The organism is Methylobacterium sp. WL69, assembly GCF_008039485.1.
Taxonomy (GTDB): domain Bacteria; phylum Pseudomonadota; class Alphaproteobacteria; order Rhizobiales; family Beijerinckiaceae; genus Methylobacterium.
The window spans coordinates 1-42,419 of record NZ_VRUZ01000034.1; the positions used below are offsets into that span (position 1 = coordinate 1).

At 71.5% G+C, this 42,419-nt stretch carries 39 protein-coding genes and 1 pseudogene; 14 read left to right on the top strand and 26 right to left on the bottom strand.

What is annotated here, in order from left to right:
• The 3 genes from FV218_RS11470 to FV218_RS11480 form a co-directional block, all read right to left on the bottom strand.
• On the bottom strand, positions 1–3,213 hold a 3,213-nt coding region (locus FV218_RS11470; protein WP_147709804.1), incomplete at its 3' end, for a helicase-related protein.
• 68 nt (positions 3,214–3,281) lie between these two features.
• Entirely contained in the window at positions 3,282–3,620 is a 339-nt protein-coding gene (locus FV218_RS11475) for a hypothetical protein (protein ID WP_056087214.1), read from the bottom strand.
• A gap of 7 nt (positions 3,621–3,627) precedes the next feature.
• A complete protein-coding gene (locus FV218_RS11480; protein ID WP_147709805.1) occupies positions 3,628–4,506 on the bottom strand; it encodes a DUF3108 domain-containing protein in 879 nt (292 codons plus the stop codon).
• Positions 4,507–4,790: 284 nt separating this feature from the next.
• Between FV218_RS11480 and rpmB the strand changes: the two genes are divergently transcribed.
• From rpmB to FV218_RS11495, 3 genes are all read left to right on the top strand, one after another.
• Entirely contained in the window at positions 4,791–5,096 is a 306-nt protein-coding gene (gene rpmB, locus FV218_RS11485) for a 50S ribosomal protein L28 (protein WP_056087207.1), read from the top strand.
• Between the two features lie 170 nt (positions 5,097–5,266).
• A complete protein-coding gene (locus tag FV218_RS11490) occupies positions 5,267–5,740 on the top strand; it encodes a nuclear transport factor 2 family protein (protein ID WP_147709806.1) in 474 nt (157 codons plus the stop codon).
• The gene (locus FV218_RS11495) at positions 5,737–6,294 is read left to right on the top strand and encodes a TetR/AcrR family transcriptional regulator (RefSeq protein WP_147709807.1); all 558 of its coding nucleotides are present in this window, start codon (positions 5,737–5,739) and stop codon (positions 6,292–6,294) included. The genes FV218_RS11490 and FV218_RS11495 overlap by 4 nt, the downstream gene beginning before the upstream one ends.
• Positions 6,295–6,340: 46 nt before the next feature.
• Here the strand turns inward: FV218_RS11495 and FV218_RS11500 are convergent, their stop codons facing one another.
• From FV218_RS11500 to FV218_RS11520, 5 genes are all read right to left on the bottom strand, one after another.
• Positions 6,341–7,018 (bottom strand): DUF2268 domain-containing putative Zn-dependent protease, encoded by a 678-nt coding sequence (locus FV218_RS11500; RefSeq protein ID WP_246685080.1) that lies wholly within the window; start codon positions 7,016–7,018, stop codon positions 6,341–6,343.
• Between the two features lie 134 nt (positions 7,019–7,152).
• Entirely contained in the window at positions 7,153–9,060 is a 1,908-nt protein-coding gene (gene cobT / locus FV218_RS11505; RefSeq protein WP_056087198.1) for a cobaltochelatase subunit CobT, read from the bottom strand.
• Entirely contained in the window at positions 9,057–9,575 is a 519-nt protein-coding gene (locus tag FV218_RS11510; RefSeq protein WP_348642027.1) for a DUF29 domain-containing protein, read from the bottom strand. The genes cobT and FV218_RS11510 overlap by 4 nt, the downstream gene beginning before the upstream one ends.
• A gap of 7 nt (positions 9,576–9,582) precedes the next feature.
• On the bottom strand, positions 9,583–10,566 hold the full coding sequence (cobS, locus tag FV218_RS11515) for a cobaltochelatase subunit CobS (protein WP_056171938.1): 984 nt from the start codon (positions 10,564–10,566) through the stop codon (positions 9,583–9,585).
• 243 nt (positions 10,567–10,809) lie between these two features.
• Positions 10,810–11,436: a DnaJ domain-containing protein gene (locus tag FV218_RS11520; RefSeq protein ID WP_056087190.1), complete on the bottom strand. Its 627-nt coding sequence runs from the start codon at positions 11,434–11,436 to the stop codon at positions 10,810–10,812.
• Positions 11,437–11,587: 151 nt separating this feature from the next.
• On the opposite strand from FV218_RS11520, the gene FV218_RS11525 reads away from it, so the two are divergent.
• A complete protein-coding gene (locus FV218_RS11525; protein WP_056087187.1) occupies positions 11,588–11,863 on the top strand; it encodes a BolA family protein in 276 nt (91 codons plus the stop codon).
• A gap of 24 nt (positions 11,864–11,887) precedes the next feature.
• Positions 11,888–12,310 carry an alternative ribosome rescue aminoacyl-tRNA hydrolase ArfB gene (arfB, locus tag FV218_RS11530; protein WP_147709809.1) on the top strand — a complete coding sequence of 141 codons (423 nt, stop codon included), beginning with the start codon at positions 11,888–11,890 and terminating at the stop codon, positions 12,308–12,310.
• 17 nt (positions 12,311–12,327) lie between these two features.
• Here arfB and FV218_RS11535 read toward each other — a convergent pair whose 3' ends face one another.
• Together FV218_RS11535 and FV218_RS11540 are read right to left on the bottom strand one after the other, a co-directional pair.
• A complete protein-coding gene (locus tag FV218_RS11535) occupies positions 12,328–13,065 on the bottom strand; it encodes a YoaK family protein (protein WP_147709810.1) in 738 nt (245 codons plus the stop codon).
• Between the two features lie 210 nt (positions 13,066–13,275).
• Entirely contained in the window at positions 13,276–14,214 is a 939-nt protein-coding gene (locus FV218_RS11540) for a methyltransferase domain-containing protein (protein ID WP_147709811.1), read from the bottom strand.
• A gap of 55 nt (positions 14,215–14,269) precedes the next feature.
• Between FV218_RS11540 and FV218_RS11545 the strand changes: the two genes are divergently transcribed.
• The 3 genes from FV218_RS11545 to FV218_RS11555 are packed head-to-tail and all read left to right on the top strand — an operon-like array spanning position 14,270 to position 17,681.
• Positions 14,270–15,310: a ligase-associated DNA damage response exonuclease gene (locus FV218_RS11545; protein WP_056087176.1), complete on the top strand. Its 1,041-nt coding sequence runs from the start codon at positions 14,270–14,272 to the stop codon at positions 15,308–15,310.
• Positions 15,307–17,214, top strand: coding sequence for a cisplatin damage response ATP-dependent DNA ligase (locus tag FV218_RS11550; protein WP_147709812.1), 1,908 nt, complete (start codon positions 15,307–15,309; stop codon positions 17,212–17,214). The genes FV218_RS11545 and FV218_RS11550 overlap by 4 nt, the downstream gene beginning before the upstream one ends.
• Complete coding sequence (locus FV218_RS11555) at positions 17,211–17,681, top strand: secondary thiamine-phosphate synthase enzyme YjbQ (protein WP_147709813.1); 471 nt, start codon at positions 17,211–17,213, stop codon at positions 17,679–17,681. Before FV218_RS11550 ends, FV218_RS11555 begins: the two co-directional genes overlap by 4 nt.
• A gap of 105 nt (positions 17,682–17,786) precedes the next feature.
• Here the strand turns inward: FV218_RS11555 and FV218_RS11560 are convergent, their stop codons facing one another.
• From FV218_RS11560 to queE, 5 genes are all read right to left on the bottom strand, one after another.
• The gene (locus FV218_RS11560) at positions 17,787–18,176 is read right to left on the bottom strand and encodes a type II toxin-antitoxin system MqsA family antitoxin (protein ID WP_187273031.1); all 390 of its coding nucleotides are present in this window, start codon (positions 18,174–18,176) and stop codon (positions 17,787–17,789) included.
• 10 nt (positions 18,177–18,186) lie between these two features.
• Entirely contained in the window at positions 18,187–18,528 is a 342-nt protein-coding gene (locus FV218_RS22745; protein WP_162239970.1) for a hypothetical protein, read from the bottom strand.
• A gap of 75 nt (positions 18,529–18,603) precedes the next feature.
• Entirely contained in the window at positions 18,604–19,308 is a 705-nt protein-coding gene (gene queC / locus FV218_RS11570; RefSeq protein WP_056087162.1) for a 7-cyano-7-deazaguanine synthase QueC, read from the bottom strand.
• Positions 19,305–19,670: a 6-carboxytetrahydropterin synthase QueD gene (gene queD / locus FV218_RS11575; protein ID WP_147709816.1), complete on the bottom strand. Its 366-nt coding sequence runs from the start codon at positions 19,668–19,670 to the stop codon at positions 19,305–19,307. The genes queC and queD overlap by 4 nt, the downstream gene beginning before the upstream one ends.
• A gap of 53 nt (positions 19,671–19,723) precedes the next feature.
• Positions 19,724–20,362 carry a 7-carboxy-7-deazaguanine synthase gene (queE, locus tag FV218_RS11580; RefSeq protein WP_147709817.1) on the bottom strand — a complete coding sequence of 213 codons (639 nt, stop codon included), beginning with the start codon at positions 20,360–20,362 and terminating at the stop codon, positions 19,724–19,726.
• Positions 20,363–20,635: 273 nt separating this feature from the next.
• Here queE and FV218_RS11585 point away from each other — a divergent pair, with 273 nt between their 5' ends.
• The 3 genes from FV218_RS11585 to FV218_RS11595 all read left to right on the top strand — a co-directional run bounded on the left by FV218_RS11585 (position 20,636) and on the right by FV218_RS11595 (position 24,343).
• Positions 20,636–22,159: a serine hydrolase gene (locus FV218_RS11585; RefSeq protein ID WP_147709818.1), complete on the top strand. Its 1,524-nt coding sequence runs from the start codon at positions 20,636–20,638 to the stop codon at positions 22,157–22,159.
• 62 nt (positions 22,160–22,221) lie between these two features.
• Positions 22,222–23,343: a GTP-binding protein gene (locus tag FV218_RS11590; protein ID WP_147709819.1), complete on the top strand. Its 1,122-nt coding sequence runs from the start codon at positions 22,222–22,224 to the stop codon at positions 23,341–23,343.
• A gap of 124 nt (positions 23,344–23,467) precedes the next feature.
• Positions 23,468–24,343 carry a hypothetical protein gene (locus FV218_RS11595; protein ID WP_147709820.1) on the top strand — a complete coding sequence of 292 codons (876 nt, stop codon included), beginning with the start codon at positions 23,468–23,470 and terminating at the stop codon, positions 24,341–24,343.
• 64 nt (positions 24,344–24,407) lie between these two features.
• On the opposite strand, the gene FV218_RS11600 is transcribed toward FV218_RS11595, so the two are convergent.
• The 5 genes from FV218_RS11600 to FV218_RS11620 all read right to left on the bottom strand — a co-directional run bounded on the left by FV218_RS11600 (position 24,408) and on the right by FV218_RS11620 (position 28,463).
• Positions 24,408–24,728 (bottom strand): HPr family phosphocarrier protein, encoded by a 321-nt coding sequence (locus tag FV218_RS11600; protein ID WP_056087144.1) that lies wholly within the window; start codon positions 24,726–24,728, stop codon positions 24,408–24,410.
• 161 nt (positions 24,729–24,889) lie between these two features.
• The gene (locus FV218_RS11605) at positions 24,890–25,291 is read right to left on the bottom strand and encodes a PTS sugar transporter subunit IIA (RefSeq protein WP_056087142.1); all 402 of its coding nucleotides are present in this window, start codon (positions 25,289–25,291) and stop codon (positions 24,890–24,892) included.
• 125 nt (positions 25,292–25,416) lie between these two features.
• Positions 25,417–25,911 carry a hypothetical protein gene (locus tag FV218_RS11610; protein WP_056087138.1) on the bottom strand — a complete coding sequence of 165 codons (495 nt, stop codon included), beginning with the start codon at positions 25,909–25,911 and terminating at the stop codon, positions 25,417–25,419.
• Between the two features lie 7 nt (positions 25,912–25,918).
• The gene (locus tag FV218_RS11615; RefSeq protein ID WP_147709821.1) at positions 25,919–27,631 is read right to left on the bottom strand and encodes a sensor histidine kinase; all 1,713 of its coding nucleotides are present in this window, start codon (positions 27,629–27,631) and stop codon (positions 25,919–25,921) included.
• Positions 27,632–27,752: 121 nt separating this feature from the next.
• Positions 27,753–28,463, bottom strand: a complete 711-nt coding sequence (locus FV218_RS11620; RefSeq protein ID WP_056087136.1) for a response regulator transcription factor — start codon at positions 28,461–28,463, stop codon at positions 27,753–27,755.
• Positions 28,464–28,777: 314 nt separating this feature from the next.
• On the opposite strand from FV218_RS11620, the gene FV218_RS11625 reads away from it, so the two are divergent.
• Entirely contained in the window at positions 28,778–29,611 is an 834-nt protein-coding gene (locus FV218_RS11625) for a DUF2470 domain-containing protein (RefSeq protein WP_147709822.1), read from the top strand.
• Here the strand turns inward: FV218_RS11625 and FV218_RS11630 are convergent.
• Positions 29,608–29,904: a hypothetical protein gene (locus tag FV218_RS11630; protein WP_244474863.1), complete on the bottom strand. Its 297-nt coding sequence runs from the start codon at positions 29,902–29,904 to the stop codon at positions 29,608–29,610. The two genes, FV218_RS11625 and FV218_RS11630, sit on opposite strands and share 4 nt — an antisense overlap.
• Before the next feature lie 216 nt (positions 29,905–30,120).
• On the opposite strand from FV218_RS11630, the gene lepA reads away from it, so the two are divergent.
• Positions 30,121–31,926 (top strand): translation elongation factor 4, encoded by a 1,806-nt coding sequence (gene lepA, locus FV218_RS11635; RefSeq protein WP_147709823.1) that lies wholly within the window; start codon positions 30,121–30,123, stop codon positions 31,924–31,926.
• Positions 31,927–32,586: 660 nt separating this feature from the next.
• Here the strand turns inward: lepA and FV218_RS11640 are convergent.
• On the bottom strand, positions 32,587–34,053 hold the full coding sequence (locus FV218_RS11640) for a methyl-accepting chemotaxis protein (RefSeq protein WP_147709824.1): 1,467 nt from the start codon (positions 34,051–34,053) through the stop codon (positions 32,587–32,589).
• Between the two features lie 296 nt (positions 34,054–34,349).
• Here FV218_RS11640 and FV218_RS11645 point away from each other — a divergent pair, with 296 nt between their 5' ends.
• Entirely contained in the window at positions 34,350–37,439 is a 3,090-nt protein-coding gene (locus FV218_RS11645; protein ID WP_147709825.1) for an N-6 DNA methylase, read from the top strand.
• 32 nt (positions 37,440–37,471) lie between these two features.
• Here the strand turns inward: FV218_RS11645 and FV218_RS11650 are convergent, their stop codons facing one another.
• The 4 genes and pseudogenes from FV218_RS11650 to FV218_RS22750 all read right to left on the bottom strand — a co-directional run.
• Positions 37,472–39,199 carry a response regulator gene (locus FV218_RS11650; protein ID WP_147709826.1) on the bottom strand — a complete coding sequence of 576 codons (1,728 nt, stop codon included), beginning with the start codon at positions 39,197–39,199 and terminating at the stop codon, positions 37,472–37,474.
• Positions 39,181–39,642 (bottom strand): response regulator, encoded by a 462-nt coding sequence (locus tag FV218_RS11655; protein ID WP_056087121.1) that lies wholly within the window; start codon positions 39,640–39,642, stop codon positions 39,181–39,183. Before FV218_RS11655 ends, FV218_RS11650 begins: the two co-directional genes overlap by 19 nt.
• Position 39,643: 1 nt before the next feature.
• Positions 39,644–41,917, bottom strand: coding sequence for an ATP-binding protein (locus FV218_RS11660; RefSeq protein ID WP_147709827.1), 2,274 nt, complete (start codon positions 41,915–41,917; stop codon positions 39,644–39,646).
• A gap of 265 nt (positions 41,918–42,182) precedes the next feature.
• Positions 42,183–42,419: pseudogene (locus FV218_RS22750) on the bottom strand (deoxyribodipyrimidine photolyase); the annotation flags it as partial.

A 42,419-nucleotide genomic window follows, 5' to 3' on the forward strand; every position in this document is an offset into this window, starting at 1 on the left:
GGCCTGTCCGTCGGGGGCCCCGGCCTGCCGGCGCTGGTCCGGCCGGCCTTCGCCGGGGGCGCGGCTCGCCGGCGCACCGTCCCGGTCGCGGCCACCGCCGCGCGGGCGGTTCTGACGCGGGGCGCTGCGCTGCTGGCGCTGGAGCCGCCAGACCTCGACGGTGGCGATCTCGGCGGGGATTTCTTCGCCTTCGACCGTGCCGCCTTCGGCCGTTTGGTCCTCGGGGATTGGGTCCTCGGAGACTTGGCCCTCGGAGACTTGGCCCTCGGAGACCTGCTCCGAAGCGCCGTCGGCCGGGGCCGTCTCAGGAGCCTCCTCGGTCAAGCCGGCGAGGCTCGCGGCCTCCGCCACGGGCTCGGGCGATGCCTCCGTCGCGGCGGCCTCCTCGACCGGAGCCGCCGGCTCGGCGGTCCCGTCCGGCGTTTGCGCCGCAGTCGCCTCGGACGAATCCAGCGTGGACTCGGGCGGCGTCGCCTCGATGGGGTTCTCGACGTCCGGCGTAGCGACGGCGTCGGCCGTGGAGCCGGGCGCGACGGCCGGCTCCTCGATCTCGGCGGGCGTTTCGGCCGTCACCGACTCCCCGCCCTCCGTGCCGCCTTCGGCCGCCGGGGACGTCTCCGTGGTACCTGCGGCGTCGTCGGCCGGAGCCTCATCGCCCGCGGTCCCGTCGCCGGCCGCATCCTGCGCCGGGGTAGGGGCCTGGACCGGCTGGGTCGCGGCCGCCGGCAGCAGCGGCACGGTGATGGCCGGGCCGGGCCGAGTCTCGGCGGCGTAGCCGAGGGACTTCAGGATCGAGGCGAAATCCTCGCCCGAGCAGCCGACCAGGGAGGTCATGCCCACGGTGGCCACGAAGGCGTCGCCATCGGCGCTGCCCACGGGCGCCTCGCCCGGCGTGGTGCCGGGGCGATAGGCGATGGCCGGGCGGATGAGGTCGGCCAGGCGCTCCAGGATGTCGACGCGCACGGCGCGCTCGCCGCACACCCGGAAGCCGGCGGCGCGGTAGAGGCCCTTGGCGATCTCGGGATCGACCTTGATGGAGGTGCGGCCGGAGCTCGCCAGATGCGCGATCTCGTCGAGGCCGCGCTGGTCGAGGCCGCCGTTCTTCAGGGCCCAGAGCTGGGCCGCGAGGGTGCGGGGGGCCGGCTTCAGCAGGGCCGGCAGGAAGATGTGGTAAGCGCCGAAGCGCACACCGTGGCGGCGGAGCGCCCCGCGTCCCTCCTGATCGAGGGTGCGCATCTCGTGCATCACCTTGGACCGCTCGAGGACGCCCAGCGATTCGACCACCTGGTAGCCGATGCCCTTGGCGAGGCCGGTGAGGTCGGCCGCCGTCTCGATCTCCATGAGGGGACCGAGCAGGCGCACCACGTGGGCCTTCACCCAGGCGACGAGGCGGGCCTCGACCTTGTCGCGGGCCGGACCCGTGAGCTGCTCGTCGGCGAGCAGGCGCACGTGCGGCTCGAACAGCTTGTCGCCGGGGACGAGCTTGGCCACCGGATCGCCGGTCCAGCGCACGACGCCGTCGTGGCTGAGGACCAGGGACGCGTCGGCGGCCGCCGAGAACCGCTCGGCGCGGGCCTCGATCTCGCCGGCGAGCGCCTTCTCGGCCGCGCTGCGGAGGGTCTTGGCCTCATGCCCCTCCGCGCCGGGGTCCGGGACGAACTGGAAGCCATGCAGATGGCCGACATGCTGTCCCTCGACGGTAACGTCCCCGCCGGCGGTGATCTCAGCTTCCAACATCGTATTCTCTCTCAAGCGCCGCATCAGGACGCTGGTACGCCGATCGACGAAACGGCTGGCAAGGCGCTCGTGCAGGGCGTCGGACAGCCTGTCCTCTACCCGACGCGTCTCGCCCTGCCAATGCACCGGATCGATGAGCCAATCCGGCCGGTTCGCCACGAAGGTCCAGGTCCGCCCCTGCGCGATGCGCTGGGAGAGCGCGTCGATGTCGCCGTCGGTGCGATCGATCATGGCGACGTGCTTGGCGAACCAGTCGTTGGGGATGCGCCCGGCCATGCCCCGCATGAGGAAGCGGAACAGCTGGGCGACGAGGTCGGCATGGGTCTGGGGATGGACCTTGCGGTAGTCCGGCACGCCGCAGACGTCCCACAGGCGCTTCACGTTCGCGGGCGTGGAGGCCATGTCGCGGATGTCGTCCTCGCGCATGAGGATTTCCAGGGCCGACTGGTCCTCGCCCATGGGCGCCCGGGTGAGGCCGCGTTCCCGCGGGTGCTCGTCCAGGCTCTCCTGCAGGGCCTTCAGGGACGAGAAGTTGAGGTCCGGGTTGCGCCACTGCAGGACGCGCAGGGGCTCGAAATCGTGGGTCTCCAGGGCCTCGATCATCTCGGGCTCGAACGGCGCGCAGCGCCCGGTGGAGCCGAAGGTGCCGTCGGAGAGGTGGCGCCCGGCGCGGCCCGCGATCTGGCCCATCTCCGGGGGCGTGAGCTTGCGGAACCGCGTGCCGTCGTACTTCCAGTTCGCCGCGAAAACGACGTGGTCGACGTCGAGGTTCAACCCCATGCCCACCGCGTCCGTGGCGATGAGGTAATCGACCTCGCCCGACTGGTAGAGCTCGACCTGGGCGTTGCGGGTGCGCGGCGACAGGGCGCCGAGCACCACCGCCGCCCCGCCGCGCTGGCGCCGGATCAGCTCGGCGATGGCGTAAACTTCTTCCGCCGAGAAGGCCACGATGGCCGTGCGCCGGGGCAGGCGCCCGAGCTTCTTTTCACCCGCGAAGGTGAGTTTCGACAGGCGCGGGCGGGTCGTCGTGTGCACGCCGGGGATGAGGGACTGGACGAGCGGCAGCATGGTCGAGGAGCCGATGAGCAACGTCTCCTCGCGGCCGCGCTGGTGCAGCAGGCGGTCGGTGAAGACGTGGCCCCGGTCCATGTCGGCGGCGAGCTGGATCTCGTCGATGGCCACGTAGGCGACGTCGAGGTCCCGCGGCATCGCCTCGATGGTGGAGATCCAGTAGCGCGGCCGGTCGGGTTTTATTTTTTCCTCACCCGTGACCAGGGCGACCTTGTCGGCCCCGACCTTGGCGACGACGCGCAGGTAGACCTCGCGCGCCAGCAGCCGCAGGGGCAGGCCGATCATGCCCGTGGGGTGGGCGAGCATCCGCTCGATGGCGAGGTGGGTCTTGCCGGTGTTGGTCGGCCCGAGCACCGCCGTGACGCCGCGTGCGCGGGCCTGCGGGGGGAGGGAGGGGCGGAGCATGGGCGCGGGGCGGTCCCTTCGGCGAGACAGGCCGGCGACGATAAGCGTGTCGCGCGGGAGAGGCCCGGTCAGTCGTCCCGGCGCGGGCGACGTGGCAGGCGACGCTCATATGGGGCGCCATCCCCGTCGCCGCCAAGCCCATCACGGCCGAGTCGGCCCGCGTCGTAACCGCCGCCCGGGACACCCGGTACGCCGTAGATCTCGATGCGGGTCCGGCCCGGGGGCGCCGCGAGATCGGCGCAGAGGGTGTCGGGCACGGCCGTGAGCGGTCCGCGCCGGGAGCGGCCCTTCACCACTTCGGCGGACGAGTAGGCGTCGCCGCCGCAGCCGGCGTCGTCCGTGCTCAGGGGCGCACCGAGGACGGGGCCGGCGGCCAGAACGGCCACGAGGGCGAGGACGCCGCGCATGCCCGTGTCAGCGCTGGTCGCCGAGGCTCGCGAAGGTTCCGGCCGGGGCGGCCTCGGCCGTGGTGGTACCGCCGCTGCGGGCCCAGCGCGTCGCCTCGATGATGTTGGTGCCGATGGTGGTGCGCACGGAGATGCGGATCGGCAGGAGCACGCGGGTGCCCTCCACGGGGGCGAGCCACACGGACATCTCGCGGTTGTCCTCCATGAACTTCACCCCCGGCCGGTCGGGCCGGTGGCCGGCGATGGCCTGATAGCGGGCGTTGCAGACGAGGACCGGCCCGGCATAGCCCGGCTTCTCGACGGCGCGGGTCTCGCCGTAGCTCAGCACCACGTCGAATCGGGTCGCGCCGTCGAAGACCGGCAGGGTGCGGTTGCAGTTGGCCGGGTCGATGAGCTCGCCCCGCGCCACCGCCGGCATCATCAGGGCGCTGGCCGGATCGATGACGCCGCGCTTGTTCTCCGCCGTGATCGGCACCCGGTCGCCCATGTCGACGAGGGGCGGGGTGATCTCGGCCTGGGTGACGGTGCCGCGCGCCAGGGCCATGCGCACGGCGATGCCGGAATTCGAGGTCTTCGTGGAAATGGCGAAGGCGCTGGGCTGCGGGCCGGTGGCGATGAGGCCGCTGGCGCGGGCCGAGCCCATGCCGCCCGTCACCGCGCCGACGAGGCCCGTGAGCCGGGCCGAGACGTCCATGCGGTAGCGCGTGCTCTCGAAGGCCCCCGTCACCTGGGCGGTGCCGATGGGGATGCCCGCGAGGGCGATGCCGTAATCCACGGTGACGTTGGCCGGGGCGGCCGCCTTGGGGCGGGCCTGGGCCGCCGGAATCGCCAGGGCGAGGGCCGCGACGGAGAGGAGGCTGGCGCTGAGGAGGCGCATGGCGCACATGTGAGGAACTCGGGTGCTGGCGAGGATGCCCGGTCGAGACGCGTCCGGGTCCGCATTCCGGCATCGTCCGCCCCCATGGTTAACACATCGTTGGAGGGCGGTCAGCTTGACCGTGCCGCGTGCGAAAAAACGCACGCTGCCTTGACGGCGGGGGCACCCTTCCCCTATAGGCTCGCGCCTTCAATGAGAACGCCGCTCCACCGGGCTTGGCGTGCGTGAGACCCTTTTCCGGGTGTCCCGCCATCGCCCTGTCGGACACGCGGAACGAACCGGGAAGTCAAATTATGTCGCGCCGTTGCGAACTCACGGGCAAAGCCGTGCAGACCGGCCACCTCGTGAGCCACTCGAACCGCAAGACCAAGTGCCGGTTCCTGCCGAACCTGTGCCAGGTCACCCTGCAGTCGGACGCCCTCAAGCGCCGGGTACGCCTGCGCGTCACCGCCCACGCCCTGCGCTCCGTGGAGCACCGCGGCGGCCTCGATGCCTTCCTGATCAAGGCCCGGGAGATCGAGCTGTCGCAGACGGCCCGCCTGATCAAGCGCGAGCTGCACAAGAAGCTCGCCGAGGTCGAGACCCCCGTCGCCGCCTGAGGCCGGCGGGCCGGCCCTCGGGCCGGGCCATGTGATTCCATCTCCAAGCCGCCGTCCGCTTGAATGCGGGCGGCGGCTTCGTCGTGTTCGCAGACCTTCGGATTGACCCTGCTCCACATAAATTGTACCGATCGGTACAGCGCCGGCGAATCGGCGCCCGAGGAGCCCGCATGTCCGACGCCCGTCCGCCCCTGCCGCCGTTCACCAAGCTGACCGCGATCGAGAAGGTCCGCGCCGCCGAGAACGGCTGGAACGGCCGCAACCCTGAAAAGGTCGCCCTGGCCTACACGGCCGACAGCCGCTGGCGGAACCGCTCGGAATTCTTCGAGGGCCGCCCGGCCATCGTGGCGTTCCTGACGGCGAAGTGGGCGCGCGAGCACGAGTACCGGCTGATCAAGGAGATCTGGGCCCATGGCGACGACCGTATCGCCGTGCGCTTCGCCTACGAGTTCCACGACGCCGGGGGGGCGTGGTTTCGCGCCTACGGCAACGAGAACTGGGAATTCGACGCCCACGGCCTGATGCGGGTGCGCCATGCCAGCATCAACGACCGGCCCATCGCCGAATCGGAGCGCCTGTTCCGCTGGGACGCCTCGAGCCCGCGCCCGGACGATCATCCCGGGCTAACCGAACTCGGGCTGTGACGAAGCCCGTCGGCGCGCGGGAGGCCGCGATCCCCGCCCTGGCCGAGGTGTTCCGCGAGCACGGCTACGCGGGCGCCAGCCTCGCCCTCCTCGGCGAACGCGCCGGGCTCGGCAAGGGCAGCCTCTACCACGCGTTCCCGGGCGGCAAGGCCGAGATGGCGGACGCCGTCCTCGATAGCATCGGCGCGTGGTTCGAGGCTGAGATCTACTCGGCCCTGCGCGACGATCCCGACCCGCACGCCGCCATCCGCCGCATGCTGGCGGAGACCGACGCGTATTTCCGCTCTGGGCGAAGGGTCTGCCTCGTCGGCGCCTTCGCCCTGTCGGACGGGCGCGACCGGTTCGCGGAGCGGATCGCCGGGTACTTTTCCGCGTGGCGGGACGCCCTGGCGGGAGCACTGAAGCGCGCCGGCCGGGCGGAGGCGGAGACCCTGGCCGAGGACGCCGTCCTGGCGATCCAGGGCGGCCTCGTCCTCGCCCGTGCCCTCGACGATCCGGGCGTGTTTGCGCGCCTGCTCGGCCGCCTGGAGCGGCGGCTGTGCGGGGCGCCGTGATCCAGGCGCGCGGGACTCCGTGCGGGCACGTCTCGTGCCCGTCCGCTCAGGCCGCCAGGGTACGGCCACGGGCCGCCGCGAGGACCGCGTCGGCCGGGACGTTCACCCAGGTGTCGCCGTCGGCATCCGGATTGGCCCGCACCCAGTCGCCCGCGATCCGGTAGCCGAGGGTGTAGCCGAGCCAGCGCGGATACCGGCCGCCGATGCCGTAGAACCACGCCGCGTGATCGTGGCTGCGCGCCGCCAGGGTTGCCGCATCGGGACGATGGGCCGCGAGGGCGGCGTCGTCGACGGCGCATTCCCACGGTTCGGGGTCCGAGCCGAACAGGCGCTGCACGAACCGGCCCGCCAACCCTTCGCTGACCAGGGCCTCGCCGAGGGTCCAGCCGTAGCCGGGTCCGGCCATGCGCAGGCAGTGATGCGCCTCGTGCGCCACGGTCCGGTGGATGTCCCCGTCCGTCAGCGCGCGTTCGAAGTTGGGATTGGCGGGGTCGATGGTCAGGGCGAACAGGCCCGCATGGTAGGCCCGGCCGCCCGTGCCGGTCTCGGGAATCACTCCGCCGGCGTGGCGCTGCACGAGGATGTCGAGGGGCCGCAGGGGCATCAGGCCGGCGATGGCGCGGCGGGCGACCGCCACCTCCGCGGTGATCGCGTCGCGCCACGGTCCGAGGTCGCCCGAGGCTTCGAGCCAGTGCAGGTGCCACGTCATCGCCAAGTTGGACATCGCCAAGTTCGAAATCGCCAAGTCCGGATCGGTTTCGATGCCCAGGTGAGAGAGCACCGAGTTTGACCGACCGGAACCGATCCCGCAACGTCCGCGTGTGGCCGGACGCGGCTGAAACCGCGTGCAGGAGCGGTCTAGCGCCGTCCGCCCGCCCGTGCGGCCTTGCGGGACGTGCCGCCGCCGGCATCCTCCTCGAACAGCTCCGCCAGCTTCTCCGTCATGGCGCCGCCGAGTTCCTCGGCGTCGATGATGGTCACGGCCCGGCGGTAGTAGCGCGTCACGTCGTGGCCGATGCCGATGGCCAGGAGCTCCACGGGGGAGCGGGTCTCGATGTCCTCGATCATCCAGCGCAGGTGGCGCTCGAGGTAGTTGCCCGGATTGACCGAGAGGGTCGAATCGTCGACCGGCGCGCCGTCGGAGATCACCATGAGGATCTTGCGCTGCTCGGGGCGGGCGATGAGGCGCTTGTGGGCCCAGTCGAGGGCCTCGCCGTCGATGTTCTCCTTGAGAAGCCCCTCGCGCATCATCAGCCCGAGATTCTTTCGCGCCCGGCGCCAGGGGGCGTCGGCGGACTTGTAGACGATGTGGCGCAGGTCGTTGAGGCGGCCCGGGGCGTTGGGCTTGCCCGAGGCCAGCCACGCCTCGCGCGATTGCCCGCCCTTCCAGGCGCGGGTGGTGAAGCCCAGAATCTCCACCTTCACGCCGCAGCGCTCCAGGGTCCGCGCCAGGATGTCGGCGCAGGTGGCCGCCACGGTGATCGGCCGGCCGCGCATGGAGCCCGAATTGTCGAGCAGGAGCGTCACCACCGTATCGCGGAAGTTGGTGTCCTTCTCCTGCTTGAAGGAGAGGGGCTGGAACGGGTCGGTGACGACGCGGACGAGGCGGGCCGGATCGAGCTGGCCCTCTTCGAGGTCGAAGTCCCACGCCCGGTTCTGCTGGGCCAGCAGCCGGCGCTGCAGCCGGTTGGCGAGGCGCCCGACCACGCCCTGGAGATGGGCGAGCTGCTTGTCGAGGTAGGTCCGCAGGCGCGCGAGTTCCTCGGCGTCGCAGAGCTCCTCGGCGTGGATCACCTCGTCGAAGCGGGGATTGAACACCTTGTATTCGGGGCCGCGCGCCTCGTTGCCCCGCGACGAGGGCGGACGCCAGGCTTCCGAGGCCTCCTCCGATTCGGCGTTCTCGGCCTCTTCCGGCAGCTCGCCCGACGGCGCGTCGGCGGATTCGGTGGCGCCCTCCTGGAGGTCGTCGGAGGCCTCTTCCGAGACCTCCATCTCGGCGCGGTCGCCCTGGGACTGCTCCTCGGCCTCGCCCTCGCTCGGGGTCTGCTCGTCGTCCTGGGACTCGCCCTCGTCGTCGTCGTTGTCGTCGTCCTCGGGGTCGAACGGCGTCTCGTCGGCCATGTCGAGGGAGGTGAGGAGATCGCGCACGGAGCGGGCGAAGGCGCGCTGATTCTCCAGCGTCCCGATGAGCCCGTCGAGGTTCGGCCCGGCCTTGTCCTCGATATGGGCGCGCCACAGGTCGACGATCTTCTGGGCCGCCGGCGGTGGCGCCTGTCCGGTGAGGCGCTCGCGCACCATCAGGGCGACGGCGTCCTCCATGGGCGCGTCGGCCCGGTCGGTGATCTCTTCGTACTTGCCGCCGCGGTGGTAGCGGTCCTCCAGCATGGCCGAGAGGTTGGAGGCCACCCCCGACATCCGGCGTGCGCCGATGGCCTCGACGCGGGCCTGCTCGACGGCGTCGAACACCGCCCGCGCCCCGGAATTCTCGGGCGCCAGGCGGCGGTGGACGGCGACGTCGTGACAGCCGAGCCGCAGGGCCATGGAATCGGCGTTGCCGCGCAGGATCGCCACGTCTGCCGCGGTGAGCTTGCGCGGCGGTTCGGGCAGACGCGCCTTGTCGCCCGTGAGCGCCGGGCGGTCGCTGGCATAGACCACCTCGATCTCGGAGCGCTTGGCGATGGCGCGCAGGCACCCTGCCACCGAGCGCTTCAGGGGCTCGGCGACGGGCTCGCGGCGGTCGCCGGCTTTGCGGTTGGAGATGCTCACGGGCGCTGCTTTTTCACTGAGTCGAAATCGAAGGGCCGGTTCAGGATGTCGTCCCATTCGTAAGGGCATTCGTCCGGAAATTCGTCCGGCGGAAGATGGGTCTCATCGGAAGCCCAATCGCGCGCGTCCGGGTAGGCGTTGCCCAAAGCCTCGTCGATGCGGGGCTTGAGGCCGGGGTTGCTTGCCAGAATCCGCGCATACCGCCGACGCTGCTCGCGGATCGAGAAGATCCAGCTCGGGGTGCGATGCTCGGGCTGCTGGTCCCATTTCAGCATGTGCATCACGAGGACGCGCAGGGCGCTTTGGAGCTTGGCGAATTCGCCCTTCGACAACCCTTCCAGCTCCTCCGCGATATGATCGAGGTCGAGCGCATCGACCCTCCCGGCCCGGAGCAGGGCGACCTGCTCCTGCACCCAGGTGTAGAGGTCGTCCTCGTAGCGCGTCCCGCCGACGGACAATCCTCCATCGGTCGGATCGCCCTTCCAAGCTGGCTCGCCCATCGCGTCCTCCGCCAAAGATTCCCTAGCTCAGGGCCACGTTCGACGCGCTCTCGGGCAGGTCCTTGCCGAAGGCGCGCTGGTAGAATTCCGCCACCAGGGTGCGCTCGAGCTCGTCGCACTTGTTGAGGAACGTCACCCGGAAGGCGAAGCCGATATCCTGGAAGATGTCGGCGTTCTCGGCCCAGGTGATCACCGTGCGGGGGCTCATGACGGTGGAGAGGTCGCCGTTCATGAACGCGTTGCGGGTGAGATCGGCGACGCGGACCATCTTGCTGACGATCTCGCGGCCGCCGTCGCGCTGGTAGTGCAGGGCCTTCGACAGGACGATGTCGACCTCGCGGTCGTGGGGCAGGTAGTTCAGGGTCGTGACGATGGACCAGCGGTCCATCTGGCCCTGATTGATCTGCTGGGTGCCGTGATAGAGGCCCGACGTGTCGCCGAGGCCGACGGTGTTGGCGGTGGCGAACAGGCGGAAGGCGGGGTGCGGGCGGATGACCCGCTTCTGGTCGAGCAGGGTCAGGCGGCCGGAGAGTTCGAGGACGCGCTGGATTACGAACATCACGTCGGGCCGGCCGGCATCGTACTCGTCGAACACCAGGGCGACGTTGTTCTGCAGGGCCCAGGGCAGGATGCCGTCCTGGAAGGCGGTGATCTGCTTGCCCTCCTGCAGGACGATGGCGTCCTTGCCGACGAGGTCGATGCGCGAGACGTGGCTGTCGAGGTTGATCCGGATGCAGGGCCAGTTCAGGCGCGCGGCGACCTGCTCGATATGGGTCGACTTGCCGGTGCCGTGGTAGCCGGTGACCATGACGCGGCGGTTGCGGGCGAAGCCCGCCAGGATGGCGAGGGTGGTCTCGCGGTCGAAGATGTAGTCCGGGTCGAGGTCGGGCACATGCTCGTCGGTCTTCGTGAAGGCCGGCACCATGAGGTCCAGATCGATGCCGAAGGCCTCGCGCACGGAGACGGTCCGGTCGGGCAGCGAGGCGGGCGAGACGTCAGAGAGCATACGGGACCTCGTGGAGCGGGCGCCGGCGGGGCCGGAACACGCGGGGCTGTGTCGGGCGAGAGGGGGCGCGGCCCGTGCAGAGCCGCGTTCGCCCCGTCATCTAGGGGACGGCGCCGGGGGACGCCAAGGGTGGATGCCACACGAAAGAGACGTGATCCGGCACGATATAGGGCGGCTTGCGCCGATTGCCGCCCCGGATCGGACCCGACGGACCGGCAAAACCACGCAGGGTTCGTGCCGCGCTCAGCACAGACCGGCGGCGCGGAGCGCATCGTGGGCGCGGATGATGTCGCGCAGGCGCTCCTCGAACGAGCGGTCGCCGCCGTTGGCATCGGGGTGGAAGCGCTTCACCAGCACCTTGTACTGCGCCTTGATCGCCGCCGAATCGGCGTTCTCGTCGAGGCCCAGCACGTCCAGGGCCTTGAGGGTGGCCGCCGAATGGCGCGGCCGGCGCGGCTCGGGCTCGCGCTTGCGCCGGGCGGTCTCGCCCACGCCCTCGGCGCGCAGGATGTCGAGGGGATCGACGTAGGCCCAGTCGCGGGTGGCCTCGGGCTTCGGCTTCGCCGCGGCGGTCGCCGGGTTCACCCCCATGGCCCAGGTCGGGCGGTGGCCGATGATGGCGTCCTTCTGGAAGGCCTGCACGGCGGCGTCGTTCATGCCGTCGAAGTAGTTGTACGTGGCGTTGTAGGCCTTCACGTGGTCCATGCAGAAGCGCCAGTACTGGCCCTCCGCCTTGCGGCCCTTGGGGGCGCGGTAGAGGCCGGGGTTCTTGCAGCCGGGCGTGTCGCAGCCCTGCGCCGACGCCTTCTTCGGCTCGTCGCAGGACGGCTTGATGCGGATGCTGTCGAACAGGGGCGAGTTGAGATCCATGATGGGGCGATTATGAGAGGGCGGGTCGCAGACACAAGGGCGCCGGGCCTGATGCCGCATGCGGACATCGGGGGTTGACGGGAGCGGCGCGCGAAGCCCGAACAGGCGGGCGCCGCACGGGGCCGCCCATCCGGCCGGAGGAGACCGCACGATGACGACCATGAGGGACTGGATCGACGAGACCCTGCGGAGCGCGCTCGCGCCGACGCATCTCGACGTGATCGACGAATCGCACCTGCACGCGGGCCATTCCGGGGCGCGGCCCGAGGGCGAGACGCATTTCCGCCTCGACGTCGTCTCGGCGGCCTTCGACGGCAAGAGCCGGGTCGAGCGCCACCGCATCGTCAACGGCGCCCTCGATCCGGCGTTCAAGCGCGGCCTGCACGCCCTCGCCGTGCGGGCGCGGACGCCGTCCGAAGCCGCCTGATCCCTCGGGTCGGAGACCGCTGCCGTGGCGCTTCAGTGCACGCCCCAGATCGCCATCGACGAGGCGGAGCTCGACGAGACCTTCGTGCGCGCCTCGGGGCCGGGCGGGCAGAACGTCAACAAGCTCTCCACCGCCGTGCAGCTGCGCTTCGACGCGCGGCGCTCGCCGTCCCTGCCCAACGCCGTGGCGGTGCGGCTCATGCGCCTCGCCGGCCGGCGCCTGACCCTGGACGGCGTCATCGTCATCTCGGCCCAGCAGCACCGGACCCAGGACCGCAACCGGGCCGATGCCCGCGAGCGCCTCGCCGCCCTGGTGGCGGAGGCCGCCGTGCCGCCGACCCCGCGCCGGGCCACCCGCCCGACGCTGGCCTCGAAGAAGCGGCGCCTCGAGGACAAGTCGAAGCGCGGCGACACCAAGCGCCTGCGCGGGGACCGCGGCGACGGGTGACCGCGGCTCCGTCCGCCTCAGGGCTTCGGGGCGGCGGCGCCGTCCGGCGGATGGTGCTCGACCTCGCCGCTGACATAGGCGCTGCCGGGCCTGGCGATGGTGAGCACCAGGGCGATCATCGCCAGCAGGGCCGCCAGGGCCGCCGGGAACAGGAACGCGTCCTCGCCGTACTGGGTCTGCAGGAAGCCGCCGATGACGGCGCCGGTGCTGAGTGCCGCCCACAGGGGGGCCTGGATCCAGAACGAGGGCGCCACGGTGCCGAGGATGAGGTTCGCGAGCCCCGTCCCGAACCGCACCACGGCGCCGGTGACGTAGGTGAGCGCGAGGCTGCGCCCGCCCTCGTCCTGCAGGGTCGCGTTCTGGAGGCCCAGCGCGATGACGATGGGATAGGCGTGGAGCGGGAACGCGAAGGTGCCGTGCGGCACGATGAGCCCGACGGTGAGCAGCACCGCCTGGAGCAGCAGCAGGACCGACAGGCGCCAGCGTCCGACCCAGGCGGCGATGAGCGTGCCCGCGAAGGCTCCGAAGCAGAACAGGATGATGACGGAGGCGACGCGGGACGCGCCCTCCCAGTCGAACCGGCTCACCGACACGCCGAACCGGGTCGTGTTTCCGCTCATGAACGACATGAACAGCTGCGAGAATTCCAGGAACCCGATGGAATCGGCGCAGCCCGCCACGGCTGACAGGGCGAGGGCGAACGGGATGCGCGTTCGCGCGCTGGCGGGAAACGACTTGTTCTGCGGGTCTGCCATGGGGTCTCCGAGAGACGGCTGATGCGGGGGAAGGCCGGACTCCATACGCGCCCGGACGCGCGAAAGGTTCGTGGGCGTCGCGGATTGCGCCCATGGCGTGCCACGCGGCACCTGTCCACCATTCCGGCTCACCGGAGCGGGATGAGGCGCTGACGTTCTCGTGAGCGGAGCCGATCCTGCGAACGCCGTTCGACCGCGCCGATGGCCGGATCAGGCGGGCCGGCGCGCGACGACGATGCGTCCCGGAACCGGCAGGCCGCGTTCGCGCCGGAGGGTCGCCGGTTCGAGGTGGTCGAGGCTGAGGCCGGCCCGGGCCACGGCGTCCCGCACCAGGGCATCGCCGTGGGCGTAGCGGGCATCCGCCCCGAGGACGAGGCCGTCGCCCGCATGCGACTGTACGCTGAAGGCGAGGCGCCCGTTCGGCCGCAGCACCCGGACGGCCCCCGCCAGGAGACCGGTGAGCGCGCCGACATAGATCATCACGTCGGCGGCGGTGACGAGGTCGGTCGCCGCCTCGGCCTCGGCCATGATCCCGGCGACGAGGTCGCCCTCGACGAGGCGGGCATAGCGCTTCCCCCGGGCGGCCTCGGCCAGCATGAGGGGCGAGAGGTCGATGCCGGTGAGGTGACGCGCCCGGTCCCCCAGGGCCGCGCCCATCAGGCCGGTGCCGCAGCCGAGGTCGAGCACGGACTCGTAGGCCGCCGGCGCCTCCGGGAGGGCGTCGAGGGCCGCCACCATGAGCTCCGGCGCGCGATAGGCAAGGTCGTCGACGAGGTGGCGCTCGAACCGGGCGGCATAGGCGTCGAACAGGGTGCGGACATAGGCCGGCGAGATCGCCGCGAGAACGCCGCCGTCGCCGATCTGTGCCAGCGCCAGCCGGGCGCCCTGATTGTCGTCGGGGTCGAGGTCGAGGGCCGCCGCGTAGGCGCGCAGGGCCGCGTGGTGGTCCCGCAAGTCGCCATGGCTGACGTAGCGCGCCTCCCGTGCCCGGCCCAGGAGGAACCAGGCCGGGGCGTAGCGGGGCGCGATCTCCAGGGTCTGCTCCGCCATCTCGGCCGCCCCTAAGGCGTCGCCCTCGGCGAGGCACGCTTCCGCGTAGGCGTAGCGTCTGTCGGCGAGGAACTCGCCGGAACCGGAAGGGCGCGACATGCTGGGTGGGGGAGTCCGCTTCGCTCGGGGATCGCGCGCCCTATATGCCGCGCCGATGACCTTCAGCGCCAGCGATCTCCTCACCCTGACCCGCGAGGGGCTGTACTGCCCCCTCGGCGACTTCCACGTCGATCCGACCTGGCCCGTGCCCCGGGCCCTGATCACCCACGGCCATGCCGACCACGCCCGCGCCGGCCACGGACAGGTGCTCGCCACCGGCCAGACCCTGCGGATCATGGCCGTGCGCTACGGCGAGGACTTTTGCACGACGCGCCAGGAGGCGCATTTGGGTGAAGACATCCGCATCGGCGACGTCACCGTGCGCTTCGCCCCCGCCGGTCACGTCCTCGGCTCGGCCCAGATCGCGATCCAGGCGCGGGGCGTGCGCGTCGTGGTCTCGGGCGACTACAAGCGCGCGCCCGACCCGACCTGCCTGCCGTTCGAGGTCATGCCCTGCGACGTGTTCATCACCGAGGCGACCTTCGGCCTGCCGGTGTTCCGGATGCCCGACACCCGCGACGAGGTCCAGAAACTCCTCGATTCCGTGGCGCTGTTCCCCGAGCGCGCCCACATCGTCGGCGCCTACGCCCTCGGCAAGGCCCAGCGGGTGATGGCCCTGTTGCGGCAGGCCGGCTACGACCGTCCCATCTACCTCCATGGCGCCATGGAGAAACTGACGGAGCTCTACAAGCAGGAGGGCATCCCCCTGGGTGAGACCCCGAAGGTGGTGGCGGCCGAGCGCGGCAAACTCCACGGCGCCATCGTGCTGTGCCCGCCCTCCGCCATCCAGGACGTGTGGTCGCGAAAATTCCCCGACCCCGTCGCCTCGTTCGCGTCGGGCTGGATGCGGGTGCGGGCCCGCGCCCGCCAGAAGGGCGCCGAACTGCCCCTGTGCATCTCCGACCATTCCGACTGGCCCGACCTCTGCCGCACGATCCGGGAGACCGGGGCCGGCGAGGTCTGGGTCACCCACGGGCAGGAGGACGCCCTGGTGCACTGGTGCGGGACGCAAGGGATCAAGGCCAAGCCCCTGCACCTGCTGGGCTACGGCGACGACGGCGAGGCCGAGCCGGGCGTCGCGGAGGTCGCCGCGTGAACGAGTTCGCCCACCTCCTCGACCGCCTCGCCTACGAGCCGCGCCGCAACGCCAAGCTGCGCCTGCTGCAGGATTATTTTTCCAGCGCCCCCGACCCCGAGCGCGGCTTCGCGCTGGCCGCCATGACCGGCAACCTGACCTTCCGCGAGGCGAAGCCCGCGATGATCCGGGGGCTGGTGGAGGCCAGGGTCGACCCGGTGCTGTTCGCTTTGTCGCACAACTACGTCGGCGATCTCGCCGAGACCACGGCGCTGATCTGGCCGGCGCCGGAACATCCCCTGGCCTCGACTGCTCCCAGTCCTCCGGCATCGGGCGGGCAGCGCGGGTCCCCTCTCCTGGAAGGAGAGGGACAGGGTGAGGTGTGCGAACTCTCCGGAGATGTCCCACACCTCACCCCAACCCTCTCCTTCCAGGAGAGGGAGCCGGCGCCTCACGCCGACACGTCGGGCACCCCTCCGGCATGGGGAGGGTCAGCGCCGCCGCCCCCCGGCCACAACAACCCGCCGCCCCACATCCCCACCCTCTCGGAGGTGGTCGAGACCCTCGCCACGATCAAGAAGGCCGACCTGCCGGGGCACATCGCCACCTGGCTCGATGCCCTCGACGAGACCGGGCGCTGGGCGCTCCTGAAGCTCATCACCGGGGCCCTGCGCGTCGGCGTTTCGGCCCGCCTCGCCAAGACCGCCGTGGGCGCGCTCGGCGGCCACGAGGCCGACGCGGTGGAGGAGGTCTGGCACGGCATGGTGCCGCCCTATCTCAGCCTGTTCGCCTGGGTCGAGGGCCGGGCCGAGCGGCCGACGACGCTGAACCCGGCGCCGTTCCGGCCACCGATGCTGTCCCACCCCATCGACGAAGACGGAGATTTCGAAAAACTCGATCCGGCGGCGTTCTCGGGCGAGTGGAAGTGGGACGGCATCCGCGTCCAGCTCTCGGGCGGACGCGACGAGGCCGGCGAACAGGTGGCGCGGGTCTACTCGCGCACGGGCGAGGACATCACGGACGCGTTCCCGGACCTGGCGCAGGCCATCACCTTCACGGGGACCCTGGACGGCGAGCTGCTGATCCTCAAGGAATCCCGGGTGCAGAGCTTCAACGTCCTGCAGCAGCGCCTCAACCGCAAGGCGGTGACCCCGAAACTCCTGGAGGAATTCCCGGCCCATGTCCGGGCCTACGACCTGCTCACGGCGGAGGGCGAGGACCTGCGCCCGCTCCCCTTCGCCGAGCGCCGCGCCCGCCTCGAGACCTTCGTCGCCGCCCTCGACCATGCCCGCATCGACCTGTCGCCCCTGGTGCCGTTCGCGACCTGGGAGGATCTGGCCGAGGCCCGCGCCGACCCGGCCGCCGTGGGGGCGGGCGAGGATGCCGACGCCATCGAGGGCGTGATGCTGAAACTGCGCGACAGCCCGTACCTGCCCGGTCGCCCGAAGGGGCCGTGGTGGAAGTGGAAGCGCGAGCCCCACCTCGTCGACGCCGTGATGATGTACGCCCAGCGCGGCCACGGGAAGCGCTCGTCGTTCTACTCGGACTACACCTTCGGGGTCTGGCGCCCCCGCGAGGACGGCAGCCCGGAACTCGTGCCCGTGGGCAAGGCCTATCACGGCTTCACCGACGCGGAGCTGGCCAAGCTCGACCGCTACGTCCGCAACCACACCACCAAGCGCTTCGGCCCCGTGCGCGAGGTCGCGTATGGCCTCGACGAGGGTCTGGTGCTGGAGATCGCCTTCGAGGGGGTGCAGCGCTCGACCCGGCACAAGTCCGGCGTGGCGCTCCGCTTCCCCCGGGTCCACCGCATCCGCTGGGACAAGCCGGCGGCCGAGGCCGACGGGATCGCGGTCCTGGAGACCATCCTGGCTCGGGGGACGAGCGAGATCGCCCCGGGCGCCATTCCGGAGAATTCCCCATGACGCGCGGAGCCAGGATCGGCGGACTCGACGGGTTTCGGGCGGGCGCGGTGAGCGCCCAGGCGAGCGCCCGCCTCGTGGTCTCGACGCCCGGACCGGGATTCACCGACATCACCGCCCGCGTGGCCGAGTTCGTGCAGCAGAGCGGGATCAGCCAGGGCGTGCTGAGCGTGTTCTGCCGGCACACCTCGGCCTCCCTGACCATCCAGGAGAACGCCGACCCCGACGTCCAGACCGATCTGATGACGGCGCTGGACGGGCTCGCCCCGCGCCACGGCGCCTACGTCCACGGCAGCGAGGGGCCGGACGACATGCCGGCCCATATCCGCACCATGGTGACGGAATCCGGCCTCACCATCCCGGTGCTCGACGGCCGGCTGGCGCTGGGCACGTGGCAGGGGATCTACCTCATCGAGCACCGCGACCGGCCGCACCGGCGGGAGCTTGTTTTGGCGGTGGTGGGGGCGTGAGGCGGCTCCAGGGCCCTGGCCGCGGAAGCGCATCGCCGCCGGGGCTCAAGACCTCGGCCCTCACCCCGGCTCCGCGCGAACCTGCTGCCGACAGGCAGCGGCGGCTCAGCCGGTCGTGGTTCCGCCCATGGCAAGGGCATCCACGACGGCCTCCGGGTGGCGATGGATCGTCCAGATCAGGGTCATGGCCGTGGCGTTCGGCTTCGATTTGCCCTGCTCCCAGTTCTTGACCGTCGCTTCTTCCAGGCCGAACCGCAGGGCGAACTGACTTTGCGAGAGATGCAGGGCCTCCCGCACGATCCGGACGGAGATCTGGTCCGGCCAATGCCTTCGGGCTTCGATGCCCAGAGCTGTCAGCTCCGATATCAAATGGTTCAGGCTCTCGACCTTCGGCACCTCGACATAGGCCTCGCCCGTATCGAACAGTTCCGTCATGACCGCGTGGGCGGCCTTCACCGGGAGATGCCGACGCACCAGGGCACGGGCCGCCGCCACCGTGTTCAGGTCAGCGTCCGGCCGTCGCTTGAGGCTGAGGCGTTCTGCGGAGCCTTCGCGGACGGGCGGCTCGTCCCGGATTTGCACCCGTGGTCCGAACGCCGCCAACAATGTGGATCTCGTCGACATCCAGCTCCTCCATGACGCCCTGCGCGATGTCCCGGAGCCCGGCCGCGCCCCATTGCTTCATGGAATCGCCACCGATGTGCAGGCCGGTCAACGTCAGGATTCGGCCCGAGACCGACACCTCGGCCATCACGTCGAGCGACCCACAAGGGGTCTGCACCTCGACGGTGAAGATCGGGTCATCGCTGTTGGCGTGATCGACGACGATCCTGACTTCGCGAGCCACTGAGCAGCCTATGCCATACGCAACTTGCGTACAAGATGCGACAGGTCCTCTCTACGGAAAGTCTGGCGGCGAGCCTCAGACCGCCTCCGCCACGAACGCCCGATACCCCTTCGCCCGCAACGCGCAGGCCGGGCACGTCCCGCACCCGTACCCCCAGTCATGCCGCGCCCCGCGCTCCCCGAGGTAGCAGGTGTGGCTTGCCTCGACGACGAGGTCGACCAGGGGCCGGCCGCCGAGGTCTTCGGCGAGGCGCCAGGTGGCGGCCTTGTCGATCCACATCAGGGGGGTGTGGAGGACGAAGCGGCGGGCCATGCCGAGGTTGAGGGCCACCTGCAGGGCCTTGATGGTGTCGTCGCGGCAATCCGGGTAGCCGGAGTAATCCGTCTCGCACATGCCGCCGACGATGTGGCGCAGGCCCCGGCGATAGGCCAGGGCCGCCGCGAAGGTGAGGAACACGAGGTTGCGGCCCGGCACGAAGGTGTTGGGCAGGCCGTCCGCCGTCATGGCGATTTCCGTGTCGCGGGTGAGCGCGGTGTCGGAGACGGCGCCGAGCGCCGCGAGGTCGAGGGTGTGGTCGGGGCCGAGGCGGCGCGCCCAGGCCGGGTTCAGGGCGCTCATGCCCGCGCGCAGGGCCGCCCGGCCGTCGAGCTCGATGCGGTGGCGCTGGCCGTAATCGAAGCCCAGGGTCTCGACGCGGGGGAAGCGGTCCAGGGCCCAGGCGAGGCAGGTGGCCGAATCCTGGCCGCCGGAGAACAGGACCAGGGCGCCGTCGTCGCTCATGGTTGTCCGCCGCCCTCGTACTCGGCCCACGACATCGGGGTCTCGTACACCTTTACCGAGGACAGGGCCGGCAGGGCTGCCTTGGTCCGCGCCCAGATCCAGGCGGCGATGTGCTCGGCCGTGGGGTTCTCCAACCCTTCGATGTCGTTGAGGCAGTAATGGTCGAGCTGCAGCAGCACCGGCGCGAAGGCGTGCTCGACGTCGAAGAAGTCCACCACCCAGCCGGTCTGCGGATCGACGGCGCCCGTGAGGGTGAGTTCGACCCGGTAGGAATGCCCGTGCATGCGGTGGCAGCGATGGGTCTCGGGCACGTTGGGCAGGCGGTGGGCCGCCTCGAAGGTGAAGGCTTGGGTGATCTTCATGGGTCGCACTCTCGTCCGGTTCGCACGCTATCCGATTCGCACGCGCTGGCCCCCTACGGGATGCCGATGATCTTGTGGGTCTGCAGGGACAGGCGCCAGCGCGCGTCGGCCCGGCAATAGGCCACCGCCGCCTCGGTGTTGGCGAGGCGCGCCGGCCCGTCCATGGGCTGGAGCCAGTGGTGGCGGAAGGCGAGATCGGCGAAACGGGCCGGATCGGCCTCGGCCTCGTCCTGGGGGTAGACCAGCTTCAGCTCGTGGCCCGTGGTCTGCACGAGGGGATTGCCGGCCTTGGGGCTGACGCAGATCCAGTCGATGCCCTCGGGGGCCGCCAGGGTGCCGTTGGTCTCCACCGCGATCTCGAAGCCGCGCGCGTGCACCGCCGCGATGAGGGCGGGATCGAGCTGGAGCAGGGGCTCGCCGCCGGTGAAGACCACGTAAAGGTGATGCGGCCCGCCGGCCCAGGTCCCGGCGATGGCGTCCGCGAGGAGTTCGGGCGTGGCGAACCGGCCGCCGCCCTCGCCGTCCATGCCGATGAAGTCCGTGTCGCAGAAGCGGCAGGCCGCCGTGGCGCGGTCCTGCTCGCGGCCGGACCACAGGTTGCAGCCGGCGAACCGGCAGAACACCGCGGCGCGGCCCGCCTGCGCGCCTTCGCCCTGGAGGGTGTGGAAGAGTTCCTTGACCGCGTAAGCCATGCTGTCCCTGGGCACCCGCCGGGTGCGACTGTCTCGTTCGCACATAGGCCGGGTCTGGCCGCGAGGCCACCGCTTCGCGCGGGGAGGGGGCATGCCACGCCCGGCTGACCCGTGCACCGCGAAAGGCTTCGCCATGCTCTCGCCACGGAGGCCGGGTTGTTGGCGGGGGAACCGGGGCACGCGACGCCTCGCACAAGCTTTGCCGTTACCCTACTGTGTCCCGCGCGGTCCGAGTCCCCTCGGGCCGGACCGGACCCTTCCGAGACAGGCCTGATGTCGAACCCCCTGATGAGGCGCCTCGCCCTTGGTTTCGCGGCGTGCGCCGGCCTGCTCGGCGCGAGTTCCGCCGGTGCGGTCACGGCGCCGATCCTCGTGGTCGAGGTCGATTCCGGCAAGGTGATCTACGCCCAGGGCGCCACCGACCCGTGGTTTCCCGCCTCCATCACCAAGCTGATGACCGCCTACGTCGCCCTCGATCTCGTGCGTCAGGGCAAGGTCTCGCTGGATTCGCTGATCACCATCTCGGCCGCCGCCGCCGCCGAGCCGCCCTCGAAGATGGGTTTTCGCCCCGGCACGCAGCTTACCCTCGACAACGCCCTGAAGATCATCATGGTGAAGTCGGCCAACGACGTCGCCTGGGCCATCGGCGAGAACCTCGGCGGCTCCATCGAGGGCTTCTCCGCCCTGATGAACGAGACCGCCGCCCGCATCGGCATGCGCGAGAGCCGCTGGACCAACCCCAACGGCCTGCCCGACGCCCGGCAATGGACCTCGGCCCGCGACATGGCGGTCCTCGGCCGCGCCCTGATCCGCGACTTTCCCGACAGCCGGGGCCTGTTCTCCATCTCGGCGATCCAGTTCGGCAAGTCGATCATGGCCAACCACAACGGCCTGCTCGGGCGCTACGCCGGCGCCGACGGCATGAAGACCGGCTTCATCTGCTCGGGCGGCTTCAACGTGGTGTCGAGCGCCACCCGCAACGGGCGCCGCCTCATCACCGTGGTCATGGGCCAGCCGAGCGCCCGCGAGCGCGACCTCAAGGCCTCCGACCTGTTCGATTACGGCTTCGGCCAGTCCACGGGCTGGACCGCCCAGACCCTCGAATCCCTGCCGGCCTCCGCCATCTCCGAGCCGCCGGACCTGCGCCCGTACATCTGCGACCGGAAGAAGCCCATGCCGGTGGACGAGGGTCCGGGCGCCATCGCGGGCAACACCGACAGCTCCAACGCCCAGATCCTCGCCGCCGCCGCCCTGCCGGGCTCGGCCCTGGCCCTCGCCACCCTCAACAACGGCGCCATGCGGGGCCGCGCCCTGCCGGCCCGCGCCCCGCTCCAGCCGATCCCCGTCTGGATCGGCCGCGATCCGGCCGAGGGTGCCATCGCGCTGAACGCCCAGGCGGAGGCCGACAAGGCCGAGCGCGCCCAGACCCTGGCCGCCGCCCGCAAGGCCCGCCTCGACACCGTCGCGGCCCGCCGCGAGGCGGCCAAGGAGGCCCGCCAGGCGCAGATGAAGGGTGGGGCCAAGACACCGGAAGTGAAGAAGGCCCTGGCGCGCGGCAAAGCCGCCGTGCCGTCCACCGCCAGCGCCTACGCCCCCGTCGAGGCGACGCCGGTGATGGAGGGCGCCCCGAAGCTCAAGGTGAACACCCTGCGCAAGCCCGCCGCCAAGGTGCAGCCCAAGGCCGCGAAGCCCGAGGCGAAGGCGGAGACCAAGCCGGTCAAGGCTGCCCCCAAGTCCGCCACCAAGTCCGCAGCCAAGCCGGCCGGCCGCTCGGCGAAGGCGGCGGAGGACGAGTAGCGCGGGCCCGATCCGACCGCGCGGCGATTGAGCCCGGGGCCGTGCCGGGGTAGGTCATCGCCATGACCGATTCCTCCGCGTCCGTCCTCTCGGCCCCCGATCCCCGCGCGCCCGAGCCGATCCCGCTCACCGTCCTCACGGGCTTCCTCGGGGCCGGCAAGACCACCCTGCTCAACCGGATGCTGAAGGATCCGGCCCTCGCCGACACCGTGGTCATCGTCAACGAGTTCGGCGAGATCGGCCTCGACCACCTCCTCATCGAGACGGTGGACGAGGGCATGATCCTGCTGGGTGCCGGCTGCCTGTGCTGCACCGTGCGCGGCGACCTCATCGCCACCCTGGAAGATCTCCTGCGCAAGCGCGACAACGGCCGCATCCCGCCGTTCCGCCGCGTGGTCATCGAGACCACGGGGCTCGCCGACCCGGCCCCGATCCTCCACGCCCTGATCTACCACCCCTACCTCGTCATGCGGTACCGGCTGCAGGGCGTCGTCACGGTGGTGGACGCGGTCAACGGCGACGCGACCCTCGACGCCCATCCGGAGGCCGTCCGCCAGGCGGCGGTGGCCGACCGGCTGGTGCTGACGAAGGCGGATCTCGCCGAGGGCGGGACCGAACCCCTCGAGGCGCGCCTGCGCGCCCTCAACCCCGCCGCCGCGATCCACGGGGCCGACGTGGCGCCCGCCGACCTCCTCGGCGGGTTCTTCGGCCTCGACGGCAAGGGCGCCGACGTCGCCGCCTGGCTCGGGGCCGAGGCGGTGGACGCGCACCACCACCATCATCACGGCCACCACCATCACGACGTGAACCGGCACGACGCCGCGATCCGCGCCTTCACCCTGACCCACGACGCCCCGGTGCCGCGCGCCCGGTTCGAGATGTTCCTCGACCTCGTACGCTCGGCCCACGGACCGAAGCTCCTGCGCCTCAAGGGCCTCGTGGCGCTGGCCGACGCGCCGGACAACCCCGTCGTCGTCCACGGGGTGCAGCACATCGTCCACGCGCCCGTGCACCTCGACGCCTGGCCCGACGACGACCGGCGCTCGCGCCTCGTCCTCATCGTGCGCGACCTCGATCCGGCCTTCGTCACCGGCCTGTGGGACGCCTTCCTCGGCCGTCCGCGCATCGACGCCCCCGACATGGCGGCGCTCACCGACAACCCCCTGGCGATTCCGGGCGGTTGAGGGCCGCCCGATTCCCGGTCCGGGGCGGACCGGCGCGGCCCCAATCTTGAACCCGAGACCGCAATGGGGCGCCCCCGGGCGCCGGACCGTCCCGAACCGGGACGCGGGTGGGACTTGTTTCTTGATGGCGGCACGGCGGTTCACGGTGATCACGGGTGGCGTTTTCGGGGATGCGCCGGGGTTCGACGGGGCGGGGCTCGCCGACACCGACGCCCGGCCCATGGAATCCTGGTCCATCGACCTGTGCCGTCCGGGGCAGGTCGTGCCCGAGGCGGAGGCGGCGTGGCGCGCCCTCCTGACCCGGACGGGCGTGTCGGACCCGTTCGCCGACCCCGACTATCTCCAGGCCGCGGCCCGGCACGGGGCGGGCGGGCGCGAGGTGGTGTTCGCCCTCGCCTGGGGCCGGACGGGGGCGCGGCGCACCCTGTGCGGCGCGATCCCCCTGACCATGCCGAACCCGATATGGGGCCACGGGCGCATCGGCCCGTGGCAGCCCTACGGCAGCGCGGTGACGCCGGCCGTCGAGGCCCCGCACGGGGACGCGGTGCAGGCGGCACTGCTCGCGCATCTCCGGACCCTGCGCCGGGGCGCGAGCCTCGACCTCGCCCTCGCGGCGCCGGCGACCCGTCCGGTCCTCAGGCCGGTACCCGATGCGGTCCGCATCCCGGCCCACAACCTGTTCGACGTCGGCGGCGCCGGCGCGTCGTCCCGCGAGCGCATCGTCGCGCCGGATCGCATCCGCGACGCCGTCGAGGAATTCTTGATTCTCGACGCCGCCCATGCGGCGGCCCCGATCATCGGCGACCCCTCGGAGGCGGCCCTGGTCCGGGTGGTCACCCGCCTGTTCGCCCGCCGCCGCCAGGCCGCCGTCGACCTGACCCGCCGGGACGGCCGCGTCGTCGCCGCCGCCCTGCACCTCGGCACCGGCCCGCACGCCGTCGCCTGGCGCCGGGCCTCCGAGGGGATGGCGGGTACGGCCCGCCTCGACCGCTCGGCGTAGGAGCTTCGCCGGCCGGCGTTCCGGGGGAAGGGCGCTCGCGCGTCCGCGGGAGTGCCCCCCGTCCCTACTCGTCCTCGCCGAACCTGTTGGCGAGGAGATCGGTGATCGCCTGCAGGCTGGCTTCGGCCTCCGGGCCCGAGGTCACCACCGCGATGGTGGTGCCCTGCGCGGCGCCGAGGGTCAGCAGGCCCATGATCGAGCGCCCCCCCACCGTCTCGCCCGCGCGGGTGACCGTGACGGCGGCGTCGTAGCGTTCGACGGTCTGGACGAACTTCGCCGAGGCCCTGGCGTGCAGGCCGCGCCGGTTGACGATGGGAAGCACCCGCAACAGCCCGCCCTCGGGGACGGGGGGCAGGGCCTCTTCGGAATCCTCGTCGTCGATCATGCGCTTGTCGCCAATCCTCGCCCGCCGGCGCGCCGTCCTGTCGGCGCCGGAACCGTCACACTGGCCTGTAGGCGGTTGCCACGGCGTAAGGAAGGCGGGCGCGCGGCCGCGACGTTTCGGGACACCGCGCGCCGGACGCGCGTTGCCGGACGCCGCGACCCTTACTTGCCCGCCAGGACCCGCGAGGCGACGTTGATGTACTTCCGGCCCGCCTCCTGGGCGTGCAGCACGGCGTCGCCCAGTGGCTCGGCATCGCGCACGCTGGCGAGCTTGATCAGCATGGGCAGGTTGATCCCGGCCACGACCTCGACCTGGCCGCCGTTCATGCACGACAGGGCGAGGTTGGAGGGCGTGCCCCCGAACATGTCGGTGAGCACGACGACGCCCTTGCCCGAATTCACGCGGCCGACGGCCGTCATGATGTCGAGCCGCCGCAATTCCATGTCGTCCTCGGGCCCGATCGTGATGGTCTCGATCTGCTTCTGCGGCCCGACGACGTGTTCAAGGGCAGCCTTGAACTCCGTCGCGAGCAGCCCGTGGGTGACGAGCACCATTCCAATCATCGACGCGGATTCCAACGCCCTGTGAGCGGAGTCGCCATCTTGTGCAGCGCAAGGTCGAGCGCAAGGTGATCGTGACGTTTTGTGCGCCTCAACGTCATGATCATGCCACGATGGTGGCCCCCGCGCTACGGTCCGTCCACCCCGGGCAGCCGAAGGACCGCCGCGTGCCGCCCGCCCGTCAGCGCCGCCAGGGCATCGAGGACGAGGCGCGGCGCCAGGCCCGAGCGCAGCAGCCGGCGGTCCAGGACGAGGCGCGGCAGGGAGAGGCCGAGGAGGCCGGCCGGTGCCGGGACCTCCGGCAGGCGGGGCTCGCGGGCCACGAGATCGACCACGAGGCGGATCGGGGCCGCGTCCGCCCCCGCGACGGCGCGGCAGGGGCCGAGGCCGCGCACTTCGATCCGGTCGCCCAGCGCCGGATGCGGCCGGGCCACGAGGGTGTCGCCGTCGCGGTCGAGGCGGATGCGGTCGTCGCCGACGAGGGCGGCCGGCAGGGCCAGGGCGGCCGCCCGGTCGAGGAGCAGGAGGGCGAGGGTCGATTTGCCCGCCCCCGATTCGCCCCGGATCAGCACCCCGGCGCCGTCGAGGACGACGGCGGTGGCGTGGATCGTGTCCCGGTTCACCGGTGCCTCAGCGCACCGCCGGCAGGCGCACGGTGAAGCGCGCGCCCCGCACCGTCGGCTCGCCGTCCTCGTCCGCCGGGCCGGGGCGGTTCTCGGCCCGGATGGTGCCGCGATGGGCCTGGACGATCTGGCGCGAGATCGACAGGCCGAGGCCCGAATTCTGGCCGAACCCCTGCTCGGGCCGGTCGGTGTAGAAGCGCTCGAAGATCCGCTCGAGGGCGTGCTCGGGGATGCCCGGACCCTCGTCCTCCACGACGAGCTCCACGTCGCCGCGCACCCGGCGCAGGGCCACCCGCACCTTGGCGTCGGGGGGCGAGAACGAGCGGGCGTTGTCGAGGAGGTTGTTGACCACCTGGCCCAGGCGCGAATCGTGGCCGAAGATCGCGAACGGCGCCTCGCCCTCGCCCGCCGCCGCGGCGACGTCGAACTGGATCACGGCGTCCTTCGGGCGCCGCCGCTCGTTGGCCACCGACACCACGGTGGTCATCAGCTTGTGCATGTCGACCTTGCGCGCCTCGGCGCGGGCGAGCTCGGCGTCGAGGCGCGAGGCGTCGGAGATGTCCGAGATCAGGCGGTCGAGGCGCTTCACGTCGTGCTGGATGATCTGCAGCAGGCGCGACTTCGAGTCGTCGGATTTCGCCAGCGGCAGGGTCTCGACGGCGCTGCGGAGCGAGGTGAGGGGGTTCTTCAGCTCGTGGGAGACGTCGGCGGCGAAGCTCTCGATGGCGTCGATGCGCCGGTACAGCGCCTGGGTCATGTCGCGCAGGGCCCCCGAGAGGTGGCCGATCTCGTCCGTGCGCCCGGTGAAGTCGGGGATTTCCTCGCGGGACTTGATGCCGAGGCGCACCTTCTCGGCCGCGTCGGCGAGGCGCCGCACCGGCCCCGCGATGGCGCCGGCGAGGAGGATCGACAGGACCAGCATCACGGCCGCCGCCACCAGGAACACCTGCAGCAGGCCGAACCGCTCGGAGGCGATGACCCGGTCGATGTCGCCGCCCTGCGTCGACAGCAGCAGGGCGCCGCGCACGGCGCTGCCGCGCTGGATCGGCACCGCTACGGACACGATGGTCTCGCCGACCTCGTTGCGCCGGACGATGGTGCCGCGGGCGCCGCCCAGGGCCACCTGAACCTCCTTGAGGCCGTGTCCGCTCGCGGGGCCGACCTCGTCGGTCCGCACCGGGCGCTGGCCGCCGAGGATGCGGGTCTGCACGAAGTCGAAGGCCTGCTCCAGGACCGTGCGCTTGCGCTCGCGGGCGTTGCCGTCGCCGCGCCCGATCTCGCCCCGCGCCGGCAGGGTGCGGGAATCGAACAGGAGCCCGCCGTCGCCGTCATAGACCCGGGCGCGGTTGCCCGTGGGCGTGATGAGGCGGCTCAGGAGGGGCGCCACCCGCTCGGGGTTGAGGGAGAAGGCGAGCGGCGAGGGCTCTTCCTCGGCCTCGCCGGCCTGGAGCTGGAGCAGTTTGTCGGGGTCGATGCGGATGGCGCCGGTGTCGCCCGAGGCCGAGGCCGACGACGCGATGGCGCCGGCGATGATCTCGCCCTGGATCAGCAGGCTCTGCACCCGCGCCTGGATCAGCCCCTGGCGGAACTGGTTGAGGTAGAGGAAGCCGAACAGCAGGGCGAACAGCCCGACGAGGTTGAGCACGACGATGCGGCGCGTCAGGCTCGACGAGGCCCTCTGGCCGATGGCGTTCCACAGGGCGCGGGGCCACTCCACCATGCGGAGGGGGCGGTCTTCGGCTTGATCTGTGGTCGCCACGTCGGTCCGGTTCGATGGGGTCGCGGAAATTTTTTCGGAACGGCCCGCCCGGCGGGCTTCGCTCGGGCGGAACGCGCGGGACTCAGCTTTCCTTGAAGCGGTAGCCAACGCCGTAGAGCGTCTCGATCATGTCGAAGTTCGTGTCCGTCACCTTGAACTTCTTGCGCAGGCGCTTGATGTGGCTGTCGATGGTGCGGTCGTCGACGTAGACCTGATCGTCGTAGGCCGCATCCATGAGGGCGTTGCGGCTCTTCACGACGCCGGGGCGGTGGGCCAGGGCCTGCAGGATAAGGAACTCGGTGACCGTCAGGGTCACGGCCTCGCCCTTCCAGGTGCAGGTGTGGCGCTCGGGGTCCATCATCAGGAGGCCGCGCTCCAGGGAGCGGGCGGCGGCATCGGCCTCGCGGACGGCGGCACCGGGCCCGTCCTTCGGGGCGAAGCGGCGCAGGACCGCCTTGACCCGCTCGACCAGCAGGCGCTGCGAGAACGGTTTGTGGATGAAGTCGTCGGCGCCCATCTTGAGGCCGAACAGCTCGTCGATTTCCTCGTCCTTCGAGGTGAGGAAGATCACCGGCAGGTCGGATTTCTGCCGCAGACGCCTGAGAAGCTCCATCCCGTCCATGCGCGGCATCTTGATGTCGAAGATCGCGAGATCGGGCGGGGAATGCTTCAGGCCGTCGAGCGCCGAGGCGCCGTCGGTGTAGGTCTGGATGCGGTACCCCTCCGTCTCCAGGGCGATGGAGACCGAGGTGAGGATGTTTCGATCGTCGTCCACGAGGGCGATGGTTGGCATGCGCGTTCCCTACTGCTCGGATGCGGTCCTTGCGGGTGCCTGTGCGCCCGCATCTCCGCATCCCACCCCGGGGTGAACCGGAGCCGGCGAAAAACGCGCTGGCGGCTTGGCGTCGATGGCGACTTGACCTCGACGGCGACGGCCGCTTTCGCGCGGAGAGTCAGGCTGTGTAAAGGGTCCCCGGGCAAAAAGCGAGCCGGGTCGCATTGGCGCTTGACTGCGGCCAACGGGCCGCACTCCCGGCGCCTCGCAAACCGGACCGTGCCACCGCTATCATCGCAGATCTGAACGAGAGCCGAGACGGGGACGAAACCATGGCCGAAGACGTGGAAATCAGGGACGTCGGAAACACGGGCGAGGGAAATACGGACGTCGGAAACACGGGCGAGCGGCGCGGGCCGGCGGTGCCGCTGTCGGCGGCGGACGCGCCCTTCGACGCCATCGGCCTCGCCCGCCACCTCCTGCGCAGCATCCGGTCTGGGGCGCTCGCCACCCTCGACCCCGAGGACGGCACCCCCTTCGTCTCCCTCGTCACCGTCGCGACGGATGTGGACGGCACGCCCCTGATGCTGCTGTCGCGGCTCTCGGCCCACACCCGCAACCTGCTGGCCGACCCCCGCGCCTCCCTGCTGTTCAGCGCCGGCGGCAAGGGCGATCCCCTGGCCCACCCGCGCCTCACGGTGACGGGCCGCGTGGCGCAGACGCCCGACCTGCGCGCGCGCGCCCGCTTCATCGCCCGCCATCCGAAGGCGAAGCTCTACGCGGACTTTCCCGATTTCGGCTTCTTCGCCCTCGAGCCGAAGGCCGGCCACCTCAACGGCGGCTTTGCCAAGGCCGCCTTCCTGACGGCGGACGAGCTGCGCCTCGACCTCGCCGGCGCCGAGGCCCTGGTGGCGGGGGAGGGCGGCGCCGTCGAGCACATGAACGCCGACCACGGCGACGCCCTCGCGCTCTACGCCGTTGCTTCCGGAGCCGAACCCGGCCCGTGGCGCCTCACCGGCCTCGACCCCGAGGGGATGGACCTGCTCGCCGGCGACCGCACGGCGCGGGTGCCGTTTCCCGAGCCCGTGCGCGAGATGGGAGCCTTGCGAAAGGTGCTGGTGGCGATGGCGGCCGAGGCCCGTGCAGGTGCCCCCCCAACCTCCTAGATACTGAGATCGAGGTCTAGGTCGACGGTCCCCTTCACCGCACGAAAAACCTGCGCGAAATCGTCTTCGAGGGCGACGTTCGCCAGGGCGAAGACGACGAGTTCGGTGTCGGATTGAAGCCCGGTCCGGGCCTTCGCGGCGGCGATCAGGGCCGCGCTGACGCGCCCGGCGATGCGGCCATCCTTGGCCTGCGTCAGGCCCCCGTCGGCGGCCTCCCGCATCACGGCCGCGACCCGCTCGGCCGCCGCCCCGGACCGCACCGCCGGTTTGGTTTCCCGCTGATCCTTCGGCATGTCTCGCCTCGTCCGTTCAACGAATACCCGCTCTGGGGTAACGGTCCACGGTCGGTCCCGCCATTCGCCCGACCGGGACGCCCCGTCCCACCCCCGACGCTTGGCGTGGACAACCTGCGCTGCTATCTGCGGCGTTCCAGTTCTCACTCTCAAAAGACCGTGCGCCGGGTCCGTCTCCATGACGGCGGGCCGCGCGCGCCGGAGATCGCATCCTCGATGACCACGTTGCCCATCGACAACATTCGCAACTTCTCCATCGTCGCCCACATCGACCACGGCAAGTCGACCCTGGCCGACCGGCTGATCCAGACCACCGGCACCGTGGCCCTGCGCGACATGAGCGAGCAGATGCTTGACTCCATGGACATCGAGAAGGAGCGGGGCATCACCATCAAGGCGCAGACCGTGCGCCTGGAATACAAGGCGCAGGACGGCAAGGACTACATCCTCAACCTGATGGACACCCCCGGCCACGTCGATTTCGCCTACGAGGTCTCGCGGTCCCTGGCCGCGTGCGAGGGCTCCCTGCTGGTGGTGGATGCGAGCCAGGGCGTTGAGGCGCAGACGCTCGCCAACGTCTACCAGGCGCTGGACGCCAACCACGAGATCGTGCCCGTCCTCAACAAGATCGACCTGCCGGCGGCCGAGCCCGAGCGCATCCGCGCCCAGATCGAGGAGGTGATCGGCATCGACGCCTCCGAGGCCGTGGCGATCTCGGCCAAAAGCGGTCTGAACATTGAGGCGGTGCTGGAGGCCATCGTCACCCGCCTGCCGCCGCCGAAGGGCGACCGCGATGCGCCCCTCAAGGCCCTGCTGGTGGACAGCTGGTACGACGTCTATCTCGGCGTCGTGGTGCTGGTGCGCATCGTCGACGGCGTGCTCAAGAAGGGCATGAACATCCGCATGATGCGGGCCGACGCGGTGCACGGCGTCGACAAGATCGGCGTGTTCCGGCCCAAGATGGCCGATATCGGCGAACTCGGCCCCGGCGAGGTCGGGTTCTTCACCGGCTCCATCAAGGAGGTCGCCGACACCCGCGTCGGCGATACGCTGACCGAGGACAAGCGCCCGTGCAAGGAGATGCTGGCGGGCTTCAAGGACGTCCAGTCCGTGGTGTTCTGCGGCCTGTTCCCCGTGGATGCCGCCGAGTTCGAGACCCTGCGCAGCGCCATGAGCAAGCTGCGCCTCAACGATGCGTCGTTCTCGTATGAAATGGAGACGAGCGCGGCCCTCGGCTTCGGCTTCCGCTGCGGCTTCCTCGGCCTCCTGCACCTCGAGATCATCCAGGAGCGCCTCGAGCGCGAGTTCAACCTCGACCTCATCTCGACGGCGCCCAGCGTGGTCTACCGGCTGCAGATGACCGACGGGACGACGAAGGAGCTCCACAACCCGGCCGACATGCCGGACGTGATGAAGATCACCACCATCGAGGAGCCGTGGATTCGCGCCACCATCCTCACCCCCGACGAGCATCTCGGCGGCGTGCTGAAGCTGTGCCAGGACCGGCGCGGCGCCCAGGTCGATCTCAACTACGTCGGCAAGCGCGCCATGGTCGTGTACGACCTGCCGCTCAACGAGGTGGTGTTCGATTTCTACGACCGCCTGAAGTCGATCTCGAAGGGCTACGCCTCGTTCGACTATCACATCTCGGATTACCGCGAGGGCGATCTGGTGAAGATGTCGATCCTCGTCAACGCCGAGCCCGTGGACGCCCTGTCCATGCTGGTCCACCGCACCCGCGCCGAGCATCGCGGCCGCGCCATGTGCGAGAAGCTCAAGGATCTGATCCCCCGCCACCTGTTCCAGATCCCGGTCCAGGCGGCTTTGGGCGGCAAGATCATCGCCCGCGAGACCATCAAGGCCCTGTCCAAGGACGTCACCGCCAAGTGCTACGGCGGCGACATCTCGCGCAAGCGCAAGCTCCTGGACAAGCAGAAGGAGGGCAAGAAGAAGATGCGCCAGTTCGGCAAGGTCGAGATCCCGCAGGAGGCGTTCATTGCGGCGCTGAAGATGGACGATTGAGCCGGTTCCGCCTGGCTGCGGGGGGGAGGCAGCACTCGGGTGGGCACCGGCTTCTTCGTAGCGCGCGCGGATCTCTTCGCTCCCGAGCAGGCGCCGGGATTCACACATCGGTGAGATCGCCGATCGATTTTATCGCGCACGGGCTTCTCCCTCCCCCTCGTGGCAGGGCGATCGCAGATAGCGTTTGGGGGCCTTGAGAAGTCCGCAACGCTTTGTCATCCCGGGGCCGCGCAGCGGAACCCGGGACCCAGAAACACTGGTTTCGCAGGGTTTTGCACCGTCGGCGGCTCTGGATTCCGGGTTCGCCTGCGGCGCCCCGGAATGACATCGGTGGTCATATGCGATTGCCCTGCCCTTGTGGGGGGGATCAGGGGTGGGGGTGGCTCCGCCAGCCTCTGCAGATGACGAACGCGCGCAGGCCATTCCCTCGTCCATGCCGAGGGTCGCCCAACCACCCCCACCTCCCACTCCTCCCCACAAGGGGGAGGAGAGCTCCGTCGCGCTGAAATGTGTGATCCGGTAGCCTGTAAGCAGAGGGAGCCCGTCGGCCTCTCGCCTGGTGGGTGTGGGGTTTGAAATATCCACCCACCGAAGACGAGAATCCAGCAGTCCCAGGAAGAGGGGGCGTTCGCGCAGCATCCAAGAGATGTGCGCTGTCCTCTACCCCGCCGACCGCGCCAATTCCCGCGTCGCCTCGCCCAATTCCCGTCCCTGATCCCGCAACTGCCCCGAAGTACCCCCAAGCGTCTGCGACTGGGCCAAAGCCTCGTCCGTGGTGGTCCTGAGGGCATCGAGGTGCTGCGTCGCCGTGCCCAGGGTGGTGCGGACCTGGGCGACGCCGTCGGCGATGCGGCCGGCGGCTTCCCGGTGCGCGTCGCTCACCCGGAGAATGTCGCCGGCGGTGCCCTGCACTGTCTCGATCTCGTCCCGCACCCGCGACAGGGATTCCGTCGAGCGGGCCGCGCCCTGGCGCAGGTGCGCGATCTGCGTGCCGATCTCGGCGGTGGCTTGGCTCACCCGGTTCGACAGGGCCTTCACCTCGGCGGCGACCACGGAGAAGCCGCGCCCGGCCTCCCCCGCCCGCGCCGCCTCGATGGTGGCGTTGAGGGCGAGCAGGTTGGTCTGGCGCGCGATGGTGCCGATGAGGTCGCTGATCCGCCCGACGCCGGCGATGCGGGCCTCCAAATCCGAAAACACCCCCACGGCCTCCCCGAGGCGGGCGGCCGAGCCGCCCGCGAGGGTGCCGACCCGCGCGGCGTGGTCCCCGGCCTCCCGCGACAGGGCCACGAGGTCCTGGGCCGACCGGGCCACGGCGTCGATGTCGTGGGCCGCCTCCGTGGCGGCCCGGTCGACCTCGCCGCGGCGGGCGTCCACGGTCTCGGCGACCCGGAGCACGGCCTGCGCGCCCGCCTCCACCCCCACCGTCGTGCCGGCGAGGCGCTGGCCGATGCCGTCCAGCGCCCGCATGAGCGCGGCGACGCGGCTGCGCTGGGCGTGCTCCGTCAGCGCCAGGGCGAGGCGGTCGGCGACGTAGGCCATGAGTTCGAGGAGGTCGGGCTTGAGCTCGGCGGTCTCCCGCGAAAAGAACTCCAGGACGATCTCGACCCCGTCGCCGACGCGCACGGGGAACATGAAGCAGCCGCGCACGCCGTTCCGGCGGGCGGTTTCGGCCCGGACGAAGCCCGGCAGCACGGTGCAGTCCGGGCAGCTCACCGGGGCCCCGCTCGCCGCCACGCGGCCGACGAGGCCCTGGCCCGGCGCGAACACCGCCTGCTCCGAGGCCGCCACGAAGGCGTCGGCGTGGCGGGGATCGCCCGTCGGCGCGAGGTGCCACACCCGCATGGACGTCATCCCGCCCGGCGTCCCGGCGGCGCCGTCGGGCAGGCGCCGATAGGCGTGGGCGATGGGCCAGCCGGTGAAGCCCGCGACGATGGACAGGCACGATTCCGTCGCGGCCTCGGGCGTCGCCGCCGCCGCGCAGGCGCGCGAGACGGTGTTGAGGAAGGCGAGGACGGAGCCGAGGTCCTGCGGCAGGGCCGCCGCAGGCGCGGCCGGCGCCGGCCGGCCGAACCGCCGCAGGCGCGCGAGCGGGCCGGTCTTCGCCGAAGGGATCGGGCCGGCATCCATGGAAGAGCTTCTGACGGACACGTCTTCGGTGCTTTCGATGGGCCGCGCGATGCTTCCGCCGATCTCGGCGCCGTTCGAGATTAGCCTCGTCCCACTTGACGAAATCTTTTCAGGTCTCGTCGGGCCTGCCCAAATGAACGGCAGCCCTGGGCGAATTTTAGCCCGGGACCGCGATCAGGTGCCTCGCCGAAATTTCCCGGTGCATCCTGCGCGGATGGCGGCTTCGATCGCTCAATCGTCAATTGAAAGACAACCTGAGGTAATGATAGTGGGCGGGGCTTCACACGGGACCGCCCATGCCGATCGACGCAGACATCCTCGCCGCCATCGTCGCCGAGCTGGCCGGTCGACCGGGACACGAGAAGGTTCGGGCCCTGCTGTACCGGCTCCTCGTCGAGGCCCTCGGGGCCCGCAGCGAGCAAATTGCATTCGAGCGAAAGATACCTGAGGTTAACGGTCGCGTCGATGCTTTGCTCGGGCGCACGATCATCGAGATCAAGACCGATCTCCGCCGTGAGCGGCCGGCGGCGGAAGCCCAGCTCGCCCGCTACCTGCCCGAGCGCGAGGCGGCGACGGGCCAGCGCTACGTCGGCCTCGCCACGGACGGGGCGACCTTCACCGCCTACGAGATGCGCGACGGCGCTCTGATGGCGCTCACGGGCCACGACGTCCGGGTGACCGAGGCGGCCCGCCTCGTCGCGTGCATCGAGGGCGTCATCGCCGTGCGCGACTGGCTGCCCGCCGACGCCATCGGCATCACCGGCGAGCTCGGGCGCGAGAGCGCCGCCTTCGCCCGGACGCTGGGCCTCCTCGCCGCCGCCTGGGCCGGCCTGGCGCGCCACCCGGAGGCCGTGCTGAAGCGCCAGCTCTGGTCGCGGCACCTCGGCTTCGTCTACGGCCGGGCCATCGACGACAGCACCCTCTGGCTCCAGCACACCTACCTGGTGATCCTGGCCAAGGCGATCGCCGCCGGCACCATGGGCCAGTCGTCCAACCTGGCCCGGTCGACGCCGGCCGATCTCCTGTCCGGCCGGCACTTCCGGGAGGCCGGGGTGCACGGCGCCGTCGAGACCGACTTCTTCGGCTGGGTCCTCGACGCGCCCGGCGGCGACGCCATCGTTGCCGGCCTCGCGGCCCACGCCGCCCGGTTCGACCTCGGCAGCGTCGACGTCGATCTCCTGAAGGTGCTCTACGAATCCCTCATCGATCCCGAGCAGCGCCACGACCTCGGCGAGTACTACACGCCCGACTGGCTCGCCCGGAAGGTGGTGCGCCGGGCCCTCGACGCGCCGGCGGACCAGAGCTGCCTCGATCCGGCCTGCGGCTCCGGCAGCTTCCTGTTCCACGCCGTGCGCCTCAAGCGCGAGGCCCTGCTGGCGGCGGGCGTGCCTCCGGGCCTCGTCGCCGCCCGCTGCTGCGCCGGGGTGACGGGGTTCGACGTCCATCCCGTCGCCGTCATCTTCGCCCGGGTGACCTACCTCCTGGCGCTCGGCGAGGCCCTGCCGCAGCGGGACGGCGACCTGTCGCTGCCGGTCTATCTCGGCGACGCCCTGCAGTGGAACGTCACCCGCGACGGCCTCGAGCGCGACCTCGTCGTCGAGGTGCCGCGCGATCCCCGCGAGGGCCGCAAGGGCGCGCCGCTCCTGCGCTTCCCCCTCGAACTCTGCGCCGACCCCGCCGGGTTCGACCGGGTGATCACCGCGCTCCACGCGGCGAGCGAGGCGGGCTGGAGCGGCGACGCCTTCGCCGCGAGCCTGCCGGGCCTCGGCGTCCCGCCCGATCAGGTCGCGACCCTGCGGGCGACCTACCTCACCTACGACCGCCTGCGCCGGGCCGGGCGCGACCACGTCTGGGGCTTCGTCGCGCGCAACCTCAGCCGGCCCGTGGCCCTGTCCGACGGGGCGCGGGTCGACGTGGTCATCGGCAACCCGCCGTGGCTGTCCTACCGCTTCATGGCGGCGGCGATGCAGCGGCGGTTCCGCGACACCGCCCGGCGCCTCGGCCTCTGGGTCGGCCCCGAGGAGGCCCACCTCGTCACCCAGACCGACCTCTCGGCCCTGTTCTTCGCCCGCGCCGCCGAGCTCTACGCCCGCCGCCCGCAGGGGCGCGGGCCGGGCGGGCGCGTCGCCATGGTGCTGCCCCTGGCGGCCCTGAGCCGGGGCCAGTTCCGGGCCTTCCGCACGGGCGACTGGACCGGCCTGCGCGTCGCCTTCACGGAGGGCTGGATGCTCGACAACCAGGCGGTGGCCCCGGTCTTCCGGGTGCCGACCTGCGTCCTGTTCGCCGAGGTGACGGGCGGCCCGGCGCGGCCGACGCCGGACCGGGTGACGGCCTTCGCCGGCCGGCTGCCGTCGAAGGACGCGCCCGAGGCCCTGGCCGACCGGCACCTCGTCCTGCGCGACGCCCCGGCGCCGCTGGCGGCCAACTTCGCCGCCGGCTCGCCCTACCGCGACCGCTTCCGCCAGGGCGCCGCCCTGGTCCCCCGGGTGCTCTGCCTCGTGGAACGCGTCCCCGTGGGCCGCCTCGGCGCCAACCCCGGCGCGCCCCTGGTCCGCAGCCGCCGCTCGTCCCTGGAGAAGCTGCCGTGGCGCGATCATCCGGGCCAGCAGGGGGCCATCGAGGCCCGCTACCTCCGCGGCGTCCACCTCGGCGCCTCCATCGCCCCGTTCCGCGCCCTGGAGCCGGCCGAGGGCGTGATTCCGGTGGAGCAGGGGGTCCTCCTCGATGCGCGGCAGGCCGCCGGCCACGGGGCGCCCCGCCTCGCCGCGTGGCTGCGCGAGGCCGAGGCGGCGTGGACCCAGAAGAGCGCCGGCACCATGACCCTGAAGCAGGGCTGGGACTACAACCGCAAGCTCACGGTCCAGTTTCCCCCGGCGCCCCTGCGGGTGGTGTTCGCCAAGGCCGGCACCCGCCCGGCGGCCTGCCTCCTCGACGGCGACGGCGTCATCGACGACACCCTGTACTGGGCCGCCGTGGCGAGCCGCGCGGAAGGCCGCTACCTCCTCGCCATCCTCAACAGCGAGGCCGCCCGCCGGCGGATCGCCGCCCTGCAGGCCAGGGGCGAGCAGGGGGCCCGGCATTTCGACAAGCTGATGTTCACCCTGCCGATCCCGCTCTTCGACGCCCGCTTGGCCCTGCACGCCGCCCTGGCGGCGGGGGCGGAGACCGCCGAGGCCGTCGCCGCCGGGGTGGCGATCCCGCCGGGCACGTCGTTCCAGCGGGCGCGCGCCGGGGTCCGGGCGGCCCTGGCGGTGGACGGGATCGCGGCCCGCCTCGACGCCGGGGTCGAGGCCCTGCTCGGGCCGCCCGGCCGAGGCCCCGCCTTGCAACGCGCCGCCCTGCCGATCCCCGCAGGCAGGCCGGTGCCCGAACCGGCCGAGGTGTAAGCGTCCGTGCCGCGGTCGGGACCGCGTCCCGGCTACGAACGGTTGGAGACCAGGCGCAATCCCGGGGACATCGGCTCAGCGAGGGCGAGGGCGACCTTGCGTTCGAGCTCGCCGACGCGGAACGGCTTCAGCACGATCCCATCGGCCCGGTCGACGCCCGCCTTCGTCAGGGCGTCGGTGTCGGCAAAACCGGTGACGAACAGGACGGGCATGTCCGGCCAGCGCCGGCGGATCTCGATGGCCGCCTCGGCGCCGTTCATGCCCGGCATGGCGAAGTCGAGGACGACGAGGTCGATGCACGGGTCCGCTTCGAGGGAGGCCAGGGCCTGCAGACCGGACGGGGCCTCGCGCACGTCGTAGCCCGCCTCGGCGAGGCGGGTCGTCGTGACCTCGCGGACCTCGGAATCGTCGTCGACCACCAGCAGGACCGGCCGGCCGCCGGGCGGATGCGTCCGCGCGCAGTCGACGGGGCCGGGGCGCGCGGGGGCCGCCGCCGCGTCGCCGGCGACCCGCGGCAGGTAGACCTTGATGGAGGTCCCCTCGCCCGAGACCGTGTCGATGCGGATGCCGCCGCCGGACTGCTTCACGAAGCCGTAGACCTGGGCGAGGCCGAGTCCCGAGCCCTTGCCGACCTCCTTGGTCGTGAAGAACGGCTCGAACACCCGGGCGAGCACCTCGGGCGTCATCCCGGTCCCGGTGTCGCTCACGGAGACCATGACGTACTCCCCGGGCTGGGGCTGCTCCGGCCGCGACGGGGCGCCCGTGATGGTGACGTTGGCGGTTTCGACGGTGAGCCGCCCGCCCACCGCCATGGCGTCGCGGGCATTGATGGCGAGGTTCAGGATCACCAGCTCGATCTGGGTGGCGTCGACCAGGGCCGGCCACAGGTCGGCCTGGAGCAGGGTCTCGATCTGGACCGCGCCGCCGATGGAGCTCTGCAGCAGGTCGCCCATGGAGGCGACGGTCTGGTTCAGGCCGACGGGGGTCGGCTCCAGGCGCTGGCGCCGCGAGAAGGCGAGGAGCTGCGCCGTGAGGCGGGCGCCGCGGTCGGCGGCCCCCTTCATCATCGCGAGGCGGCGCTTCGAGCGCTCGTCGGACACGGCGCGCTCCAAAAACTCGATGTTGCCGGCGATGACGGTCAGGAGGTTGTTGAAGTCGTGGGCGACGCCGCTGGTCAATTGCCCCACCGCCTCGAGCCGCTGGTTCAGCCGGAGGGCGTCCTCGGCCCGCTCGCGCTCGGCGATCTCGCGCTTGAGCTCGGCATTGGCCTCGGCGAGCTCGCGGGTCCGCTCGACGATGCGGACCTCCAGGGTCTCGTTGACGGCCTGCAGCGCCGCCTCCGCCGCCTGCCGGTCGGCCCGCGCCTCGGCCTCGGCCAGGGCCCGCAGGATGGTGCGGGGCATCCGGTCGAGGCGCTGCTTGGTGATGTAGTCCGTGGCGCCGTTCTTCAGGGCCTCGACGGCGACGTCCTCGCCCAGGGTCCCGGAGCAGAACACGAACGGGGTCTCGGGGCATTGCGCGCGGGCGATGCCCAGGGCGCTGATGCCGTCGAAGGTCGGCAGGACGTAGTCCGCCAGGATCAGGTCGTGCCGGGCGGGCAGGGCCGCGGCGGCGAAATCGTCGCGGGTCATCACCCGCTCGATCACCACCGGGCGGCCGATGGTCTCCAGCTCCGCCTCAATGAGCTCGGCGTCGAGGTCGCTGTCCTCGAGGTGGAGGATGCGCAGGGCACCGCTTCCGGTCAGACGTTGGATGGCCAGCCTCCCCTGTGCGGCGGCGCTTCGTTCAGGACGGCCCAGAACACCCCGAGGTCCTTGATGGCGGCGAAGAACTCGTCGAACCCGACGGGCTTCACTACGAACGCGTTCACCCCGAGGTCGTAGGAGCGCACCACGTCGGTTTCCTCGCGCGACGAGGTCAGCATCACCACCGGGATGCCCCGGGTCGCCGGATCGCCCTTCACCTTGGCCAGGACCTCGAGACCGTCGACCTTCGGCAGCTTCAGGTCGAGGAGGATCACGGCCGGGTCCTGCGGTTGGCGCTTGTCGTGCGGCCCCCGCCGGTAGATCCAGTCAAGCGCCTCCGCGCCGTCGCGGCAAATGACGATCTCGTTGGCGAGCTGGCTGGATTCAAGGGCCGCCAGGGTGAGTTCGATGTCGTTCGGGTTGTCCTCGACGAGGAGAATCGGCTTCAATCCGGCCATCTCAGTGTCCCTCCGCCCGCAGGGGCAGCGTGAAAGTGAAGGTCGCGCCCTGGTTCAGGACACCCTCGGCCCAGGTCCGTCCGCCGTGGCGCTCGACGATGCGGCGCACGTTGGCGAGACCGATGCCGGTGCCCTCGAAATCCTCGACCCGGTGCAGGCGCTGGAACACGCCGAACAGCTTGTCGACATAGGCCATGTCGAAGCCGGCGCCGTTGTCGCGCACGTAGAACACCGCCTCTCCGTCCCGGGGCGGCAGGCGCCCGACCTCGATGACCGCCTCGGCCCGGCCGCGGGTGTACTTCACCGCGTTCGAGAACAGGTTCTCCAGCACGAGGCGCAGCATGAAGGGATCGGCGTAGGCCCGGCCGAGGGGCGCGATCTCCCACCGGATGACGCGGCCGGGTTCCACGTCGCGCAGGGCCTTGCGCCGGACCTCGTCCACGAGGGTGTTCATGTCGCCCGAGATCCGGTTGAGGGCGTGCCGGCCCATCTGCGAGAACGACAGCAGGTTGTCGACGAGGGTGCCGGCCGAGAACGCCGCCTCGATGATGGTGTCGACGTAGTGCCGACCCTTTTCGGAGAGATTGGCGGATTCGCGGTTCTTCAGGAGGTTGGCGTAGCCGACGATGTGCCGGAACGGCGCGCGCAGGTCGTGGCTGACCGAGTAGGAGAACGCCTCGAGTTCCCGGTTCGAGCGCTGGAGCTCCTCGCTCATGGCGGCGAGCTCCTCGGCCCGGCGCAGCACGATGCCGAGCACGGAGGCGCGCAGGTCCGTGGCCGCCTCGATCTCGGAGGCGGACCACGGCAGGGACCGGCCCTTGAGGGTCTCCGCCCAGATGGCGAAGGACTTTCGCGGGTGCAGGCGGTCGGGTCCGCCGGCCGGATCGGCCTGGACCGCCTTGACCGGGTTGCCGCCCCATTTCACCGTCCGCACCACCTCGGGCCGGAACCAGAGGATGTAGCTGGCGTAGCGCTTCGACACGGAGATCGCCAGGAGGCCGCTGGCGAGGGTGGTGAACGCTTCCGCCTGGGGGAAGGCGTCGGTTCCGGAGAAGGCTTCGGACAGGCTTTCGGTGACGAAGACCTCGGACTCGTCGGTGTTGGCCGACAGCCATTCGTACAGGAGCCGCACGTCCCGCTGGGACGGCGTCGCGCCGAGCAGCCGGCAATGCTCGGCGGTGACGACGGCGGCGCCCTCGGCATTCACCAGGGCCAGCACGTCCTCGGGGTGCTTGAGCAACCCGTCCACGAAGCTGTCCTCCTCCGCCATGAAGCCGAGGAGGCGCGACTGCACGGCGCCCAGCGCGAGGCGCTGCTCGGCCCGGTGGCCGCGTTCGCGGGCCGACAGCTGCAGGGCGAAGATCTGGGTGAGGACGTCGCAGGCGTTGCGGGCCTGGAGCGGCACCCGCCGGGGCTCCCGGTTGTGGCAGGAGATGAGACCCCACAGGGCGCCGTCGACGAGGATCGACACGGACATCGAGGCCATGGTGCCCATGTTGCGCATGTACTCGACATGGACCGGCGAGACCGAGCGCAGGACGGACTGGCTGAGGTCGAGGGGCTGTCCCGACGGCGTCAGCATCGGCCGGATCGGAACCGGCGCGTAGCCCGCATCCGGGATGATGCGCAGGCGGTTGCGCCGGTAGAGCTCGCGCGCCTGGGCCGGGATGTCCGAGGCCGGGAAGCGCAGGTCGAGGTAGGACGGCAGCGCGCCGTTGCCGTCCTCGGCCAGCACCGTGCCGTGCCAGTCGCGGTCGAACCGATAGACCAGGGCCCGGTCGAAGCCGGTGATGCGCCGGATGTCCTGGGCGACGAGGGCGCAGAGATCCTCCACCGTGCGCGCCGCGTGGAGGTGCTGGACGAAGGCGCGGAGCCGCGGCGTCAGGGCGTCGAGCTCGGACTCGCCCGCCGCGGCGTCGGTTTCCTCGAGCTCGACCACCACGAGGCCGTCGACCCGGTGCGCGGCGACCTCGTAGGCCTGCCGGGCGGCGCCGGCCCCCAGGCTCACCGTGCGGAGGTAGAGGGCGCCGTCCTGGTCCGGCGGCTCGGCGAGGTGGCGCCGGACCACCGAGGCGAGCTCCGGCAGGGCCCCGTCGAGACCCGTTCCGGGCGCGGCCGCCGCCGGCGCGTTCGCGCTCGCCTGGACGATGGTCAGGTTCGCCGCATCGAGCACGAGGAGGAATCCGTGCGGCTGGACGCTGCCGACGATGTGGATGGGCTCGCGGTCGCAGACCGTCAGGTCGGCGCCCGTCGCGCGGTCGATCGGTCGGTTCAAGGATGGGGTCCCCAGGATGCACGCCCGCCCGGCACGGTCTTTTCCCCGGTATCAGCCGGGTCCGGTCCGTGAAAGGGGCACAACCGCGCGGACTCGGAACCCGTTCCGAACGCCGTCGCCCATGGGTCCGTGCCGGTCCCGCCCCCGGCAGCGCCGGAGGGACCCTTGAGAACACCGGGCGACCCGCCGGACCCGTCGGCGCGCGCGGACACGATTGCGTGTGCGGGTGCCATGACAGCCGATGGTTGTCGCCGTGCGTGCCGGATCAGGCGCCGAGCACGGCCGGGATGGCGGAGCGCAGGCGGCCGTAGCCGCGGGTGGAGCGCGGCCACGCCGCCGCGTCCCAGGCCCGGCGCACGCGCAGGCACCCGTCCGGCAACGCCGCGGCCGAGGGGCCGACCGGCGCCCATCCGGTGACCACCGGCAGGCCGGCGGCCCAGCCCTCCGCCGCCGGGCCGGCCGCGCAGCCGAATCGGTCCTCGGCCCGCGCCAGGGCGTCCGC

Bases quoted from the DNA above. Each gene is read 5' to 3' on its own strand.
- cobS (WP_056171938.1), bottom strand. From the start codon at position 10,566: ATGCTCTCTGACGTCTCGCCCGCCTCGCTGCCCGACCGGACCGTCTCC.
- FV218_RS11600 (WP_056087144.1), bottom strand. From the start codon at position 24,728: ATGATCGACGACGAGGATTCCGAAGAGGCCCTGCCCCCCGTCCCCGAG.
- FV218_RS11540 (WP_147709811.1), bottom strand. From the start codon at position 14,214: ATGTCGCGCCCTTCCGGTTCCGGCGAGTTCCTCGCCGACAGACGCTAC.
- FV218_RS11535 (WP_147709810.1), bottom strand. From the start codon at position 13,065: ATGGCAGACCCGCAGAACAAGTCGTTTCCCGCCAGCGCGCGAACGCGC.
- FV218_RS11595 (WP_147709820.1), top strand. From the start codon at position 23,468: ATGGCGGCACGGCGGTTCACGGTGATCACGGGTGGCGTTTTCGGGGAT.
- FV218_RS11625 (WP_147709822.1), top strand. From the start codon at position 28,778: ATGGCCGAAGACGTGGAAATCAGGGACGTCGGAAACACGGGCGAGGGA.
- FV218_RS11620 (WP_056087136.1), bottom strand. From the start codon at position 28,463: ATGCCAACCATCGCCCTCGTGGACGACGATCGAAACATCCTCACCTCG.
- queC (WP_056087162.1), bottom strand. From the start codon at position 19,308: ATGAGCGACGACGGCGCCCTGGTCCTGTTCTCCGGCGGCCAGGATTCG.
- queD (WP_147709816.1), bottom strand. From the start codon at position 19,670: ATGAAGATCACCCAAGCCTTCACCTTCGAGGCGGCCCACCGCCTGCCC.
- FV218_RS11500 (WP_246685080.1), bottom strand. From the start codon at position 7,018: ATGTCCAACTTGGCGATGACGTGGCACCTGCACTGGCTCGAAGCCTCG.
- FV218_RS11605 (WP_056087142.1), bottom strand. From the start codon at position 25,291: ATGATTGGAATGGTGCTCGTCACCCACGGGCTGCTCGCGACGGAGTTC.
- rpmB (WP_056087207.1), top strand. From the start codon at position 4,791: ATGTCGCGCCGTTGCGAACTCACGGGCAAAGCCGTGCAGACCGGCCAC.
- FV218_RS11490 (WP_147709806.1), top strand. From the start codon at position 5,267: ATGTCCGACGCCCGTCCGCCCCTGCCGCCGTTCACCAAGCTGACCGCG.
- queE (WP_147709817.1), bottom strand. From the start codon at position 20,362: ATGGCTTACGCGGTCAAGGAACTCTTCCACACCCTCCAGGGCGAAGGC.
- FV218_RS11590 (WP_147709819.1), top strand. From the start codon at position 22,222: ATGACCGATTCCTCCGCGTCCGTCCTCTCGGCCCCCGATCCCCGCGCG.
- FV218_RS11475 (WP_056087214.1), bottom strand. From the start codon at position 3,620: ATGCGCGGCGTCCTCGCCCTCGTGGCCGTTCTGGCCGCCGGCCCCGTC.
- FV218_RS11640 (WP_147709824.1), bottom strand. From the start codon at position 34,053: ATGGATGCCGGCCCGATCCCTTCGGCGAAGACCGGCCCGCTCGCGCGC.
- FV218_RS11480 (WP_147709805.1), bottom strand. From the start codon at position 4,506: ATGTGCGCCATGCGCCTCCTCAGCGCCAGCCTCCTCTCCGTCGCGGCC.
- FV218_RS11645 (WP_147709825.1), top strand. From the start codon at position 34,350: ATGCCGATCGACGCAGACATCCTCGCCGCCATCGTCGCCGAGCTGGCC.
- lepA (WP_147709823.1), top strand. From the start codon at position 30,121: ATGACCACGTTGCCCATCGACAACATTCGCAACTTCTCCATCGTCGCC.
- FV218_RS11555 (WP_147709813.1), top strand. From the start codon at position 17,211: ATGACGCGCGGAGCCAGGATCGGCGGACTCGACGGGTTTCGGGCGGGC.
- FV218_RS11630 (WP_244474863.1), bottom strand. From the start codon at position 29,904: ATGCCGAAGGATCAGCGGGAAACCAAACCGGCGGTGCGGTCCGGGGCG.
- FV218_RS11520 (WP_056087190.1), bottom strand. From the start codon at position 11,436: ATGGATCTCAACTCGCCCCTGTTCGACAGCATCCGCATCAAGCCGTCC.
- FV218_RS11615 (WP_147709821.1), bottom strand. From the start codon at position 27,631: ATGGTGGAGTGGCCCCGCGCCCTGTGGAACGCCATCGGCCAGAGGGCC.
- FV218_RS11585 (WP_147709818.1), top strand. From the start codon at position 20,636: ATGTCGAACCCCCTGATGAGGCGCCTCGCCCTTGGTTTCGCGGCGTGC.
- FV218_RS11525 (WP_056087187.1), top strand. From the start codon at position 11,588: ATGACGACCATGAGGGACTGGATCGACGAGACCCTGCGGAGCGCGCTC.
- FV218_RS11655 (WP_056087121.1), bottom strand. From the start codon at position 39,642: ATGGCCGGATTGAAGCCGATTCTCCTCGTCGAGGACAACCCGAACGAC.
- FV218_RS11545 (WP_056087176.1), top strand. From the start codon at position 14,270: ATGACCTTCAGCGCCAGCGATCTCCTCACCCTGACCCGCGAGGGGCTG.